Origin of the sequence: Pseudomonas sp. AF03-9 (assembly GCF_020515815.1) — a bacterium.
In the GTDB taxonomy this organism is placed as follows: Bacteria; Pseudomonadota; Gammaproteobacteria; order Pseudomonadales; family Pseudomonadaceae; genus Aquipseudomonas.
This window is the reverse complement of sequence record NZ_JAHPJF010000030.1, coordinates 1-56745: the sequence shown is the minus strand read 5'-3', so window position 1 is coordinate 56745 and position 56745 is coordinate 1. Positions and strand designations below refer to the sequence as shown.

The window sequence follows — 56745 nt, the reverse complement described above, 5'->3', positions numbered from 1 at the left end:
CAAGCTTCAACCTCATGTGACTCTGGGTGGACTTAGATTCGGATGAAGGTGCCGGTGCCTTTGAGGATGTTTTGCAGGGTTTCTTCGACTTCGGCCAGGTCCGCTGCGGCGGTGGCGTGGGTGATCTGTAATTGATCCTTGCCGCCCAGCGCGTCGGCATCGCCTGCTGCCAGTTCTACCAGCAGCGTGGTGTCGCCCAGGGTGACTTTAAGCCCGTCGAGCGTCGATGGCTCGTAGTCCCAGGTCAGCTCCACTTCGTCTTCATCCGGGTAGCGGGTGAGCATGAACATCTCGCCGTTCTTGCCGTGGCAGCAGAGCATGGCCATGTTGTCTTCTTCGTCGTCGCACGGGGTGACCATCAGGGCGTCGGTTTTAAGTTGCAGCATGGGGAATCCTGTCAGGGCTAGGGCGCAATGCCGGCGATTGTGCCATTGCGGCGAATTTTGTGCTGCATTCTATGTCTGGCCCAGTGCATGACCTTGCGGGCCGAATCGGTCATTTCTGGCACTCACAGGCGTGATAATAGTCGATTTTTTCGCCGCGAATTCCGGGTTGCCCAAGTTGCAACCCGCAGCCTGCTTACCGATGACCGAATATGTCGCAGCATCGCAAGCAGCTGTCTTCCTACACTCGTTAAGCTGCGCAACGGATGTGCACCTGCCAGGCGCCTGACCTGCCCGTCGTACCGTCACCCGGCAAGGTGTGTATCTTGTGAAAGTTGTATGTGACCCGGTGGTCTTGTCCAGCTTCACCCACCTGTCACGCCGAATTCGCTATGGTTAACCTGCGAACGGCGCTGACGGTCTCCCCGCAAGGGGACAACACGCGACGCTTTCATCAATAACAAGCCCAAGCGGAGTACCACAGATGGCGTTCTTCACCGCAGCCAGCAAGGCCGACTTCCAGCATCAACTGCAAGCGGCACTGGCGCAGCACATCAGTGAACAGGCACTGCCACAAGTGGCGCTGTTCGCTGAACAATTCTTCGGCATCATTTCCCTGGATGAACTGACCCAACGTCGCCTTTCCGACCTGGCCGGCTGCACCCTCTCTGCGTGGCGCCTGCTTGAGCGCTTTGACCACACCCAACCGCAAGTGCGTGTGTACAACCCCGATTACGAACGTCATGGCTGGCAATCGACCCACACTGCGGTCGAAGTGCTGCACCATGACCTGCCGTTTCTGGTGGACTCGGTCCGTACCGAGCTGAACCGCCGCGGCTACAGCATCCACACCCTGCAAACCACCGTGCTCAGCGTGCGCCGTGGCGCCAAGGGCGAGTTGCTGGAAATCCTGCCAAAAGGCACCCAGGGCGAAGGCATCCAGCAAGAATCGCTGATGTACCTGGAAATCGACCGTTGCGCCAATACCGCCGAACTGAGCGTGCTGAGCAAAGAGCTTGAGCAGGTGCTGGGCGAAGTGCGCGTGGCCGTGGCCGATTTCGAGCCGATGAAAGCCAAGGTCCAGGACCTGCTGGCCGGTATCGACGCGAGCCAGTTCGCCATCGACGGCGAAGAAAAGGCCGAGATCAAGAACTTCCTGGAATGGCTGGTGGGCAACCACTTCACCTTCCTCGGCTATGAAGAGTTCGTGGTACGTGACGAGGCGGACGGCGGTCATATCGAATATGACGCCGATTCCTTCCTCGGTCTGACCAAGTTGCTGCGTGCCGGCCTCACCGCCGACGACCTGCGCATCGAAGACTACGCGGTGAACTACCTGCGCGAACCGACGGTACTGTCGTTCGCCAAGGCGGCCCACCCAAGCCGTGTGCACCGTCCGGCCTACCCGGACTATGTGTCGATCCGTGAGATCAGCGCCGACGGCAAGGTCATCAAGGAACACCGCTTCATGGGCCTCTACACCTCTTCGGTGTACGGCGAAAGCGTGCGCGTCATCCCGTACATCCGCCGCAAGGTCGCCGAGATCGAGCGCCGCTCGGGCTTCCAGGCCAAGGCGCACTTGGGCAAGGAGCTGGCGCAAGTCGTAGAAGTGCTGCCCCGTGACGACCTGTTCCAGACTCCGGTCGACGAGCTGTTCAGTACCGTGATGTCCATCGTGCAGATCCAGGAACGCAACAAGATCCGCGTGTTCCTGCGCAAAGACCCGTACGGTCGTTTCTGCTACTGCCTGGCCTACGTGCCGCGCGACATCTATTCCACCGAAGTGCGCCAGAAGATCCAGCAAGTGCTGATGGATCGCCTGAAAGCATCGGATTGCGAGTTCTGGACCTTCTTCTCCGAATCCGTGCTGGCCCGTGTGCAACTGATTCTGCGTGTCGATCCGAAGAACCGCCTCGACATCGACCCGCTGCAACTGGAAAAAGAAGTGGTGCAGGCTTGCCGCAGCTGGCAGGACGACTACTCGAGCCTGGTGATCGAAAGCTTCGGCGAAGCCCAGGGCACCAACGTGCTGGCCGACTTCCCGAAAGGCTTCCCGGCTGGTTACCGCGAGCGTTTCGCTGCGCATTCGGCCGTGGTCGACATGCAGCATCTCAACAGCCTGACCGAAGCCAATCCGTTGGTGATGAGCTTCTATCAGCCGCTGGGCCAGGTCTCCGGCCAGCGCGAGCTGCATTGCAAGCTCTATCACGCCGACACCCCACTGGCGCTGTCCGACGTGCTGCCGATCCTGGAAAACCTCGGCCTGCGCGTGCTGGGCGAATTCCCGTACCGTCTGCGTCATGCCAATGGCCGTGAGTTCTGGATCCATGACTTCGCGTTCATCGCCGCCGAAGGCGTGAACCTGGACATCCAGCAACTCAACGACACCCTGCAGGACGCGTTCGTGCACATCGTGCATGGCGACGCGGAGAACGATGCGTTCAACCGCCTGGTACTCACCGCCGGCCTGCCATGGCGCGACGTCGCGCTGCTGCGTGCCTACGCCCGTTACCTCAAGCAGATCCGCCTGGGCTTCGACCTCGGTTACATCGCCAGCACCCTGAACAACCACACCGACATCGCCCGCGAGTTGACCCGGTTGTTCAAGACCCGCTTCTACCTGGCGCGCAAACTCACCGCCGACGACCTGGAAGACAAGCAGCAACGCCTGGAGCAAGCGATTCTCAGTGCGCTGGACGACGTTCAGGTGCTCAACGAAGACCGCATCCTGCGTCGCTACCTGGACCTGATCAAAGCCACGCTGCGTACCAACTTCTACCAGACCGACGCCAACGGCCAGAACAAGTCGTACTTCAGCTTCAAGTTCGACCCGCGCGCGATTCCCGAGCTGCCAAAGCCGGTGCCGAAGTTTGAAATCTTCGTCTACTCGCCGCGTGTCGAAGGCGTGCACCTGCGCTTCGGCAACGTTGCCCGCGGCGGCCTGCGCTGGTCCGACCGTGAAGAAGACTTCCGTACCGAAGTGCTTGGCCTGGTAAAAGCCCAGCAAGTGAAGAACTCGGTCATCGTGCCGGTGGGTGCGAAGGGCGGCTTCCTGCCGCGTCGCCTGCCACTGGGCGGCAGCCGCGACGAGATCGCGGCCGAGGGCATCGCCTGCTACCGCATCTTCATTTCCGGTCTGTTGGACATCACCGACAACCTCAAGGATGGCGCCCTGGTGCCACCGGCCAACGTCGTGCGTCATGACGACGATGACCCGTACCTGGTGGTTGCCGCGGACAAGGGCACTGCGACCTTCTCCGACATCGCCAACGGCATCGCCATCGACTACGGCTTCTGGCTGGGCGATGCGTTCGCCTCCGGTGGTTCCGCCGGTTACGACCACAAGAAAATGGGCATCACCGCCAAGGGCGCGTGGGTCGGTGTGCAGCGTCACTTCCGTGAGCGCGGCATCAACGTGCAGGAAGACAGCATCACCGTGGTGGGCATCGGCGACATGGCCGGTGACGTATTCGGTAACGGCCTGTTGATGTCCGACAAGCTGCAACTGGTCGCAGCGTTCAACCACCTGCACATTTTCATCGATCCAAACCCGAACCCGGCCACCAGCTTTGTCGAGCGCCAGCGCATGTTCGAGCTGCCGCGTTCGGCCTGGACCGACTACGACACCAGCATCATGTCCGAAGGCGGCGGTATCTTCTCGCGCAGCGCCAAGAGCATTGCCATCTCGCCACAGATGAAAGAACGCTTCGACATCTCGGCCGACAAGCTGACTCCGACCGAACTGCTGAATGCCTTGCTCAAGGCGCCGGTGGACCTGTTGTGGAACGGCGGTATCGGCACCTACGTCAAGGCCAGCAGCGAAAGCCATGCTGATGTGGGCGACAAGGCCAACGACGCCCTGCGCGTCAACGGCAACGAGCTGCGCTGCAAGGTGGTGGGCGAGGGCGGCAACCTCGGCATGACCCAGCTGGGTCGTGTGGAATTCGGCCTCAATGGCGGCGGTTCCAACACCGATTTCATCGACAACGCCGGTGGTGTGGACTGCTCCGACCACGAAGTGAACATCAAGATCCTGCTCAACGAAGTGGTGCAGGCCGGTGACATGACCGACAAGCAACGCAACCAGTTGCTGGCGAGCATGACCGACGAAGTCGGCAACCTGGTGTTGGGCAACAACTACAAGCAGACCCAGGCCCTGTCCCTGGCCGCGCGCCGTGCCTACGAGCGTGCTGCCGAGTACAAGCGCCTGATGAGCGACCTGGAAGGCCGTGGCAAGCTGGACCGCGCCATCGAGTACCTGCCGACCGAGGAGCAGCTCGTCGAGCGCGCGGCCAACGGCAAGGGCTTGACCCGCCCGGAGCTGTCGGTACTGATCTCGTACAGCAAGATCGACCTCAAGGAAGCGTTGCTCAAATCCCAGGTGCCGGATGACGAGTACCTGACCCGTGACATGGAGACTGCGTTCCCGCCGAGCCTGGTGGCCAAGTTCGGCGAGGCCATGCGTCGTCACCGCCTCAAGCGCGAGATCGTCAGCACCCAGATCGCCAACGACCTGGTCAACCACATGGGCATCACCTTCGTTCAACGACTCAAAGAGTCGACCGGCATGAGCCCGGCGAACGTGGCCGGCGCTTATGTGATCGTGCGCGACATCTTCCACCTCCCGCACTGGTTCCGCCAGATTGAAGCCCTGGATCATCAGGTTTCCGCTGACGTGCAACTGGAGCTGATGGACGAGCTGATGCGTCTGGGGCGCCGCGCCACGCGCTGGTTCCTGCGCAGCCGTCGCAACGAACAGGACGCTGGTCGTGACACCGCGCACTTCGGTCCGCACCTGGCGGCGCTGGGCCTCAAGCTCGACGAACTGCTGGAAGGCCCGACCCGCGAAGGCTGGCAGACCCGCTACCAGGCTTACACCGAAGCTGGCGTGCCTGAGTTGTTGGCGCGCATGGTTGCAGGCACTACCCACCTGTACACCTTGCTGCCGATCATCGAAGCCGCCGACGTGACCGGGCATGACGCCGCCGAAGTGGCCAAGGCCTACTTCGCCGTTGGCAGCGCCCTGGACTTGCCGTGGTACCTGCAGCAGATCAGCGACCTGCCGGTGGCCAACAACTGGCAGGCCCAGGCCCGCGAAGCGTTCCGCGACGATGTGGACTGGCAGCAACGGGCGATCACCATTTCGGTACTGCAAATGGCCGACGCGCCACAAGACATGGAAGCCCGCGTGGCCCTGTGGCTTGAGCAGCACAAGGACATGGCTGAGCGTTGGGTGGCGATGATGGTGGAGATTCGTGCTGCCGTTGGCACGGACTACGCCATGTATGCAGTGGCCAACCGCGAGTTGCTGGACCTGGCGTTGAGTGGTCAGTCGGTGTTGTAACCGGCTTGATCTGACGCTGAAAACAAAAGCCCCCGTATCGCAAGATACGGGGGCTTTTTTACTTGAATTGGAATGCGATCACTGTGGGAGCTGGCTTGCCTGCGATAGCGGTGTATCAGTTGCAGATGTGTTGGCTGACCCTCCGCTATCGCAGGCAAGCCAGCTCCCACATTTTGATCTGCATTTGTCAGGGGGATCAGTGGTGTTTGAGTAATTTGGATTCCAGGTGATCCAGGTGCTGGGTCATCAGGCTCACGGCGGCGGTGGCGTCCCGTTGCTCCAGCGCATCCACAATCGCCACATGTTCTTGCCATGCACAGTAGGTGCAGGCTTTCGCTTCATATTGGGCAATGACCAACGATGTCAGCGGCACCAGGCTGTTAAGAAACTGCGCCAGCGGGGCATTACGCGCCATCGCCGCCAGTTGCAGATGAAACTCCCCGGACAAACGAATGGCCGGGCCACGTTGATCGCGCTCGATGCATTCGCGTTCGCGGGCGATCAGTTCGCGTAACTGGCGCACTTGTGTGGGTGTCGCATGCACGCAGGCCAGTTGCACCACGGTGATTTCCGTCAGGCGCCGGGCTTCGAGGATCTGCCGGGTTTGCTGCGCATCCGGTGCGGCCACCTGGGCACGCTGGTTGGGGCGCAGGATGATCACTTGTTGATGGGACAGTTTCGCCAGGACCCGACGAATCACGCTGCGGCTCACGCCAAAGGTCTCGCCCAGGCTCTCTTCGGTGAAACGGCTGGCCGGCGCGATGCGCTGTTCGAGGATGGCGTCGAACAGGCGCGGGTAGATGTCGTCCACCGAGGGCTTTTTACCGGCGATCAAGCGCAGGGCTGGGAAGATAGGGTCGCGTTGCAACGCATAAGCGGTCATGGCCGGTCTCCAAAAAATCAGCTGCCCAGATGGTCATCCGGGATGTTCAAGCGAATGCCCATGCGCAGGCCTTCCTGAAGGATGTGCCGACGCATTTCGGCACTGGCCAGGGCGCTGTTCTTGTTGCGGATGGCGCGCACCACGGCTTCGTTTTCGCGCAGGCGTTCGGCCAGGTGTTCCGGCGAGTTGCGCAATACCTGCGCGCTTAGCTTGAGGGCGTTGCGGGTCTGCTGCACCACGTTCTGGAAGATCGGGTTGGAGGTCAGGGCGAACAGTTCTTCGTGAAAGCCGATATAGGCATTCATGCCGGCCTCGGCGTCTTCGGCGTCGAGGGCTTCGCGCATGTCCATCAGGGTCAGGCGCAGTTGGCCGACTTCCTTGCTGCTGATGGACTGGGCGACCAGGCCCACGACGAAGGGCTCCAGGGTGTAGCGCAGTTGCAGGATGTCTTCGAGGCTGGCGTCGGCCACCGCGTCGTTGGTCTGGGGTTCGCTGACATCGGTTTCGAGCACGACCACGCCCTTTCCGGGCATCGAGCGCACCAGGCCAAGGGTTTCCAGCACGATCACCGCTTCGCGCAGGCTCGGGCGGCTGATACCCATCTGTTCCGCCAGTTCGCGTTGGCCGGGCAGCATTTCGCCCCGGCGCCACTGACCCCGCGCCAGGGCGGCGCGGAGTTTTTCTACCACTGAATTGACGACGGTTGAGGTGCTTATCACGTCTACCTCTCCTTTATGTTGCAAATACGGTAATGAATCCAGTGAAGATCTAGTGTGGGAGCAGGCAAGCCAGCTCCCACATTGGTCTGTGTTGTCCTCAGGAATACCTCAGAACTCCTGATGCGCCGGCAGTACCGGCTTCTTGGCCTGGAAGGTATAACCGTGCTGGCCTTCGAGTACTTTATTGGCGCGCTGGATGTCGATGTCTTTTTCCCAGCGGGCGATGGCTACGGTAGCGACGCAGTTGCCGATCAGGTTGGTCAATGCACGACCGATGCCCATGAACCAATCCACCGCCAGCACCAGCACCAAGCCCACCACCGGAATCGCCGGGATCGCCGTGAGTGTCGCCGCCAGGATCACCAGGGCCGAGCCCGGGATGCCGTGGGCGCCCTTGGAGGTGATCAGCGACACCAGCAGGATGGTCAGCAAGTCGGTCATCGACAGTGGCGTGCCGGTGGCGTTGGCGATAAACACGATGGCCAGGGTCAGGTAGATCGAGAAACCGTCGAGGTTGAACGAATACCCCGTCGGAATCACCAGGCCTACGGTAGAGCTGCCGATGCCCAGGTGCTCGAGTTTGCGCATGATCTGTGGCAGCACCGCGTCGGACGAAGCGGTACCCATCACGATCAGCAGTTCTTCGCGCAGGTACTTGAGCAGCGGCAACATACGCAGGCCGGACAGACGCATTACCAGGCCGAGGATCAGCCCGACGAAGGCGAAGCAGGTCAGGTAGAACAGGCCGACCAGGCTGCCCAGGTGTTGCAGCGAATCGAGGCCGTAGGTGCTGGTGGTGAAGGCGATCGCGCCAAATACACCGATTGGCGCCAGGCGCACGATCATGCCCATGATGCGGAAGATCACATGGCTCAGTTCGTTGATCAGGCGCGAGATGCCGGAAGCCGCCTCACCCACCAGGTTCAGCGCGCTGCCGAACAGCACCGAGAACAGCAGCACTTGCAGAACGTTGTTGTCGGCGAAGGCGCCGATTACCGAGTTGGGGATCAGGTCCATCAGGAACTGGCTGGTGCCTTTGATGTGCTGGCCTTTGTCGGCCAGTTCATTGAGGCCAGCGGAGGACAACTGCTCAAGGTGGATATTGGCGCCGGTGCCGATCCCGGTGCTGAAGGCCATGACCAGGCCGATCACCAGGGCGACGGTGGTGAGGATTTCAAAGTAGATCACCGACTTGAGGCCGATGCGCCCGACTTTCTTCAAGTCGCCTGCACCGGAAATGCCGCTGACCACCACGCAGAACACGATCAGGCCAATCAGCATTTTGATCAGCTTGATAAAGCCATCACCCAGGGGTTTGAGTTGTGTGGAGAATTCGGGAAGGGCCAAGCCGCATATGACGCCGAGCATCAGGCCAATCACGACTTGCAGGAAAATCGAACGCGAGCACCATCTGAGCATGGGAGGGATCTCTATTCGGTGCCCTGGTGGTTCCAGGGCTTAATTGTTGTGGTCTTACCGGTAAGTCCAGTGCCGGGCCAGTCTACGCTGGGGTTTTTTGAAATCACAAGTAAAAATTCGCCGGTTGACCGGTCCCGGTCTGACCAGTTGGTCGGTGACGGTGATGCTTGAGCGGTTGGCGGGTGATAAAAATTTTCGCTTATCATCCGGTGCTTGGCACTTGAGGTAATGGATGGACAGACCAGGACTGACGACCGACGCCTGTGGGCAGACCTATTGCGCCTGGCGCACGTCCGCGCCGGAATACCCGCGTTACCACGATCACGAGTGGGGCGTGCCGGTGGCCGACGACACCCAGTTGTACGAGAAGATCTGCCTGGAAGGCTTTCAGGCGGGCATGGCGTGGATCACCATCCTGCGCAAGCGCGAGCAGTTCAGGGTGGCGTTCGAGGGCTTTGATTTTCGCAAGGTCGCCACGTATGGCGAGGCCGATATAGCGCGCTTGATGAACGATGCCGGGATTGTGCGTAATCGGGCGAAGATCGTGTCGACCATCAATAATGCGCGGCGTGCCTGTGAGCTGGTGGATGAAACGGGTTCACTGGCAGCCTGGCTGTGGGCGTTCGAGCCCACTGCACAAGAGCGCCCGGCGGTGGTCGATCTGGCTTATTGGGCCGCCAACCCCACGTCCCCGGCCTCGGTGCGGTTGTCGAAGGCCTTGAAGAAGCGTGGCTGGACCTACGTCGGCCCGACCACGATGTATGCGCTGATGCAGGCGATGGGCATGGTCAACGATCACTTGGAAGGCTGCCACTGCCGGGCACAGATCGAAGACCTGCGCCGGCAGTTCAAGCGGCCCTGACGCCTGGGTTCAGGAGAGGAAGCCGCCGTCTACGTTCAGCGATACGCCGGTGGTGTAGCTGGACGCATCGCTCGCCAGGTACAGCACCGCGCCGGCCATTTCGCTCGGGTCGGCCACGCGTTTGAGCGGGATCTGCGCCAGTGCGGTTTTCAGGATCGCATCGTTTTTCACCAGCGCCGAGGCGAACTTGGTGTCGGTCAGCCCTGGCAGCAGGGCGTTGCAACGAATGCCAAACGCTGCGCATTCCTTGGCGAACACCTTGGTCATGTTGATCACGGCGGCCTTGGTCACCGAGTAGATGCCCTGGAACACCCCAGGGGAGATGCCGTTGATCGAGGCCACGTTGATGATGCTGCCGCCACCGTTCTCACGCATCAGCTTGCCGGCTTCCACCGACATGAAGAAGTAGCCGCGGATATTCACGTCGACGGTCTTCTGGAAGGCGCCGAGGTCGGTGTCCAGCACGTTGCAGAATTGCGGGTTGGTTGCGGCGTTGTTGACCAGGATGTCCAGGCGGCCGAACTGTTCGCGAATACCGGCGAACACCTGGGTAATCTGCTCCATTTCGCCGATATGGCAGGCAATCGCCGTGGCTTTGCCGCCGGCGGCGATGATCGCGTCCGCCACATGCTGGCAGCCGTCCAGCTTGCGACTGGAGACGATCACATGGGCGCCTTGCTGGGCCAGTAACTTGGCGATGGCCTCACCGATGCCACGGCTGGCGCCGGAAACGAAGGCGATCTTGCCGTCGAGGTCGAACAGGTTGGTCTTGGACATGGAGGTTCCTTAAAGGGCTGATTTACCGATCACGTTCAGGCTCATCTGCTCCAGCAGCTTGTTCATCTGGATGAACTGCGCGAAGCGTTTGTCCTGGGTCTGGCCATGGAAGAAGCGGTAGTAGATCTGCTGCACGATGCCGGCCAGGCGGAACAGGCCGTAGGTGTAGTAGAAGTCGAAATTGTCGATCTGGATGCCGGCACGTTCGGCGTAGTAGTCCACGAACTGGCGGCGGGTGAGCATGCCGGGGGCGTTGCTCGGCTGGCGGCGCATCAGTTGCACCGGGGCCGGGTCGGCGGCTTCGATCCAGTAGGCGAGGGTGTTGCCAAGGTCCATCAACGGGTCGCCGAGGGTGGTCAGCTCCCAGTCGAGCACACCGATGATCTGCATCGGGTTGTGTGCGTCGAGGATCACGTTGTCGAAGCGGTAGTCGTTGTGCACGATGCTGGACGTCGGGTGGTCGGCCGGCATCTTGTCGTCGAGCCACGCGCGCACTGCTTCCCAGCGCGGGGCGTCGGGGGTCAGGGCTTTTTCGTAGCGATCGCTCCAGCCGCGGATCTGCCGTGCCACGTAGCCTTCGGGCTTGCCCAGATCGGCCAGGCCGCATGCGGTGTAGTCGACTTGATGCAGTTCGACGAACTTGTCGATAAAGCTTTTGCACAAGGCTTCGGTCTTTGCCGCGTCCAGGCCCAGTTCGGCCGGCAGGTCGGAGCGCAGGATGATGCCGTTGACCCGCTCCATCACATAGAACTCGGCGCCGATCACCGACTCATCGGTGCAGTGCACGTAGGCTTTGGGGCAGTACGGAAAGCCGTCCTTGAGGCTGTTGAGAATGCGGTATTCCCGGCCCATGTCGTGGGCGGACTTGGCCTTGTGGCCAAAGGGCGGGCGGCGCAGGACAAATTCCTGGCCGGGGTACTCCAGCAGGTAAGTCAGGTTGGACGCGCCGCCAGGAAACTGGCTGATGGTGGGCGTGCCGCTCAGGCCGGGGATATGGGCCTTGAGGTAGGGATCGATCAGGCTGGCGTCAAGTTCTTCGCCTGCCCGGATCTGGGTCGATTGGTCGTTCAGCGCCATGCTTATCCCTTCTGCTTATTCTAAAGGCCTCGGACTATTTCCTAATCTAATGCGCACAACCGCCCAGCGACAAGGTCGGGGCGGTTTAATAGGTTAGCGTGTTGGAGGGTGATCAGCGTGCCTGATGGGTCACTTTGCAGGCGGGGGCAGCGCGACCGGCGTGAGCACCGGGCGACCGGCGAAAAACTCCACCAGGTTATCCGCCACGCGCTGCACCGTATCATGGGCGGCCTCCGGTGACAGGCCAGCGACATGGGAGGTGAGCACGGTGTTGCTCAAGCGCTTGAGGGCGTCGGGCACTTGGGGCTCGTCGTCGAACACGTCCAGGGCGGCACCGCCAATGCGCCGCTGCTCCAGGGCAGCCACCAGGTCGGCGGTGACCACCACGCTGCCGCGTCCGATGTTGACCAGGTAACCATTGGGGCCGAGGGCGTCGAGGGCGTGGCGATCGATCAAGTGGCGGGTGCCGTCGCCGCCGGGCGTGGCCAGGATCAGGAAGTCCGAGGTGCGCGCCAGTTCCACCGCGCTCGAACAGTAGGTGTAGTCCACATCATCGCGCGGCTGGCGGTTGTGGTAGCTGATTTCCATACCGAAGCCGAGGGCCGCGCGCTTGGCGATCTCCAGGCCTACCGCACCAAGCCCGAGTATGCCCAGCTGCTTGCCGCCCAGGGACGGCCGCATCACTTTGGGCCATTCATTGCGCCGCACGGCGGCGTCGGTCTGCGGAATGCCGCGCACCAGCGACAACAACAAGGCCATGGCGTGGTCGGCCACTGATGGCGCGTTGACCCCGGCGCCGTTGGTGACCACGATCCCGCGATTGCTGGCCGCTTGCAGGTCGACATGTTCATAGCCTGCGCCGATCACGCAAATGATTTCCAGCAGGGGCAGGGCGTCGATTTCCGCGGCGTACAAGCCCAGCGGACCACGGGTCAGCACGGCCTTGATCTGCGCGCCGTGGGTCTTGATGGCCTGGGCGCGTTCGGCGGGTGTGGGAGCCAGGATCACATGAAAGTCATTGCTTTCGATGATGGGCAGGTAGGCGTTGATGGTTTCAACCAGGACCAGAACTGTTGCGGTCATCGGAAGGCTCTTCCTGAAGGGTTTGAGAGGATGAGTATGCGGGATTTGTAGGGCGGGGCGTTTTACTGAGAAAGAAAATTTTCTTCTTGCGTAATGCTGTTCTAACAGCTGGATATTGCGCAGAACACCCTCAACGGTGAACTGCGCAATAGGCCCCTGAGGGCCTCCGCGGTTTAGTGGGTCGCGTGGTCGCTTGAGCGCCAGAGGTCCCTTGCGCTGATACGCTTCACAAACGCCCCGGCCAATGTCCCATTGTGATGCTCGATGATCGCTTCGGCCTTCAGCGCCGGAGTGTCCATGCAGGTGTGGCCATCCTCGGGCAATACCACCGAAAACCCCAGTTCAACCGCTACACGGCAAGTCGTGTCGATGCAAAACTGGGTTTTCATGCCCACAATCACCAGTTCGTCGACCTGGGCTGCGCGCAGTTGTCGGGCCAGGTCCGTACCCAGAAAACAGCTTGGGCGGGTTTTGTTGAATAGATGGTCACGGTGCTCGTCCACCTCCAGGCCGTGCCATACCTGCCAAAGCGGGCTGCCCGCCGCAATCGGCGAACCTTCGGGGCCGGTGTGGCGCGCCACGAAGATCGGCTTGTTGGCGGCGCGGGCGCGCTTGATCAACTGGTTGATGGTGTCGAGCAGGCGTTCACGCTCGAAAGGTCTTTGCGGGCCATCGTATAGGCCGGCTTGCATATCGATGATCAACAGGGCGTCAGCCATGGTGTTGCTCCTTGTGATTGCCTGGTGGGCGGAGCAACAAAAAGGCCCCGTCCATTGCTGGCGGGGCCTTGGGTTGAATCTGTGGGGTATTTAGCTCGACCACCCACAGCCACCGCGCGACCCGCCGAAAGCGGTCGTGGTGGTGGTGCGGGTGAGGTGCAACGGCATAACGTTCATTGCCGGATCATGCTGGCGTGGGCGCTGGATTGTCAACAAATGTGTCTGGGTTGGGTGCGGCGTGTCGATATACCACGCCACCGTTCCTCAGCTAAGTCTTTGCTTATTCACAAGAATCCCGGACAATCGCGCCCCTTCTATGGTCGGGGCGCTGCCTGTCAGGTTTTTCTGACTCGTCCCGGCTGTGTAAATGCGGAGATCCGACCGGATGAATGATCAGGCCAATAGCGTTGACGAACGCTATCCATCGACACCTGCAACCCTCACAAGCTGGAGCCGCCAGGACACCACCTGGATGCTTGGCCTGTTCGGCACGGCCATTGGCGCCGGCACTTTGTTTCTGCCTATCAACGCTGGCCTGGGCGGCTTCTGGCCGTTGCTGATCCTGGCGCTGCTGGCGTTTCCGATGACGTTCTTTGCCCACCGTGGCCTGACCCGCTTCGTACTCTCCGGTCGTGATGGCTCCGACATCACCGACGTGGTGGAAGAACACTTCGGCATCAAGGCCGGTGCAGTGATCACGTTGCTGTACTTCTTTGCGATCTTCCCGATCCTGCTGATCTACAGCGTGGCGTTGACCAACACGGTCAGCAGCTTCATGGAGCACCAGTTGCACATCATGCCGCCGCCTCGGGCAATCCTGGCGTTTGTGCTGATCCTCGGCCTGCTGGCCGTGGTGCGTTGCGGCGAGCAGGTGATCGTCAAGGCCATGAGCCTGATGGTGTATCCGTTCATCGTCGCCTTGCTGTTCCTGGCGGTATACCTGGTCCCGCACTGGAACGGCGGCATCCTCAGCACCGCCAGCGTGGTGCCGGAACCATCGGCCTTGCTCAGTACCCTATGGCTGGCGATTCCGGTGATGGTTTTCTCGTTCAACCACTCGCCGATCATCTCGGCCTTTGCGGTTGATCAGAAGCGTCAGTACGGCGCCCATGCCGATGAGCGCAGCTCGCAGATCCTGTCCCGCGCGCACCTGCTGATGGTAGCGATGGTGCTGTTCTTTGTGTTCAGCTGCGTGCTGACCCTGTCGCCGGCGCAGTTGGCCGAGGCGAAAGCGCAGAACCTGTCGATCCTGTCGTACCTGGCCAACCACTTCGACAACCCGACCATCGCGTTCGCCGCGCCATTGATTGCATTCGTGGCGATTGCCAAATCGTTCCTGGGCCACTACATCGGCGCCAGTGAAGGCCTCAAGGGCCTGGTGGTCAAGACGGGTCGCCGCCCGGCACCGAAGACCCTGGACCGCATGACCGCCGCCTTCATGCTGGTGGTGTGCTGGATCGTGGCCACGCTCAACCCGAGCATTCTCGGCATGATCGAGACATTGGGTGGGCCGGTGATTGCTTCGATCCTGTTCCTGATGCCGATGTACGCGATCCGCAAAGTACCGGCCATGGCCAAGTACCGCGGGCAGGCGTCCAACGTGTTTGTCACGGCTGTTGGCCTGGTAGCGATTACGGCGCTGATCTACTCGCTGTTGTCCTGATAACCGGCGGCACCTGAAGAGGCCGATTCGCGCACACCGTGAATCGGCCTTTTTTGTGGCTGCGCAAAACCAGCACCCGGATCAACCCGGCGCCGGTTAATGAAGGCTAAGCTTGTCGGCTTATTGGTTTCTGATTTGGAGACCCCCAAGGTTGGCTCGATTGAATACTCAAACCCCTCCCGCTGTTGCGGCGTCTTCCAGGCGCATCCAGGACATCCTCGCCGGGCTCTCCATCGCCGGTTTGTTGCTGCCGGAGGCAGTGGCCTATTCGAGCATTGCCGCGCTCCCGCCCCAGGCGGGTGTGATTGCCTTGTTTGCCGGGCTGTTGTGCTACGGCTTGTTGGGCACCAGCCGCTTTGCGATTGTGTCGGCTACGTCATCTTCGGCGGCGGTACTGGCCGCAGCGACCGCCAGCCTTGCCGGTGATGACCCGGCGTTGCGGCTTTCCCTGGCGTTTGGGCTGGTGTTGGTCACGGGTGGATTTTTCTTGCTGGCCGGGCTGCTCAAGCTGGGTGGCGTCACTTCGTTTATTGCCAAGCCGGTGTTGCGCGGTTTCGCGTTCGGCCTGGCGCTGACCATTATCCTCAAGCAACTGGCAGCTGTGGTGGGCGTACACCTGAGCGACAACAACCTGATCCGCTTCCTGCCGCAATTACTCGAGCAGTGGCCAAGCTGGAACTGGCCGGCGGCGCTGGTCGCGGCCGTGGCCTTGTGCGTGTTGTGGCTGTGCGCGCGGATTCCGCGCCTGCCGGGCGGGTTGCTGGTGGTCGTGCTGGGAATTGCCGGCGGGCAACTCCTGGACCTACAGGCCCACGGTGTGGGGTTGATTGGCATGATCGACCTGCGCCTGGAACTGGGGCGCTTGCCGGTGCTGCCGTTCGCCGATTGGTTGCGCCTGGGGGAGTTGGCGTTTGCGTTAGTCATGATCCTTTATGCGGAGTCCTACGGCTCTATCAGCTCGTTCGCCCTTAAACATGGCGACCGCGTGTCATCCAATCGTGATTTGTTGGCGCTGGGAGCGGCCAACCTGGTGTCCGGGTTGTTTCATGGGATGCCCGTCGGCGCCGGGTATTCGGCAACCTCGGCGAATGAAGCCGCCGGTGCGGGTTCACGGCTGGCCGGCATCGTCGCGGCGCTGGTGGTGTTGGTGATTGTGTTGACGGTGCTGCCCTACGTCGCCCTGACACCGGAGCCGGTGCTCGCAGCCATTGTCATCTATGCGCTGGGGCATGGCTTGAGCGTGCAACCGCTGGGGCGCTATTTCATCTGGCGGCGTGACCGCCTGCTGGTGATCTGCGCGGTCGCGGCGGTGCTGGTGCTCGGCGTGCTGGATGGCTTGTTGCTGGCGGTGGCGATCAGCGTCGTGTTGATGCTGCGCCAGATGTCCTCCGCTGACATCCAGGTGCTTGGTCGCCTGGGCGATAGCCACGACTTTGTTGACCGTCAGCATCATGCCGACGCACGGGAGGTGCCGGGTGTGCTGATCGTGCGTCCCAGCGAGGCGCTGTTTTTCGCGAATACCGAACGCATCCTGGGCGCGGCCTTGCGCCTGATGCGCCAATCGCCAGTGCAAGCCGTGGTGCTGAGCCTGGAAGAATCGCCGAACCTGGATGGCACCAGCATTGAAGCGCTGGCCGCGTTTTTTGCGCAGGTGCGCGGGGAGGGTAAGCGCCTGGTGCTCGCGCGTGTACGGCACGACGCCCTTGAGGTGTTGCAGGCATTGCCTGAGGCAATGGCGCCGCAGGTGCTGCTCAGCGATTTGAGTGTGGATGGCGCGGTGCAACTGGCCAAATCCCGGGCATAAAAAAACGCCGCGTATCTTGCGATACGCGGCGTCTTCTACGTCAACACACCTTAGGCTTGAATCACCGGGATGTTGGCGCTTGCTGCGATTTTGCGGAACTCGGCGATCTGGTCGAAGTTCAGGTAGCGGTAAACGTCACTGGCCATGGTGTCCAGTTTCGCTGCGTAACCCATGTACTCTTCGACGGTCGGCAGGCGACCCAGGGTGGAGGCAACTGCCGCCAGCTCAGCCGACGCCAGGTAGACGTTCGCGCCATCACCCAGACGGTTCGGGAAGTTACGGGTCGAAGTCGACACAACAGTCGAGTTCGGCTCTACACGTGCCTGGTTACCCATGCACAGCGAGCAGCCCGGCATTTCCATGCGCGCGCCAGCTTTGCCGTAGATGCCGTAGTAGCCTTCTTCGGTCAGTTGGTGTGCGTCCATCTTGGTCGGCGGCGACAGCCACAGACGGGTTGGCAGCTGGCCCTTGACCTGTTCCAGCAGTTTACCGGCAGCGCGGAAGTGACCGATGTTGGTCATGCACGAACCGATGAACACTTCGTCGATCTTCTCACCGGCAACGCTCGACAGCAGACGGGCATCGTCCGGGTCGTTCGGTGCGCAGAGGATCGGCTCGTTGATTTCCGACAGGTCGATCTCGATGATTTCGGCGTATTCCGCGTCGGCATCGGCTTCCATCAGCTCAGGGTTCTTGACCCAGGCTTCCATCGCTTGGGCGCGACGTTCCAGGGTACGCGCATCGCCGTAGCCTTCGCCGATCATCCAGCGCAGCAGGGTGATGTTGGAGTTCAGGTACTCGGTGACGGACTCTTTCGACAGCTTGATGGTGCAACCGGCAGCCGAACGTTCAGCCGAGGCGTCGGACAGCTCGAAAGCCTGTTCCAGCGTCAGGTCGTTCAGACCTTCGATCTCCAGGATGCGGCCGGAGAAGGCGTTTTTCTTGCCTTTCTTCTCTACAGTCAGCAGACCCGATTGGATCGCGTAGTAAGGAATGGCATGAACCAGGTCACGCAGGGTGATGCCAGGTTTCATTTTGCCTTTGAAGCGCACCAGGATCGATTCCGGCATATCCAGTGGCATTACGCCAGTGGCTGCGGCAAACGCGACCAGGCCAGAACCGGCCGGGAACGAGATGCCCATCGGGAAACGGGTGTGGGAGTCACCACCAGTGCCGACGGTGTCCGGCAGCAGCATGCGGTTCAGCCAGCTGTGGATGATGCCGTCGCCTGGACGCAGCGATACGCCGCCACGGGTCATGATGAAGTCAGGCAGGGTGTGGTGGGTGGTCACGTCGATCGGCTTTGGATAGGCCGCGGTGTGGCAGAAGGACTGCATTACCAGATCGGTCGAGAAGCCCAGGCACGCCAGGTCTTTCAGTTCGTCACGGGTCATCGGACCGGTGGTGTCCTGGGAACCCACGGTGGTCATCTTCGGCTCGCAGTAGGTGCCAGGGCGAACGCCTTTGCCTGCTGGCAGGCCGCACGCCTTGCCGACCATTTTCTGGGCCAGGGTGAAACCCTTGCCGGTGTCGACAGGTGCTTCAGGCAGCTTGAACAGGTCGGTTGGGCCCAGGCCCAGCTCGGCGCGTGCCTTGTCGGTCAGGCCACGGCCGATGATCAGCGGGATACGGCCGCCGGCGCGGACTTCGTCCAACAGCACCGGGGTCTTCATTTCGAAGGTGGTGATGACTTCGTCGGTGCCGTGTTTGCAGACTTTGCCAGCATGTGGGTACAGGTCGATCACGTCGCCCATGTTCATGTTGGAAACGTCGAACTCGATTGGCAGCGCGCCAGCATCTTCCATGGTGTTGTAGAAGATTGGAGCGATCTTGCTGCCGAAGCAGAAGCCGCCAGCGCGCTTGTTCGGCACGTAAGGTACGTCGTCGCCGAAGAACCACAGTACGGAGTTGGTCGCCGACTTGCGGGACGAGCCGGTGCCGACCACATCACCGACGTAGGCGATCGGGAAGCCTTGGCCGCGCATTTCTTCGATCTGCTTCATCGGGCCGGTCTTGCCTTGCTCGTCCGGCACGATGCCTTCACGGGCCATTTTCAGCATGGCCAGGGCGTGCAGCGGGATGTCCGGGCGGGACCAGGCATCTGGAGCAGGGGACAGGTCGTCGGTGTTGGTTTCGCCGGTAACCTTGAATACGCGCAGGCTGATCTTGTCGGCCAGGGTAGGGCGGTTGCGGAACCATTCGCCGTCAGCCCAGGACTGGATCACGGCTTTGGCGTGTTCGTTGCCGTTACGGGCTTTTTCGGCCACGTCGTGGAACGCATCGAACATCAGCAGGGTGTGCTTGAGTTGGGCGGCTGCGACAGCTGCCAGCTCGGCATCGTCCAGCAGCTCGACCAGGGTCACGATGTTGTAGCCGCCTTGCATGGTGCCAAGCAGTTCAACAGCGCGCTTCTTGTCGATCAGGGGGGAAGTGACTTCGCCCTTGGCCAGGGCAGACAGGAAACCGGCCTTGACGTAGGCAGCTTCGTCAACACCTGGTGGGATGCGGTTGGTGATCAGGTCAACGAGGAATTCTTCTTCGCCAGCCGGAGGATTTTTCAGCAGCTCAACCAGGCCTGCGGTTTGTTCGGCGTTAAGCGGCTGGGGAACAATACCCAGGGCTGCACGCTCTTCGATATGTTTGCGGTAGGCTTCAAGCACAGTTATTACCCTCATCAGTGGTCCCACGGGACGCTCATCCAGAAATGAACGGCACGCATGCGCTCGGGGGCTTTTTGGGCCGCAAAGCCAGCGCTGCCGGCATTCCTCACAGAAGCTGCTTTCAAAGTTTTACGCCTGCAGAACGGAGCTGATGAGGGTTGGCGCTGGTGACTGACCTACCGGGTCAAACACCATCGCCAACACCGTTCTGAAGGAACGACTGTGCTCGTGACGCTTTGAAAACAGCTTCCAGCGGATTGTTGGCGCCTTACAAGGCCGGATGATTCTACGGCAAAAAAAAACTAAAGGTAAGTTGCCTCGCCAAGTTTGCAGGGTGATACAGGTTAGACAAAGGGCTAACATGGCGCATTGTTTCGCTGATTTGTGTGTCGTTGCCTATGTCCAACCAAGCCATCAAAACCCCCTGCGTAGGCCTGTGCTCCACGGTCTACGGCGATCTCGTGTGCCGTGGCTGCAAGCGTTTCCACCACGAAGTGATCCAGTGGAATGGCTATAACGAAGAAGAAAAGCGTGCGGTTTGGCTGCGCCTGGAGCAACTGCTGGTGCAGGTGATGGGCGGCAAGGTCGAGGTTTTCGACCCCAAGACCCTGCGCGTTCAACTGGAACAGCGCAAGATTCGCTTCGTACCGCACCAGTCGGAGTATTGCTGGGCGTACCAGTTGATTGCCCGGGGCGCACGGGTGATCTCCAATCTGGAGGCCTATGGCATGGTGCTGTTGCCGGAATTTCGCGACTGGGCCTTGCCGGATTTGCGCGATGCGATCGACCGGGAGTTTTTTATCCTGTCCGAAGCGCATTACCACCGGTATATCGCACCGGGGTTTCTGCGGGATGTGTTTGCTGACTGACAACACCCGACCCAATGTGAAATGGGCTTGTGTGGGAGCGGGCTCCCACAGTTTGATCCTCGTCGCCCTCAGGACTTAGCCGCCAGCTCTTCCAGGTGATCCATAAGGCTCGCAGGCTTGAGCACCAGCACATCACTTTCCAGCTTGTCGAGCACGACCTCCGCCGTATTGCCGATTAACGCGCCGGAAATGCCGGTACGCGCCACCGTGCCGATGATGGTGACGACCGCATGGTACTTGTGCGCCGCAAAGGGAATCAGCACGTCGGCAGGGCCTTCCTCGATGTGCAGCCTTGAGTTGTCGATATCAAACTCGGCTTGGAATGCCCGGCACTGTTCGCGGTAGCGCGCCTCAATCGTTTCTTTGAGCTGGAACGTCGGGTCCGCCGCCGATAGCATCGGCGAAGGGTGGGCGCTGATCACATGCAGTTGGGCCTTGGCCAGGCTGGCGATGTCGAAGCCATGACCGACTATCTCGGCGTGCAGTTCACGGTGTTCGGCGTCGGTATTACCCACATCGATTGCCGCCAGGATCACACCTTCAGCCCACGGCGTAGACGTCTTGACCAACAACACCGCCGTCGGGCAATAACGCAACAGTTTCCAATCCGCCGGGGTCAGCAGAGCCTTTTTCAAGGGGCTGTCGGGAAAGTGCTGCTTGATCACCAGTCCACAGCCTTCGGCCTGCTGCACATCAATAATGGTTGCATGCAGGCTCTCGTTCCACGCCTGCTCGGTGGTCACGCTGTAGCCATCCTCCTGCAAGCCCGCCTTGAGCAGGCTCAGCAGCGCCGAATGCTCATGTTTCCTGTCGCACACCAGCAAATGCAAGTGCGCACCGGTGACCCCGGCGATCAACTTGGCGCGTTTGAGGGCCAGGCTTTCCGAATGTTCGGGCTCGATGAGCACCAGGATGCTGCGGATGGCTTGCATGGTCGGTAACTCCGGGAAGTGGTGGGCATGAGACAACTATAGTTGCTGCCCGGCGCACGTCATGTTGATGCACATCAAGGCCGGTGGCTGGTGGTCTGCGGCGTGGTCGGTATAATCGGCGCCCTTTTGTGATCCTTTGCCCGTGAGCCCGATGAACCTGCCCGAAATCCACGAATTCCTCGGTTGCCGCACTCCCGACGCCTGGGTCCAGGCCGCGCTGGCCGATCAGGAAACCCTGCTGATCGACCACAAGAACTGCGAATTCAAAGCTGCCAGCACCGCCCTGAGCCTGATGGCCAAGTACCACAGCCATGTCGACCTGATCAATATGATGTCGCGCCTGGCCCGCGAAGAGTTGGTGCACCACGAACAGGTCATGCGCCTGATGAAAAAGCGCAAGATCGAGCTGCGCCAGCTGCATGCCGGTCGCTACGCCTCGGCGTTGCGCAAAGTGGTGCGCAGTCATGAGCCGGTCAAACTGGTGGATACGCTGGTGGTCGGCGCCTTTATCGAAGCCCGCAGTTGCGAGCGTTTCGAAGCGCTGGTGCCGCATTTGGATGAAGACCTCGGCAAGTTCTACTTCGGCCTGCTGAAAAGCGAGGCGCGGCACTTCCAGGGCTATCTGAAATTGGCCTACCAATACGGCGACGCCAAGGACATCGCCCAAGTCATCGAGCGGGTGAGGGCGGCCGAGCAGGAACTGATCGAGTCACCCGACGTCGAGTTCCGCTTTCACAGCGGCGTGCCGGCCTGAGGCCACGACCACACCGATCAACACGGTGATCGCGGTCAGCAGCAGGATCACCGTTTGCGTACCCAGCGGCGCCGCCAGCAGTGCAACCGCCAACCCGGCCAGGGGTTGCGGCAGGTTGTTGAGCAAGGTAATCACCCCCACGGTTTTGCCAAAGTCCTGCACCGGAATCACCTTTTGCCGCACGCTGCGCATGTACACGCTGTACATCTTGTCGAAGCCGATCACCAGCAGGAACCCCAGCGAGTAAGCCCACAGATTGGGGCTGATCGCGGTGATCAGCGCGCCGGCGGCAATCAGTGCGTATGACAGGCCACCGAGGATTTTCAGCGACAGGGTGGCGCGCGCCAGGTAGAACAGAATCGCGATGGTCACCCCTGCGCCTGCGGCTTGCAGTACCGCATAGGCGTCCTTGTCGGCGGCGTAAAGCCCGGTGACCATTGCGGCTGACGTGGCCAGCGTGACCCCGATGATCAGGTTGACCCCCACCGTCAGCGCAATCAGGCGTTTGAGCCCGGCAAGCTGGCGGATATGCCCGAATGCAATCCGCAGTGGTTGCAGCCAAATATCACGATGCTGTTCAAATACCGCCAGGTCGACCGAGCTGGAGCGCTGCCACACCCCCATGGCCACGTCCGCCAGCACAAACAACCCGGCAATCCCCAGCACCACCCAATGCCACGCCCACACTTCGAGCATCAGCGCTGCCACCAGCGGCCCGAGCACCAGTCCGCTCTGGTCGGCAATCTGCGAGTAGGAGAGGGTCTTGGCATAACTGTACTGCGCAAAGATATGCGGCATCAGCACTTCGCGGGCCATGATGCCCTGGGTGGTCAGCACCCCGCACACGGCCGAAAGCAACACCAGCCAATAGATGCCGTCGAACATCCCGTACAGCGCCACCGCAACGAAGCACGTCAGCGCGCGATAGACCTGGCTGATATGCAGGATGCGCACCGGCGGGTACTTGTCGCACAACGCCCCGCACAGCGGAAACGCGAGGAAACGCGGCAACGACTCGACAAAAAACGCCAGCCCGGCCCAGGACACGCTCCCTGTGCTCTGAAACACTATCAAGGGCACGATAAACAGCAGAATCTGGTCGGCCAGGCGCGACAGGAACAGCGAAACGAAGAACGCCAGGTAATCCTTGCGCATACAACTCCCTGTAGATGGCGTTAAAAATTGCAGGCTATTTGTTAAAAAGTCTTAAAAGCATGAAGCTTCGTCGGCCGCTGCTGGCCAGTTGCTCAAGTTGCCCAGCTTGCCACCTATAATGCCCGCTCTTCAATCTGCGTCGCACACTGAGAACTTATGGAAAACCTGGGGCTGGGCAAGGTCTTGCTCGTTGAAGACGATGAGAAGCTGGCAGGGCTGATCGCGCATTTTTTGTCGCAGCATGGTTTCGAGGTGCGCGTGGTGCACCGGGGCGACGCGGCCTTGGCGGCCTTTCTCGATTTTCGCCCCAAGATCGTTGTCCTCGACCTGATGCTGCCCGGCCAGAGCGGCCTGCACGTGTGCCGCGAAATCCGCAATGTGTCCGACACGCCTATCGTGATCCTCACGGCCAAGGAGGACGACCTGGACCACATCCTCGGCCTGGAATCCGGCGCTGACGACTACGTGATCAAACCGATCAAACCGCCGGTACTGCTCGCCCGCTTGCGCGCGTTGCAACGTCGCCAGGCGCCGGAGCCCACCGTGCGTGGGGCCCTGAGTTTTGGCCGCTTGGCGATTGACCGTAGCTGCCGGGTGGTGCGCCTGGGAGACGAAACGATCGAACTGACGACCATGGAGTTCGAACTGCTGTGGCTGTTGGCCAGCCACTCCGGCACCATCCTGTCCCGCGATGACATCCTCAACCGCATGCGCGGCATCGCGTTCGACGGCCTCAATCGCAGCGTCGACGTGTACATCAGCAAGCTGCGCGGCAAACTCAACGATAACCCTCGTGAACCGGTGTGCATCAAGACCATCTGGGGCAAGGGCTACCTGTTCAATCCGTTTGCCTGGGAGGTATGAATGCTGCGGCTTTATCTACGCCTTTACCTGATCCTTGCTCTGGGCCTGGCGGGGGCGATCTGGCTGGTCAACTACACCTTCGACGAGTGGCTGCCGGAAGCCAACGAAACCTACAACCGCGAGGCGTTGCGTGGACCGGCCTACGCCCTGGTCGAGCAGTTGCGGCCGTTGACGAGCGAAGCGCGGGCTGCCCGCCTCGCCGAGCTGCAACCCCATTACGGGTTGCATCTGAAACTGCTGTCGCGTGATTCCCTGAGGCTGAACGAGCGTGAGCAGCAACTGCTGGCGGACGGGCTGCTGGTCGTGCGTGGGCACTTTATGGAGTTCCTCGCCCGTATCGATGACGGCCCGCAATTGCTGGAAATCAAGCTGCCGGAAGAGCCCAAGTGGCTTTACCTGTGGGCTTATGTGCTCCTCGGCCTGTGCCTGGCCGTCGTGCTGTATTTCTGGGTGCGTCCCCATTGGCGTGATCTGGAGCATATCCGCCTGGCCGCACAGCGTTTTGGCGACAATCACCTGGCCTCGCGCATCCTGCTGCCACGCCGCTCCACCGTGCGCGAACTGGCCGGGCACTTCAACCAGATGGCTGAACGTATCGAGAGCCTGATCGCCAACCAGCGTGAACTGACCAACGCGGTTTCCCATGAATTGCGTACGCCGATTGCGCGCTTGTCGTTTGAACTCGATCAACTCAAGCAGCAGGTCGACCCGCGTCTGCGTAGCGAACTGATCGCCGACATGTACGCCGACCTCGGTGAGCTGGAGGAAATGGTCTCCGAGTTGCTGACCTACGCCAGCCTGGAGCGCGGCGCGACCCAGGTCACCCGGGAAAATATCGAGGCTCACAGCTGGCTCGACAGCGTGATCGGCAGCGTGGCCCTGGAGGCCGAGGCGGCAGGGGTCCGACTGACGTTGCGCAGTTGTGAGGTGGACACCATCCAGATCGAACCGCGCTTTATGGCGCGGGCGGTGATCAACCTGCTGCGCAATGCCATTCGTTATGCCGAGCGGCGTGTGGAGGTTTCGTTGGTTAAGTTTGGCAGCGGCTACGAAGTGCGGGTGTGTGACGACGGCCCCGGCGTGCCCGAGGATGGCCGGGCGAAAATCTTCCAGCCGTTTATGCGCCTGGATGCCAGCCGTGACCGCCGCACCGGCGGCTTCGGCCTGGGCCTGGCGCTGGTGCAGCGGGTGTCGCAGTGGCATGGCGGGCAGGTAGAAGTGCTGGATTCTCAGTGGGGCGGGGCGTCGTTTCGGATGACGTGGGCCTATGCCGAATGATCAGGCGCCGCGCTGAGCCCGGCGCTTCACACAGGTGTTGATGGGGGGCTGGATCAGAAGGTGTATTCCAGCGCACCTATGAGCGAGCTTTGCAGGCGCCGCTCGACGATAGGGCTTTTGCCCGCGTCCCCCGACAGGTACTGCATGTCCAGCAGTGTGCTGAATGTGGTGTGCTCGCTGACCGGCAAACTCCACGTCAGGTTCAGGCCACGGCTGAACAACCCGCCTTTGGCGTCATATGCCTGAAAACGGCTGCGGGCGGCTTGGCCGGGCGTCACGCCATACCATGTGCGCAGGTAATTGGCGTCGCCAAAGCGGCTGTTGAGGCTGGCATCGAGGCTGCCGTAGTCGCCGTCGTACAGGTTGGTGCCGATGCTCAACTCCAGCGAGGTGAAGGCTTTGGCGCTGTCTTTGTGGTCGTCGTCCTTGAGCGCATGTTCCAGGGTTGCCCCCACAATCGCTGCGCCGAGGTTATAGCTGGCGCTTACGCCCAATTGCGGGCGTGATTTGATTTCGCCCATGCCTTTGAGGCGGTCCGAGCCCAGGCGGCCGGTTTTGTTTTCATCTTTGCGTGAGGCACTGGCGCCGATATAGGCGCTGAAACTCAAGGCGTTGCCTTCGTAGCCCCAGCCCAGCCCTTTGTCGGTATCAAGGAAAATCCCCCATGGGCTGACGATCGCGCCGCCCAGCAGCGGCGTGGTGGTGCGCTCGTCGCTGCCGCTGTAGCGCGGCAGGTTGGCCACGCCGGCTTTCAATCGATAGTCCCAGTCGTCGGCCAAAACCTGATGGGCACCGGCCAACAGACACAGGGTGGAGATGGACAAACAGAGGTTTTTTGATCGCATCGTGCGAAGCATGTAGAGCACCCGATTGGAGGTTTGGAAGCTCGAATGCTAGGTCTGGAGGAGGGCGGGGGTCTTTGACAGCTTTGTCGGAAAACTGTCAAAGACTGTTAAGCGCGCAACACATCGCGGGCCGTGATGCTTGCTACTGATCCATCGCGCTCAAGATGCCATGGGCCGCCGTCACTCTGTCGGCAATCGGGTAGTTCTTGTTGGCCAGGATCACCACGCCTATATCCTTGCCAGGCACATACGCCACGTACGCTCCAAAGCCGCCGGTAGAGCCGGTTTTGTTGAACATGACGTTGCCCGGTTGTGTCTGCGCCGGTTGCAGCCAATGGGCTTTATTGGGTTGCAGCGCGATGAGCGTGGAGTTGCCGTCAAGCAATGCCTGCAACTTCACCGGGTAGGGGTAGTATTCCCAGCCCAGGCCTTGGGTCATGCCGTTGACGGTGTAGTAGCCGGTGTGTGTCGTGGCAATTGCCTGTTGCAGCGGCGCGCTCAGGGTTTGTGGGTGCATGTTCGCGAGGACAAAACGCGCCATGTCCTGGGTGCTGGACTTGACGCCGTAGGCCTCGCCGTCCAGTGCGCCGGGGCCGACCCGTACCGGGTTTTGCTGCTTGTCATAACCTTGGGCGTATTGGTCGGCCTTGTCGGCGGGCACGGTGATATAGGTGTGCTTGAGCCCCAATTGCGGCAGCAGGGTTTTCTCCATCGCCACATTGAAGGGCTGCCCCAGGCTTTGCGCGCTCAGGTAGCCGAACAGGCCGATGCTAGGGTTTGAGTAGAGGCGTTGCACACCGGGGGCGTAGGTAGGTTTCCAGTGCTGGAAATAGCCGAGCATGGTCTTGGCGCTGTCGGCGGCTTCCGGAAACTGCAGAGGCAAACCACCCGCCGAGTAGGTCGCCAGTTGCAACAGGCTGATGCGGTCGAAGGCGCTGCCTTGCAGGGCTGGCAGGTGCTGGCTGGCCTTGTCCGTCAGCTTGAGTGCGCCGGTGGCCTGGGCATAACCGCCCAGCGTGGCGGTGAAGGTTTTGCTGACGGAGCCAAGTTCGAACAGGGTGTCTTCGGTGACGGGGCGCTGGGTGGTCTTGGACATTACGCCGTAGTTAAAGTATTGCACCTGGCCATTTTTGATCGTGGCTACCGCCAGGCCGGCGATTCCGTGTTGCTGCATCAACGGCGCAACGTTGCTGTCCACAACCTGGCGCAGGTCGGTGGCGGCCATGCAGGTTCCAGATCCAATAATTGCGGCTGAAATAAGGCAATTTCTTACGTGATGGTTCATGCTGACTTGCTTCCATATCAAGGGTGCACTGCCAACCGAGGCCTGCGCAGGCGGATAAATCTAGGTAGATTTGCGCGCGTCGACAAACGATCATATCTCGCACCAGCCATTAGAATAACTAGGGTCAAGCATGTTGCGCTCCCATCTACCCCTCAATGCCCTGCGTGCATTCGAAGCCTCTGCACGGCATTTGAGCTTTACCCGCGCGGCCATCGAGCTGTGCGTTACCCAGGCGGCGGTAAGCCATCAGGTTAAAAGCCTGGAGGCACAGCTCAATGTCACCTTGTTCAAGCGCCTGCCACGGGGGCTGATGCTCACGAGCGAGGGCGAAACCTTGCTGCCGGTGGTGCGTGAATCGTTTGACCGGATTGCCCAGACCCTCAGTCGGTTCGAAGGCGGACATTACCGCGAAGTGCTGACGGTGGGCGCAGTCGGCACGTTTGCCGTGGGATGGCTACTGCCGCGCTTGCCGGAGTTTCACGCACGTTATCCATTTATCGACTTGCGGCTGTCGACCCACAACAACCGCGTCGACGTCGCCGCCGAAGGCTTGGATTACGCGATCCGCTTTGGCGCGGGTGCCTGGCATGGCACCGACGCAAGCCCCTTGTTTGAAGCGCCGCTGAGCGTGCTTTGCGTGCCGCACATCGCCGAGCAACTGCAAACCCCGGCCGACCTGCTCAAGTTCACCTTGCTGCGCTCTTATCGGGCGGATGAATGGACCCAGTGGTTTCAGGCCGCAGGTTTACCTGCCGACACTCTGGTGCCGCGCAGCATTGTGTTTGACTCATCCCTGGGGATGATGGAGGCGGCATTGCAGGGCGCGGGCGTGGCCCTGGCGCCGGCGATGATGTTTTCGCGGCAATTGGAAAATGATGTGATTCGCCAGCCATTCGACGTGGGCATCACCACCGGCAGTTACTGGCTGACCCGCCTGCAGTCGCGTGCCGAAACCTCGGCGATGCTGGCGTTCAAGGGCTGGTTGATGGCGGTAGCGGGGCGCGGCTGAAGGTTTACTCGCGAAACAAAATGAAACATTTGCGCCGGCCTAGCCTCTACCGTAGCCCCAGCCGAGTGCCTATATGAACAGTCCGCGTCCCTCCGCCCGCATGCCCCGCCTGATCCAACTGCGCAACCTGAAGATGGCACGTTCCGCCCACGCCTATGTGCGCGGCAGCACCGTGCAGTTCTACGATTGGCTGCACAGCCTGCCTGGCCGCCGGTTGCCCCACGGTCCGGCGATCTGGATCTGCGGCGATTGCCATGCGGGCAACCTGGGGCCGACCGGCGACAGCAAGGGGCGCATCGATATGCACATCCGCGACCTCGACCAGGCCGTGATCGGCAACCCGGCCCACGACCTGGTGCGCCTGGCCCTGTCCCTGGCCACCGCGGCTCGTGGCTCTGACCTACCTGGCGTGACCACCGCACGCATGCTCGAAGAAATGATGGTGGGCTACGAACAGGCCTTCAAGGACAAGCCGGATGAAGCGCCGCCGCGCCCGTCCCAGGTCAAGGCCGGCATGCGCAGTGCCGTGGAGCGCACCTGGAAGCACCTGGCACGTGAACGCATCGAGAATGCGCGGCCGAGCATTCCCCTCGGCAAACACTTTTGGTCGTTGTCGCGGGCGGAAAAAAGCGCCTTGGCCGACGTTTGCGCATCGGACGACCTCCACCAGTTGGTCACGTCCCTCAAGGGGCGGCCCAAGGACGCCAAGGTCGAGTTGCTGGATTCGGCCTATTGGGTCAAGGGCTGCAGCTCCCTCGGCTTGCTGCGTTACGCGGCGTTGCTGGGGGTGGGAGACAAGGACGATCGCGAATACTGCCTGATCGACATCAAGCAGGCGGTGGGCGCTGCGGCACCCCGTGCCGCACGGGCGAAGATGCCACGGGACAATGGCCGCCGGGTCGTCGAGGGCGCTCGCCAGCTGTCCCCAGGCCTGGGTGAGCGCATGCTGGCGACGCGCTTTCTGGAGCACGGTTTTTTCATCCGTGAATTGCTGCCGCAGGACATGAAGCTGGAGTTGGACGAACTCAGCGAGACCGACGCGATGCATGCCGCCGGGTATCTCGCCCGGGTTGTCGGTATCGCCCATGCCCGCCAGATGGGCCGGGACACGCGCAAGGCCTGGATGGCCACGCTGCAAGAAAACCGCTCCAGGCAGCTGGATGCGCCGTCCTGGTTATGGACCAGCGTGGTGCAACTGGTAGGCAGCCATGAGCAGGGCTACCTCAGCCATTGCCGTCGGTATGCGCTGGAGCACTGACCTGCAAATACCGAAAATCAAATGTGGGAGATCTATGGTCGAGGGCAACACTTCTACCAACAGTGCCGCCGCCTTCGCAGCCTCGCTAAGGCTCGACAGCTCCCACAGGGGATTGGCAGTGTCCGGGCGATCTCCAGCCGAGCGCTGACAGCCCAGCAGCACCGATCAACTGTGGGAGCGGGCTTGCTCCCGGATCTGGGTGGCCACTAGGCCAGGTATTTGCGGAACCAGCCCAGCGTCCGCTCCCACGCCAGATTCGCCGCCGCCTCGTCATAGCGTGGCGTCGAGTCGTTATGGAAACCATGGTTGGCGCCCTTGTAGATAAACGCCTCATACGTCGTGCCTGCTGCCTTCAACGCCTGTTCATACGCCGGCCAGCCCTCGTTGATCCGCGTATCCAGCTCACCGTAATGCAGCATGATCGGCGCCTTGATGCGCGGCACGTCCTTGGCCTGCGGCTGGCGCCCGTAAAACGACACCGCCGCGCCCAACTCCGGGTAAGCCACCGCCGCCGCGTTGGTCACGCCGCCGCCGTAGCAGAAGCCGGTGATACCGACCTTGCCGGTGCTGCTGTCGTGGTGCATCAGCCATTCGATGGCGGCGAAAAAGTCGTTCATCAGCTTGGTCGGGTCGACGGTCTGTTGCAGGGCCACGCCTTTTTCATCGTTGCCGGGATAGCCGCCCACCGAGGTCAGGCCGTCGGGCGCCAGGGCGATAAAGCCAGCCTTGGCCAGGCGGCGGGCGACGTCTTCGATGTACGGGTTGAGGCCGCGGTTTTCGTGGACCACCACTACCGCTGGCAACTTTCCTGACGCCGTGGCCGGGCGCACGAGGTAGCCGCGCACGCTGCCGTTGCCGTTGGGCGATGGGTAGGTGATGTAGTCGGCGACGATGTCCGGGTCGGTGAATTTCACCTGTTCGGCCAGCGCGTAGTTGGGGCTCAGCGCGGCCAGCAGCGCCGAGGCGGTGAGCCCGCCGAAGGTGAACAGCGCGGCGCGGTCGAGAAACTCGCGGCGGTTGATCTTGCCGTGGGCGTAGCCGTCGTAGAGTTCCAGCAGTTCGGGGGCAAAGTCCTGCGCGGTGAGACGAGTCATCGGGGCCATCCTCGATTAGCGGTAGCAGTCAATGTAGACCACGTTTAATCGTCGCGGCCATGGGCGGCAGAGGCCAACTGCCCGGTGTCGACGCGCACGAACAATGAATCGCCAATGGCGGTCAGCACGTCACCGGCGTACACCTCGCAGACCACGCGGCTTTTGCGTCCGACGTCGCCCTCGACCCGGGCGCGCAAGGTCAGGGTGACACCCATGGGCGTTGGCTTGATGAACTTGATGCCGAGGTTGCCAGTGACGCACTCGATGCGCGGCAGGCTGCCGGGCTCGCGCTGTTCGGCGCGGTAGTGGTAGGCCATGGCGGTCCAGTTGGAGTGACAGTCCACCAGCATGGCGATCAGGCCACCGTAGACCAGGTCCGGCCAGCCACTGTATTTGGCTTCGGGCACATGCTCGGCGACCAGGTGGATGCCGTCGGCGTCCCAGCGGCTTTTGATGTGCAGGCCGTGGGGGTTGCTGGCGCCGCAGCCATAGCAGATACCTTCGGGGGCGGTGATGTCCTGGAGGGAAGCGGGGTGCATGCCAAGTCCTTTTTGTTATGGGGGCTACTCTGTTTAGCAGGACACGGGCAGGATGGGAACCCGATGGCCTTACTTCCCGCGGAGCGTGCATGAACCGTCGAATATCCCCAGTCGTGTTGCTGGCACTGGTGCTTGGTGTGTTTTCCAATGCCCGGGCCGTGGAATACCGTGATGTCAATCGCGCCGCCAGCCAGATCAGCTTTACCTTCCAGCAGTTCGGGCAGCGGGTGTATGGCACGTTCAACGAGTTTGAAGGGACGCTGGCGTTCGATACCCAAGCGCCTGGGGCGGCGCACGCGTTGCTCAAGATCCAGCTCGCCAGCATCGACGCCGGCAGCGCGGATGCCAACGACGAACTGCAGCGCCCGTCATGGTTCGACACGGCGACGTACCCGGTGGCGGTCTACCAATCCAGCGGCGCCACGGCGCTGGGCAACAATCGCTTCAAGATCAGCGGCAACCTGACGCTCAAAGGGATTACACGGCCAGTGACGGTCGATGTGGTGCTCAAGGAGTTGGGCGGGATTGGCGTGTTCGACGGTGAATTCATCCTCAACCGTGCCGATTTCAAGATCGGCGAGGGTGAGTGGGCTGGCAACAGCGTGGTGTCCAACGACATCCACATCAAATTCAAGATGGTTTCACCGCAACGCTAGCGGGCAAACCTCTTTGCCCCGGCCACGCATCCGATCACCGCGACGGTGACCAGCACCATGCCCAGGCTGACCTGCTCATGCAGCAGGCCCGCCGCCAGTGCCAGGCCGAAGAACGGCTGCAGCAGTTGCAATTGGCCAACGACGGCGATGCCACCCTGGGCCAGGCCGCGATACCAGAACACAAAGCCGATCAACATGCTGAACAACGCCACATAACCCAGGCTCAGCCACGCCGGCAGGCTGATGCCGCGCACACTCGGCGGCGCCAGGATCACACTCAACGGCACCACCACCGGCAACGACACCACCAGCGCCCAGCAGATCACCTGCCAGCCTCCGAGGCTGCGCGACAACTTGGCGCCCTCGGCATACCCCAGGCCGCACACCAGCACCGCCAGCAACATCAGCAGGTCACCGGCCGGCGCAGCGCTGAGGCCCTGGGCGAATGCATAGCCCATCACCAGCGCGCTGCCGGCGATCGAGAACAACCAGAACACCGCACGCGGCCGTTCGCCACCGCGCAATACGCCAAACACGGCGGTAGCCAACGGCAGCAGGCCGATAAATACGATGGAGTGGGCGGAGGTCACGTATTGCAGTGCCAGTGCTGTCAGCAGCGGAAAACCGATCACCACGCCCAGCGCGACAATCAGCAACGGCCCCCACTGGTTGCGTGCGGGACGCTGTTCCTTGAACCACCCCAGCAACAGCAGCCCCAGCACGGCAGCGATGGTTGCGCGGAGCATGGTGAGGAACACCGGGTCGAACTCCATCACCGCCAAACGGGTGGCGGGCAACGAACCGCTGAAAATCACCACGCCGATAAAGCCGTTGATCCAGCCCTGGGTGCTGCTGTCCGGGGTGCTGAGGGAGAAAGTACGTTGCATGGGCAGGGGCCTGAAAAGAATGATTGCGTGCCGGTCATCCTAAAGTTGAAGATTAGGACAATCAAAAAATTGTCATGGATACATCCCGATGCCCCGCGCCCGCTACAAATCGCTGGTCGACACCTTTGCCCAAGCCATCCGCAGCGGCGACATGCCGCCCGGCACACGCTTGCCAACTCACCGCCAGTTGGCCGCCGAGCATGGCCTGGCGCTGGTCACCGCGAGCCGGGTGTATACCGAGCTGGAGGCCATGGGCCTGGTCAGCGGCGAAACCGGGCGCGGCACCTTTGTGCGCGAGATTTCGCTGCCGCCAGGGCAGGGCAGTGGGCAGATGAGTGTTGCCGCGGGGATGTTGGACCTGAACTTCAACTACCCGTCCTTGCCGGGCCAGGCGGACTTGTTGCGCACGGCGCTGCGCCAACTGGCGCTGTCCGGCGATCTGGAAGCGCTGCTGCGCTATCAACCCCATGCCGGCCGTGTGCATGAACGCGCGGCGGCGGCGCGTCATCTGCTGAGCCGTGGGTTGGCGGTTGCCTCCGAGCAGGTGTTGCTGGTCAGTGGCGCCCAGCATGGCCTGGCGGTGACGATGATGGCGCTGCTCAAGCCGGGGGATGTGATCGCCGTCGATGCACTGACCTATTCGGGTTTCAAGGTGCTGGCCGAGACCTTGCACCTGGAGATCGTCGCAATCCCGGTCACGCCCACCGGCCCGGATCTGGAGTACCTGCACAGCCTTTGCCGCAAGCGCCCGGTGCGTGCGGTGTACAGCATGCCGACCCTGCACAACCCGCTCGGCTGGGTCATGGGCTTGGCGCTGCGAGAAAAGTTGGTAGCGATTGCTCGCCAGCACAACCTGATGATCATCGAGGACGCGGCCTACGCCTTTCTGGCCGAAGATGCACCACCACCGCTGGCGACATTGGCGCCGGAGCGCACGGTCTACGTGGCCGGGCTGTCGAAAAGTGTCGCGACGGGGCTGCGGGTGGGGTTTGTCGCTGCACCTGTGCCCTGGGTGAAGGCGGTGGAGCGCACGATCATGGCCACCACCTGGAACGTTCCGGGGGTGATGAGCGCCATTGCCGTGGGTTGGATCGAGGACGGCACCGTTGCCCAACTGGAAGCGCAAAAACGCGAGGATGCCCGGGCACGTCAGGCCTTGGCGGCGCAAGTGCTGACGGGGCTGGATTACCTCAGTCACCCGTCCTCGTATTTCTTGTGGTTGCCGCTACCGGAGGAGGCCCGCGCCGATCAGGTCGCCATGGCCTTGCAGCGCGAGAACGTCTCTGTATCCACTGCGGAGCCGTTTGCGGTCGGTGCTCATGTGCCCCATGCGTTGCGCCTGGCGCTGGGCTCGGTAGCCATGCCGATGCTGCGCGAAGCATTGGTCAAGGTGCGAGCGGTGGTGGCGTGGTGAGCCGGGGTTAAGCGGCTCGCCGGGGCGTTTCAGTACTTGTAGGCCTGACGTCCGATCAACAGCCATTTGCCATGCTGCTTCTGCCAGACTTGGAAGTTGTCGATGTCGGTGGGCACTTCGACGCCGCTGTTCACGGCCAACGCGTGAAAGTGGTTGCGCACCAGCGCCGTGTCCCCATCGAGGGTGATGGTCTGGTTTTGCATTTCCAGGGTCTTGAAGGCACTGGTATGGGTTTCCAGATCGGCGATGAATTGCGCCTTGTTCTGCACTTTGCCGCTGGAGTGGCCGTAGGTGAGGGTGTCGGCGGTCAGCGCGTGGAGTTGCTTGAGGTCCAGGTGCAGCATGGCTTGGGTCAGTTGGTCGACCGCCTGGGCCACTTCCTTTTCTGCCGGGGCAGGGGCGGCAGCGACGTAGCCGCTGAACAGGCAGAGAAAACCGATCAGTACTTTGACGTTGGGCATGGGTGTTTCCTTATTGTTTTTGGGTGAATACGACACTTTAGTCGTCGTACAACATTGCAATAATCAGGGCGCCCAAGGAAAGGGAAATTTTGAAATATTCATAAAATATTAGCCATTTAGTGATCGTTGATCTTATGTGACGTCCTAACTCATTGGGAGGACCATGGGGTTTCTTTCTAGTGAAGTGGCACATCGCTATGCTGTTACCTCAACAACAAGACACCTGAGGGACAAAATGGATTTTGACTGGCACAGCGACCCCATCACTCGCGCCACCCCCGTGACTTCCCACTACAAAAACACCCAGAACGTCCGCCGCTTCATGCTGGAGCACTGCGGCCCGGGGTTTAAGTTTGATCGGGCATTCATGGCCTGGATTTGCGGCGGTGCGGCCAAAACCCTGGGCGACGTAGTGGATGAGTGGCAACGCCGCCATCCAGACCAGGAGCCCGGGCAGTGATCGCCGAAGGCCTGGCGGTGCTGATCCACTACACCACTTATCTGAGTCCCGGCGTGCTGCTGTTCGGTCTGTGGTTTGCGCTCACGCCCAAGGCAATGCCGGCGATGCGCATCCTGATTCTGCTGGCGGCGTTCGTGTTGATGCGCGACGTGATGACACCCTTGGGCCTGTGGACGCTGGGCAGTGGGGTGCAGATCGGGTTCACGGCGAATGCCTTTGTACTGGCGGTGCTGGGCGGGTTGTCGGTGCTGTTGATCCTGCTGCTCGCCTACATCGCCCCGGATCTGTGGCGGCTGGTGCGCTGGACGATCGGCAGCCCGCACGTTGGCTTGGCCGTCGGGCTGCTGGTCGGATGTTTGATCGGTGCACCGCTGCGGCTTTACCAAGGCATTGAGGCGTCTGCGTTTTACGGTTACTGGGTCTGGCTGCCGGCCATGGTGGTGCTGGCCTATGGCGCCAATGCCCTGGAAGAGGTGTTGTTTCGCGGGTTTTTGCAGGGTTATCTGGAACAACAGCTGACGCCATTGCGTGCGGCGTTGACCAGTGGCGTGGCGTTTGCGGCGTGCCATGCCTTCCTGGCGTTGAGCGTGACCCAGTTGGGTTGGCCGGTGTTGGTGTTTACCTTGATCGAAGGTGTGGCGTGTGGGTTGGTGCGCATGCGCTATGGCGTGCTGGCGGCGACGGTCACCCATGGGACGGCGATCTTGCTGGTGGCGGTGCCCTACATAGCCTGATGCGGCATACAGGCTCAAGACAATATGGAAAGGGGCCTGCTCCCACACAGGCCTGCGTTCATAAGGCTTGGCGCGTTCAGTCAGATTGCAGTGCAGGTGTACGCGGTGGAACCTGGCGTTTGTTGCCCATCGACTCGAACGCCGCGGCAAACCGCAGCAACGCGGAGTCATCATACGCACGCCCGGCAAACGTCAGCCCGACCGGCATGCCGATGTCTGCCATCACGCCCATTGGCACGGTGACCGTCGGTACGCCCAGGTGGCGGATCGCCAGATTGCCGTTGGCCACCCAGACGCCGTTGCTCCAGGCAATATCTGCCGATGCTTCGTTCACGTCTGCGTCTGCCGGGCCTACATCGGCCACGGTGGGAAACAGCACGGCGTTGAGACCGAGGTTGTCCATCCAGTCTTCCAGGTCCAGCCGGCGGGTTTGTTCCAGGCCGCGCAGGCCGTCAGGGACAGTGCTGATCTCGTTCCATGGGGTGATGCCGCGTTCGGCCATGCGCACGTACTCGTCCATGCCGGCGGCGAGGTCGTCTTCGCGGTTCGGCAAGGTGCCAGGGTCATGGGGGAAGATCTTCGCCCCATCCACATCCGCCAGGCGGTTGAGGCTCGGGTCGGCGTTGGCGCGCAGGAAATCGTCGAACGCCCATGCGGACAATTCCCACAACTCATCGTGGAGAAATTCCTTGGAGACCAGGCCACGGGTAAACACCGTTGGCGCGCCGGGGCGGTCGCCTTCGCAGTTGGACACCAGCGGGAAATCCACTTCGACCACTTCGGCGCCCGCCGCTTCCAGGGCTTGGCGTGCGGCTTGCCACAGCTCGATCACCGTCGCGCGGGTGTTGATCTTTTGCCCGGTCGGGCCGCCGATCCCAGGTTTTTCGCTGGTGCCGGCTTCCGGGTCGGCGTTGATGTACATGCGCGGCACGCCGAAGCGTTTACCGGCCAGGGACGCGCAATCCACCGCCAGTTCAGCGTAGGACGCCGGACGCACCGAGGCGACGCTGGGAATCGCCACCCAGGGTTGCAGGCGCCACAGGTCGCCACGGGTGTCGGGGTCTTCGGCGACGATCACGTCGAGCACTTCCAGCAGGTCGGCCATGGTGCGTGCGTAGGGCACGACCACATCCATGGTCGGTGTCAGTGGCCAGTTTCCACGTACCGAAATCAGTCCACGAGACGGGGTGTAGGCGCACAGGCCATTGTTGGACGCCGGGCCGCGCCCGCTGGACCAGGTTTCTTCCGCCATGCCGAACGCGGCAAAACTCGCCGCCGTTGCGGTGCCGGCGCCGTTGGAGGAGCCGGAGGCAAAGGGGGCGGTCAGGTAGTTGGCGTTGTAGGGGCTTTCCGCGCGGCCATACACACCGCGCTGCATGCCGCCGTTGGCCATTGGCGGCATATTGGTCTTGCCCAGGCAGATCGCCCCGCCGGCGCGCAGGCGCTCGATGGTGAACGCATCGCGCTGGGCGACGAGCTTGGCAAAGGCCGGGCTGCCGGATGCCGCGGTCAGGCCTTTGACCAGATAGCTGTCTTTGGCGGTGTAAGGAATGCCATCCAGTGGCCCCAGGGTGGCGCCCTTGGCCCGACGTGCATCGGACGCCTCGGCTTCTGCAAGGGCTTGCGGGTTGCGCACGACCACGGCGTTCAGCGCGGTAGCGGTGTGCGGCCCATCATAGGCCTCGATCCGCGCCAGGTAAGCCTGGACCAATTCAACGGCAGTGGTCTGGCCGGTTTCAAGCGCAGCGCGCAATTGGGCAATGGAGACTTCGGTTACTTGCATCACGTTTTTTCGCCGCCTTCACGTGGGGGTATCGCGGCAGTCTACGTACAGATATTTCACAAAACCAGCGGCGAATACTCTGCAAAGGCGGCGCGCATTATCTGCCAGGTGTGGGCGTCGGCCGGAATCAGATGTTCGATACGCAGGGAGGTGAGTGTGATGTCCTGGGGCATGCCGAAGGTGGTGAAGGTTGACAGAAAGTTCAGCTCGCCCTGGGTTGAGCGGATACGGGTGAGTACCAGTGGCGGCAGTTCCTGGGGCGGCTCGGTGGGGCTTGGCGTCGGCAAACCGGTGAGCAACTGCGCCAGCGGCGGATTACCCAACGCCTCTCGGCTCGCGCGCTGCCAGGCCAGGGTGCGGATCTCGTCGGCATTGAGCAGGTGATCACCGAGGCCGCCGGGTTGCAACAGGGTGGTCAGCAGGTTCAAGCCATCGGCGGCGTCCGGCGCGATGCCGACCAGGCCAAACAACACCGCAGTACTGGCATTCGCCGCCAGCACTTGCCACTGGCTGTCGAGCAGAATCGCCGGGGCAGGATTGTTGGCGTGCAGCACATGGCTGACGGCTTCGCGAATTGCCGTCATGCCGGGTGCAGCGAGCGGGGTGGCGTTGTAGCGCGGGGCGAAACCGGCGGCGAGGAACACGCGGTTGCACTGCTCCAGAGGGGTCTCCAATGCCGTCAACAGGTTATGCAAAGTCGCGGGGCTGGGTTTGGCGCGGCCGGTTTCGAGGCAACTGAGGTGGCGCTGGGAAACACCAGTGATCAAGGCCAGGTCGAGCTGGCTCAGCTTGGCCTGGCGGCGCAGTTGGCGCAGGTGTTCGCCGGCGGTAGAGGGGGTGTCCATGGCAGGTTCATGACCTCCGAGGTCATTGCGAGGGGCAGAACCTTATCACTAACGTGAGCCTTCATCACGTTGAGGAACAGACCATGCCAAGACCCTATTTCGCCCTGGCCGGCTTGCTCGGATTTACCTTGTATACGGGGTTCACGATGCTGACGGCCGAGCAGTCGCTGCTGGCGTTTGCAGCGCAGTTGCTGTCGCGACCGGACACGGCGCAGGTGGTCATCGACCTGTACCTGATGGCCGTGCTGGCGTGTGTGTGGATGTACCGGGATGCGCGCAGGCGAGGGCGGCCGCTGCGTTCGGTGCTGCCGTATTTTTTGCTGACGGCGGTGTTTGTGTCGTTGGGTCCGTTGCTTTACATCGTGGTGAAGGGGTTTAGGGATGAATGATCTTTTACCTGTCTATGCGGGATGCGTGTTGGTGCTGTGCCTGAAGATGTTCGCCATTTCCTGTTATCAGGGATATTTCCGCATACGCGCACGGGCGTTTACCAATCGTGAAGACGCGGCCTTTTTTAATCGCAGAGCGCAGCCTATGGAGTTGCCGCAAGTGGCCCGCGCGGCCAGGGCGTGGGCCAATGACCTGGAAAATATCCCGCTGTTTTTTGCGTTGGGCGGGTTGTGTGTCGCGCAGCAGAGTGACAGCGCCGCGACCCTATGGTTGCTTGTGGCCTTTACCCTGGCGCGGGTGCTGCACACGGTGATGTATCTGATGGGCTGGCAACCCTGGCGCACGCTGGCCTATGGCGTGGGTGTGGTGTGCCTGTTCGGCCTCGGCGCCGGGATTATTGGTAGCGCCATCGATCAACGGTGGGTAGAGCTTTAGCGAGGCTGCGAAGGTGGCGGCAAGGCCAATAGACAGGTTGCCGGTGCTGGCGTCTTCGCAGGCAAGCCAGCTCCCACCGTTGACCGTGTTCACCAATCAAGATGTGGGAGCGTTCGGGGTTATGGGTTGAGGAAGGCTTGGTAGTTGTCCTTGGTGATCTGCTGATAGGGGATGGTCAGTTCAGCGGTGTAGGGTTGCTTCTTGACCATCTTCACCGCCAGGTCAATCGAGCCCACTGCCTGACCCTTGTTGTCCTGGTACACCGTCACCAGCAGTTGCCCTTTTTTCACTGCGTCCAACCCGGCAGGGCCGCCGTCGCTGCCGGCCACCAGGATGTCCTTGCCCGGCTGCATGCCGGCCTGGCTGATGGCCATGGCCGCGCCTATCGCCATCTCGTCCGCGTTTGCCGCCACCGCGTCGATCTTGCGGCCGGATACGATCCAATTGTTCATCAGGTCAATCGCTTTGTTGCGCTGCCACTCTGCGCTCTGTTCCTCGACGATCTTGATATTCGGGTACTCCTTGAGCACGCTCTTGACCCCCAGCGTACGGTTGTGGGTAGCGTTGTTGGACAGTAGCCCGAGCATGATCGCCAGGTTGCCCTTGCCGCCCATTTTCTCGGCCAGGTAGCGCATCTGGATCTCACCGGCCTTGACCTCATCGGAACCCACGTAACCCACGCCCGGCGGCAGTTGCGGCGCGTCCGGGCGGCGGTTGACGTAGACCAGCGGGGTCTTGGCCTGCTGGGCATTGGTGCTCATCTTGGCGGTGGCGGCGGTGTCCACCGGGTTGACGATGATGGCGTCCATGCCCTGGGCAGTGAAGTTCTGTACCTGATTGAGCTGGCGCACTACATCGCCCTGGGCGTCTTCGAATTGCAGGGTCACACCGGGCAATTCCTTGGCGTGGGCGGCCATGTAGTCGCGCATTTGGGCGAGGAACACATCGTCGACCTGGGCGATGCTGACGCCGATACGGATATCGGCCAGCGCCCAGGGCGTGACAGCCAGGGTAAACAGTGCCGCAAGGACTTGCTTCTTCATGGTTTTGCTCCGTTGTTATTGTTGTTGTTAAAACACGGGGGATTTACGCCTGGCGCTTGGCCCGCATCTGCGCCACGGCCGCTGCGAAGTCCGCTGGCGGCCAGCGTTCGCGCAACGCCTGCTGCATCAGTTGCTGCCCGGTTTGCGGGGCCAGGCCCTTCAGCGGCGGGTCGGTATCGAGGTTGGTGGGAAACGAATAGCCGTCGGCCGTGCAGGCGATCACCGCCTCGGCATCCAGGGCCGGGTTGGCCAGCAGGGCCGGATACACCGCCAGCATCATGCGGTCGCGGTCGAGGGCCTCCATGGGTTTGCCGAACGCCGAGGAGATTTGCAGCAGATTGGCCATGCGCTGGCGATCCGGCGTGCGGTTGGTGCCGGCCGCGTGGAACAGCGCCGGGTTGAAGAACAGCAGGTCGCCCTTGTCCAGCGGCAGTTGCACGGCGTGTTGCTGGAAGTAGTCGATAAAGTCCTCACGGCGCCACGCCAGGTAGCCCAGGGCGTATTGCTGGGAGAACGGCAGCAGTTGGGTCGGGCCGGTTTCCAGCGGCATGTCCGAATGGGCCACTGCACCTTGCAAGGTCAGGTACTGGGACAACACGTGCAAGGGCAGGGGGAAGCGCTCGACCACATCGTCGGTCTGGAACCCCAGGTGATAGTCACGGTGCGGTTGCTGCGCCTGGCCGCCGGGGTGCACCACATTGACCTGCGCCGTCACCTGGAAATTGGGCCCCAGCCACGCTTCGGCAATCAGCCCCAACAGCGGGTTGGCGTAGTACTCGACAAACGACTCGGGCGACTGCAGTGCGGCTTTCTGCAGTGAGTTCCAGATCCGCCCGTTGCTGCCGGCCTTGGCAAAGTGGTCGGCGGCCACGCCTTGGGCGGCTTCGTTGGCGAAGATTTTTTCGAATACCTGGCTGTGACGGTCGACCACTTCCAGGTCTTCGTAGGCGCCGCGCACGACCATCACGCCCGGGCCATCACGGAACAGCCGGTGCAGTTCATTCATGGCCGTAAGTCTGTCGCTATTGCGCAGTGCACGTGCCTGATAGATCGGCACGTTGTCCAGCACGTGCTGGCACAGCGGGTACTCTTCAGCCGTGGCCCGTTGCGCGCAGATCCGGCTGAAGTCCGCCAGGCGCACGGCATTCGCGCTCACGAACGCCGACATCACACACCTCCCGGCAGGCTCAGGGCCTGGTGCGGTTGCGGGCTGCCGCCGTCGGTGCAGCCCACCACGCCTTGCTCCAGGTCGATCACCGCGCCGGTCATCATTCCCGATTCACTGGACAACAGAAACGCCACGCTGCGCGCCACTTCCTCGGGCTTGAGCAGACGCCCGAACGGCTGCGCGCTTTCGGCCTGCTGCAACCAGCCGTCCCTGGCGCCGTGGTACTGGCGCTGGATCTGATCTTCGTGGGGCGTGTCCATCCAGCCGATGTTCAAGCCGTTGACCCGGATACGGTTGCGCAACGCACTGAACGCGACGTTCTTGGTCAGGATCGCCAGCGCGCCCTTGGACGCCGCATAGGCGCTGAGGAACGACTGCCCACCATGCCCGGTGATGCTCTGGATATTCACCACGGCGCCTGCCACACCTTTGCTGATCATCAGCTTCAGCGCTTCCTGCATCAGGAAAAACGGCGCCCGCACATTCACCGCAAACAGCTTGTCGAACAGCTCCGGCGAGGTGTCGAGGATGGTGCCGCGATCTGACATGCCGGCGCAGTTGACCAAGCCGTGCAAGGTGCCGAAGTGGGTGTGTGCGGCAGCGATGATCGCCCGACAATCCTCGACGTTTTCCAGATCCGCCTCGACAAAAAACGCCTGGCAATCGAGTTGCGCCAGTTGCCGTACCTGTTCTTCGCCTTGGGTGCGACGGCGCCCGCAGATGATCAGCCCGGCGGCGCCACGTTGGGCCAAGGTATGCGCCACTGCCGCACCGAGGCCCTGGGTGCTGCCGGTGACGACAAAGTATTGGCCGCTGAACGGCATGGCGAGATCGGCGTTAGGCATGGGGTTCTCCTGAATTTTTGTTGTTGTGAGTCGCCCGGCTCGACGCCAGACGAAACTGAGACTAGCATTGCGAAACCTCAGAAATACCCAAATAAGACCTCAAAAATACCTCAGGCGAACCGCATGCTCGAACGCGCAAAACACTTTTCCATCAAGCAGCTCGCAACCCAGGCGGGGGTGAGCAACGCCACGGTCGACCGTGTGTTGCACCAGCGCGGCAGCGTGCATGCGCAAACCCGGCGGCGCATCGAACAGGCGCTGGAGGAATTGGAGTCCCAGGAGAAAAATGGTTTGGCGATGGGGCGTACGTTCCACGTCGACGTGATCATGCACACGCCCCAGCGCTTCAGCGCGGCGGTGCAGGCGGCGATCGTCGCGCAACTGGCTAGCCTCGCGCCGTTTCGGATTGCCCCGCGGTTTCACCTGTTCGAAGAGATCGCCCCCAAGGCCATGCACGATCAACTGCTGCGCTGCCTCGACACCGGCAGCCAGGGCGTGGTGCTCAAGGCGGCCGACGAGCCGGCGGTGAACCTGGCGGTCAAGCAACTGATCGCGGCGGGCATCCCGGTGGTGACCCTGGTGACCGACCTGCCGCAGAGCGAGCGCATCGGCTACGTCGGCATGGACAACCGCACCGCCGGGCAGACCGCCGCGTACCTGATGTCGCGCTGGCTGCCGGCGGTGCCCCAGGACGTCGCGGTGGTGATCGGCAGTGAGCTGTTCCGTGGCGAAGAAGAACGCGAAATGGGCTTTCGCGCCTGGCTGCGGGGGCGCTCGCCGCACTTGCGGGTGTTGGACGTCAGCGGTGGCTACGGGGTGTACGACCGCACGTTCGAGCGCGTGACCCGCGCGCTCAAACAGCACCCCGAACTCAAGGCGGTGTACAGCGTCGGCGGCGGCAATCGGGCGATTGTCGATGCGTTCGCCGCCCTTGGCCGTCCACTGGAGGTGTTTATCGGTCACGACCTCGACGAAGAAAACCGCCAGCTGCTGCGTGAAGAAAAAGTCGCCGCGATCATTGATCACAACTTGCAGATCGATGCGCGCAGCGTGTTCCTGCACATCCTGCAATTCCATCGGCTATGGAAGGCCGGGCCGATAGCGCCGTCACAGGTGCAGATCGTCACACCGTTCAATCTGCCGGACTGAATCTCCCCCAACAACAAAACCAGGAGTTTTCACCATGCTACGAATTGCCGTCCTCGGTGCCGGGCGTATCGCCAAGATCCACGCCGCCAACGTCGCCGCCCACCCCAATGCCACGCTGGTGCTGGTGGCCGACCCCTGGCGCGAAGGCGTCGACGCGCTGAGCACGCAACTGGGTTGCGAAGCCGCCTACGATTGCGCGGCTGTACTGCGTCGTGAAGACATCGACGCGGTGGTGATCGGCACGCCCACCGACACCCACATCGACCTGCTATTGGCGGCAGTCGCCGCAGGCAAGGCGGTGTTGTGCGAAAAACCCATCGATCTGGACATCGGCAAGGCACGCACGGCGGCCCAAGCGGTGGAACGCCAGGGCGGCAAGGTGATGCTTGGTTTCAACCGGCGCTTCGACCCCGACATGCTGCGCCTGCGTCAGGCCCTCGATGCCGGCCAGATCGGTGCGGTGCGCCAGGTCATCATCACCAGTCGCGACCCCGGCCTGGCCCCGCGTGATTACCTGGTCCATTCCGGCGGCATCCTGCGCGACATGACCATCCACGACTTCGACACCGCCCGCCATCTGCTCGGCGAAGAACCGGTGCAAGTCAGCGCCATCGCCAGCCGCCTGGTGGACCTCAGCCTTGCCGAGATCGACGACTACGACAGCGTGATGGTGTTGCTGCGTACCGCCTCGGGCAAGCAATGCCATATCAACTGCTGCCGCCAGGCGGTATACGGCTATGACCAGCGGGTCGAAGTGTCCGGCGCCAGCGGCGTGCTGCTCACCGACAACCATCGCCCCAGCACCCTGCGCCACTGGAGCGCCGCGCACACCGAAGCGCTGGAGCCGTTGCAGCATTTCTTCCTGGAACGGTATGCCGACGCCTATCGCAATGAGCTGACCCAGTTCATCGATGCACTGAACGACGACCTGCCGCTGCCCACCAACATGCGCGACGGCTTGTATGCGTTGCACCTGGCGGATTGTGCGCTGGAGTCGGTGCGGACTGGGCGCAGCGTTGCGGTCAGCTACGACCTCTAGCTGCGGGCGCCGGTGCGATCCACCAACCGAATGCTGTCACGTCCACCGCGCTTGGTTTCATAGAGCGCGGTGTCACCCTGTTCGATCAACTCCGTGAGGCTCGCGGGCGGTTGGTCGAACAGGTTGGCGCCGATGCTCAGGGTCACTGGAGTTGGGGTCGCAAAGGTTTGCGAAGTGAACTGAAAAAAATCCCCGCGCAGGCGGCTGCCGAGGTTGACGATCTGTTCGGTCGAGGCCGGGTGCAGCAGGATCACAAACTCATCACCGCCCAGGCGCGCGGCCAGTGCGCCACGGGGGATCACCGTGCGGATCATCTCGCTGAGGGCGATCAGCAGGCGGTCGCCGGCGATATGGCCATACAGGTCATTGACCGGCTTGAAGTTGTCGATGTCGATCAGCAGCAGTGCGCCAGGACGGGCCGAGGAGATCTGCGCCAACAGGCGCGGCGCGCGCAAATCCAGGGCGCGGCGGTTGTACAGGGCGGTGAGCGGGTCGCGGGCGGCGAGGCGGGCGATCTGTTGTTCGCGGCGGTAGCGTTCGGAGCCGGTCATCGACAGGGCGATCAGCATGATTGCCATCGCGCCCTCCACCAGGGAAATCTGGATGATCTCGCCCTTGAACGAGGCCAGGTCGATCAAGGTGCCCGGGATCAGCACCGACAACGCCTTGGCCACGTAGAACGAGCCGTGGAACAGCAGCACATAACGCAGTTGCACCGCGCCGATGCTCAAGGATTTGCCATGGGGCCGCAGCATGAAGCTCGCCCGCAGGGTCGGCGCTGCCACCAGCAAGGATTGCACCGCCAGCATGGCTTTGGACCACGGCAGGTCGCTCGGCAACATCAGCATCCCCAGCCAGATGAGCGGCATCAGTAGCCAGCGTCGCGACAGCCGCACCTGGGTGAAGCGCGCGACGCCAAGCAGGAACAGAAAATGCGCGATGACCAGCAAGCCATTGGCGAACCAGATGCCGATCATCAGCAAGCCGTTGGTGCGCAGCAGGGCCAGGGTGGAGCCGACGGTGATGGTGGCGAAACCGGCGCTCCAGAACAGCAGCGAAGGTTCGCGCACGCTGCGCCATTCAATCGCCAGGTACAGGGCGGCAGCGGCGGCGAGGGCCACGGTGAGGGCCAGAATTGTAGGAGGGTCGAGCGTCATGTCTTGCCGAGTCTGCCTGGTGTGCGTTTAAACCGGGATTGTAAGCGCACACGCAGGTTTTCAGAAAACACTTCGTACTGGCATACGGCCAGGCGACGCGCGGCCGATCAGACGCCTTTGGTCGAGGGCAGCAAGATCGTCAGGATGCCCACCAGCGGCAGGAACGAACACAGCTTGTAGACATACTCGATGCCGTGGTTATCCGCGAGCAGACCGAGCAGCGCTGCGCCAATCCCACTGAAACCGAACATCAGGCCGAAGAAGATCCCGGCGATCATGCCTACGTTGCCCGGCACCAGTTCCTGGGCGAACACCACGATGGCCGAGAAGGCCGACGCGAGGATAAAGCCGATCACCACGCTGAGCACCGCGGTCCAGAACAGGTCGACGTAGGGCAGGGCGAGCGTGAACGGCGCGGCGCCGAGGATCGAGAACCAGATGACTTTCTTGCGGCCGATCTTGTCGCCAATCGGCCCGCCGGCAAACGTACCGACAGCAACGGCCCCCAGAAACAGGAACAGGTACATCTGCGAACTGGCGACCGACAGCTGGAACTTCTCGATCAGGTAGAAGGTGAAGTAGCTGGTAAGGCTGGACATGTAGAAGTACTTGGAAAACACCAGCACAGCCAGCACCACCAGGGCAAAGCTCACACGGCCCTTGGACAAGCCATGGGTGGCTTTACCGCCCTGCTTGAGCTTGAACAGATTGAGGTGGTGGCGATACCAGCGGCTCAGGCCGTACAGCACCAGGATCGCGAACACTGCAAACAGACCGAACCAGGCGATGTGGCCCTGGCCGTAGGGAATGATGATCGCCGCCGCGAGCAATGGGCCAAGGGCGCTGCCGGTGTTGCCGCCGACCTGGAAGGTCGATTGCGCCAGGCCGTAGCGCCCGCCGGAAGCCAGGCGGGCGACGCGCGAGGTCTCTGGATGGAAGGTCGAGGAGCCCACGCCGACCAGGCCGGCGGCGAGCAGGATCGCCGGGAACGTGCCGACAAACGCCAGCATCAGGATGCCGACCAAGGTGCACACCATGCCCGCCGGCAGCAGCCACGGCTTGGGGTGGCGGTCGGTGTGATAGCCGATCCACGGTTGCAGCAGCGAAGCGGTCAGTTGGAAGGTCAGGGTGATCAGGCCGACCTGGGCAAAGCTCAGGCCGTAGTTGGCCTTGAGCATCGGGTAGATCGACGGCAGCACGGCCTGGATCAGGTCATTGATCAAATGCGCCAGGGCGCAGGCGCCAAGGATGCGCATGACCAAGGGGCTGGTTTGGGACGTAGTGGGGGCAGCAGTGGGTGACGCGGTCAGGGTCGACATGCAGGCATTCCATACAGGGGTGGCGAGTACTTGAGCCCGCCACTTATTTCAAAATGATTCGGCGTTCATGCTAGATTTGCAAAAAATGCCTGTCTCGCGAAATTCGGGCAGTAATCATCGCAAAAAGGGCGAAATGATCAAATCACTGGATAAATTTCTGCAGGAGATCGACGAAGGCGACTGGGCGGTGATCAGTTCGGCCACCGATTATCCCGAAAACTGGGTGATCCCTGACCACAGCCACGAGAAGCACCAACTGCTCTATGCCATCGAAGGCGTGATGGTGGTGCACTCGGCGCAAAATCAGTGGACGGTGCCGTCCAATCGCGGCTTCTGGATGCCCTGCGGGCATGTGCATTCACTGCGTTGCGTGGGCCCGTTGAAAATGCGCAGCGTGTTTGTGCGCCCCAACGCGTTCCCGAACCTGCCCACCGAGACCAAGGCGGTGAGTGTGTCGCCGTTGTTGAGCGAACTGATCAAGGCCTCGGTGAGCTTGAAGCCGCCGTATGCCGAGGATTCGCGCGACGCGCGGATCATGCACCTGATCCTTGACGAGCTTGCGCTGCTGCCGGCCTTGCCGCTCTCGCTGCCGCAACCGGCCGACCCGCGTATCCAGCAGATCTGCCAGGCATGGCAGGACGATCCGGGCGACGCCTCCACCGTGGCGGACTGGAGCGAGCGCCTGGACCTGGACCAGAAAACCATCCAGCGCCTGTTCCGCAAGGAAACCGCGATGACGTTCGGCCAATGGCGCCAGCAAGCGCGCTTGCTGCTGGCGCTGGAGCGCATTGCGGTGGGGGAGAAGATTATCGACGTGGCCCTGGAACTGGGCTATGAAAGCCCCAGCGCCTTTACCAGCATGTTCAAGAAACAGTTTGGCAAGACGCCGAGTCAGTTTTTCAGGTAAGGCTGGTCAGCGGACCAGCAACTGATTGAAGGTGTCCCGGTCCAGGGGCCGACTGAGGAAGTAACCCTGGCCTTCGTCGCATGCCACGGCCTTGAGCAAGTCCAGGTGTTCAGCGGTTTCTATGCCTTCGGCGGTCACGGTCAGGGACAGGGCACGGCCCAGGCCGACAATGGCCTGGATGATGGCTTTGTCATCGTCGCTGTCTTCGAGCCGGCTCAAGAAGCTGCGGTCGATCTTGAGCCCATCGAATGGAAATGCGCGCAAGTAACTCAGGGAGGAATAGCCTGTGCCAAAGTCATCCATAGCGATGCGTATTCCCAGTGCTTTGAGGGTGTGCATGATCGCCAGGGCGCCTTCGGCGTCTTCAAGCATGACGCCCTCAGTAATTTCCAGTTCCAGCCGTGACGGGTCGATACCGGAAGTGCCCAGCGCTTGACTGACACGCGCCACCATGTTCCCGCGCTTGAACTCAGAGGGAGAAAGGTTGACCGACACGAACAGGGGGGCCGGCCACTGGGCGGCACAGGCGCACGCCGTCTCCATTACCCAGTCGCTGAGCGACAGGATCAGCCCCGACTCTTCGGCAATCGGGATGAAGGTGTCCGGTGCAATCAGGCCGCGCACCGGGTGTTGCCAGCGCACCAGCGCTTCGGCCCCCACCATCTCGCCGTCAGCGATACGGTAGCGGGGCTGGAAGTGCAGGCGTAATTCTCCATGCTTGATCGCGAACCGTAAGTCGCTTTCCAGGCGGCGCCGCTCAATGATCCGTGCATTCATGTCCGCGGAATAGAAGCGCCAGGTATTGCGGCCGGCGGATTTGGCTTCGTACAGCGCGATGTCGGCATAGCGCAGCAGTTCGGCCGCGTCGCTGGCATCGTTGGGTGCCAGGGCGATGCCGATGCTGGCGCTGATGAACACCTCCTGCTCATCGATCCCGATGGCGCCCTCGATGGACGCAATCAGGCGTTGGCAGAGTTTTTCGACGTCATCCTGAGTGCCTGTATCAGTGAGGATCAGCACAAATTCGTCGCCGCCCACTCGAGCTACCAGGTCGCCATGGCGCACGCAGTCGACGAGACGGTTGGACACGACATTGAGCACGCGGTCGCCAGCGGCATGGCCGAGCAGGTCGTTGACTGGCTTGAAGCGATCAAGGTCCAGGGTGAGCATGACCAACGGCTGCGCCAGAGGCGACGCGGCCTGGAGCTTGCTGTTGAGGAAAGCTTGCAGACGTGTACGGTTGGGCAGCCCGGTGAGAGCGTCGTGCTGGGACAGGTACTCGATTCTGCGTCGCGCCTCGACTTCATCGGTGACATCGGTGGCCGTGCCGCGAAACCCGCCACAAGGCATTTCCCGGGCCGAGAGCCGGGTGCTACGCGCCTGACCTTGGGCATCGACGTAGCGGCACTGCACGCTCAGGTCTGGGCGTCTGCCGGGTGTGGCGAGCCATTGCGACAAGTGCCCGACGTCCGTGTCGAGCAGGTCGTTCATCGCTGCGCCCATCCAGGCCTGTCTGGCGAGACCGGTGACGCTTTCGAAACGTTCCGATAAGTAGGTGAAGTGCCAGGTGGCGTCAATTTCCCAAACCCAGTCGGAACTGGCCTCTACCACGTCGCGAAACCGTGCTTCGCTGGTGGCCAGGGCCGCCTGGCTGCTTTGCAATGAAGCGTGGCTGGCGTCAAGGGCCAGGGCGCTGGCAGTGGATCGACGCAGGATCATCCAGGTCATCGCGCACACCAGCAGTGCCGCCAGGCCCAGCAGGGGCAGGCCTACGCCCACCAACTTCAGACCGGGGCGCTCCGGCTCCCAGTACAGGCTGCCGGCGGCGCCGTTGTCGCCGAGGGGTAGCAGGGACTTGCCGATTTCTTCGGAGCTGGCGATGTGGAGGTTGGCGACGCCAAAGTCATTGCCGATAGCATCCAGTTTGGCGCTGTCCAGAATGTCGACGAAGATCAACACGGAGGGCCGCCTGCCGTCCGGCAATACCGTGGGGTCGGTGCCGGGGGTGATCGCGGCAGCCGCCACCAGGGCAGGGCTGCCGCGCACGTTGATAAAGCTCGTCACCGGGGTTTCGGAGGCGGCCCCGGCACGCGCCTGTTCAATAATGGGGTCAATGGATTGGCCAAGCCAACTGCTCAACTCCAGCGGCTGTAGTTTGCCCTCGACCACTGCATATACCGTGCGATTCACGTCGTTGACGACAAAAAGCCCTTGAAAGCCGAAATCCTGGAACAGTGTCGGGCCGACATTTTCGCGCACGTAGGCCCAGTCGGTGTCCACTTGAACGTGCAGGTGTTTGTACGCGTCGCTCCAGAACGCATAGTCTTTGACGGTCAAACGCAAGGATTTGTCCAGGGACTGCATGGCCTTGCGAGCGTGAAAAGCGCTTTCAGCCTGTTCGGTGCGATCCATGTCGTAGGCGAGGTAGACCAACGAATAGACGACCGCTGCAAAGACACCCGCCAACAGGGCCATCAGCTTGAATAGTGATGTGCGAGTCAGTGATAGGCTGGTGCGATTGGACAGCGTGCGGACAATTGGTGCATGGGAGTTCGGCATTATTTCCCGCAGGACACTTCTGCAAGTCAGTTCGATGACAGGCTATCGGCGCCCTTGGCGAAATAATGAGGGGGGAAGGGTAAACACGCTTCAGTCATCAGATGGATAAAAGCAGGCCTCTGCTCGGCCCAGCCTTGCCACGTCGGATAACGTGGCAAGGCTATTGGCGGCGCAGACTTGCTTCAATTTATGCGCGGATGCTGCTGCACCAAGTTTTTGCGTTTGGCTTCCAACTCGGCAATCTCGGCGTCGATGTCTTCGATCTTCTGCTCGATATTGTCGTGATGTTCCTGCAACAACTCCTTGGCCTCTTCCATGTCCGACGCCGCCGGTGCCGCGCCGCGCAGGGGTTTATTGGCGGTTTCCTTCATGGTCAGGCCGGTGATCAGGCCGACCACCGCGAACACCATCAGGTAGTAGGCGGGCATGTACAGGTCGTTGGTGCTTTCCACCAGCCAGGCCACGGCCGTCGGGGTAAGACCGGCTATCAACACCGAGACATTGAAGGCGCTGGCCAGCGCGCTGTAGCGCAGGTGGGTGGGAAACATCGCGGGCAGCGTCGATGCCATCACACCGATGAAGAAGTTAAGCACCACCGCGAGGATCAGCAAGCCGGCGAAGATCAGGCCGATCTTGCCGCTGGTGATCAGCATGAACGCCGGGATCGACAGCACCAACAAGCCGATGCTGCCGGCAATGATGAAGGGCTTGCGGCCGATTTTGTCGCTGACAAAACCAATGAATGGCTGCACGAACAGCATGCCGACCATGATCGCGATGATGATCAGCACACCGCTGTTTTCTTTGTAGTGCAGGTTGTGGGACAGGTAGCTCGGCATGTACGTGAGCAGCATGTAGTAAGTCACGTTGGTTGCCGCGACGATACCGATGCAGGTCAGCAAGCTGCGCCAGTGCTTGGTCGCGACTTCCTTGAAGGAGACCTTGGGGCCGTGGCTCAAGCCTTCGCGGTCGCCTTGTTCGAGCTTGTCCATGTGCTGCTGGAACGCCGGGGTTTCTTCCAGGGCGTGGCGCAGGTACAGGCCGATGATGCCCAGGGGCAGGGCAAGGAAGAACGGCAGGCGCCAGCCCCATGATTCGAAATCGGCCTCGCCCAATACGCTGGAAATCAACACCACGACGCCCGCACCCAGCACGAAACCGGCGATGGAGCCGAAGTCCAGCCAACTGCCGAGGAAGCCGCGCTTGCGGTCCGGCGCGTACTCGGCGACGAAGATCGAGGCGCCGGTGTACTCACCGCCCACGGAAAAGCCCTGGGCCATTTTGCACAGCAGCAACAGGATCGGTGCCCAGATGCCAATCGAGGCGTATCCGGGGATCAGGCCGATGGCAAAGGTACTCAGGGACATGATCACGATGGTCGCGGCGAGGACTTTTTGCCGCCCGTATTTATCGCCCAGTGCACCAAAGAACAGGCCACCCAGGGGGCGGATCAGGAACGGCACGGAGAAGGTGCCCAGTGCGGCAATCATCTGCACGCTGGGGGACGCGTCGGGGAAGAACACTTTGCCGAGTACATAGGCGACAAACCCGTAGACGCCAAAGTCGAACCACTCCATGGCATTGCCCAGTGCGGCGGCGGTGATCGCCTTGCGCATCTTGGTGTCGTCGACAATGGTGATGTCTTTCAACCCGATGGGGTTGACGCTTTTCTTGCGAGATTTCATGGGCACCACTCTAAATCTGAACAGGGGAGGTGCCATCGTGGCGATGGCACCGCTCTGAAAGGTCAGATACAGGCGGATACGAAATAATTCACCACTAATTGCGTTTTTTTGCTGAGGCCTGCGTTTTTGTCGTGGTCGAGGGGGTGTTGTCCTACGACTTGTTTTGGTTTGGCGTAGTGTTTCAGATTGACAGCCCCTAGATCGCCCGCTATAAAAGTCACAGTTGTACGACGACATATGACGTTACGTATGTCCTACCTAACAAAAATAAAAAAGTGATGCCATGAATTTGAACGAGCCCATCAACGCCCAGCGCGTTGGCCAAGCGGTAGGCAGCTATCGCTGGACCATCTGCGCGATGCTGTTCTTCGCCACCACCGTCAACTACCTCGACCGCCAGGTGCTCAGCCTCCTGGCGCCACAGCTGTCTACGCAATTTGGCTGGAGCAACACCGACTACGCGAACATTGCGGCGGTGTTCCAGTTTGTCTATGCCATCTCAATGCTGTTCGCCGGGCGTTTTGTCGACAAGATCGGCACCAAGGCCGCTTATATCGTCGCGATTGGCATCTGGTCTACCGGCGCGATCATGCATGCGTTTGCCGTGCCGATGGGCGAGGGCATCGCTGCGGTCAGTGGCGCGATTGGCCTGGCGGTGATCCCGGTGTCGATTGCCGGTTTCATGTTGTCCCGCGCGGTGCTGGCGGTTGGCGAGGCGGGTAACTTCCCGATTGCGATCAAGGCCACGGCCGAGTACTTCCCGAAGAAAGAGCGCTCATTTGCCACTGGCATTTTCAACTCCGGGGCCAACGTCGGCGCGATCCTGGCGCCAATCTGCGTGCCGCTGATCGCGGGGCTGTGGGGCTGGGAGGCGGCCTTTATCGTGATCGGTGCGTTGGGTTTTGTGTGGGTAGCGGTGTGGATCGCCTTCTACCAGCCACCCGAGCAGCAAAAGCGCCTGTCGGCCGCAGAACTGGCGTATATCCGCAGCGACCAGACCGTGCAGCCCTTCACCCCGGCGCCAGCGGGTGCGGTAGAGAAAAAAGTCTCGTGGTTCAAACTGCTCACCTACCGTCAGACCTGGGCGTTTGCCTTTGGCAAGTTCATGACTGACGGCGTGTGGTGGTTCTTCCTGTTCTGGCTGCCGACTTATCTGTCGGCGCAATACGGCATGAAAGGCGCCGACATCGTGATGCCGCTGGCCGTGCTCTACAGCATGACCATGGTCGGCAGCATCGGCGGCGGCTGGTTCCCAAGCTACTTTATGGCACGCGGCGACGCGCCGTATGACGGGCGCATGAAAGCCATGCTGGTGATCGCGCTGTTCCCGTTGGTGGTGTTGCTGGCACAGCCGTTGGGCTATATCAGCTTCTGGGTGCCGGTATTGCTGATCGGCGTGGGGGCGTCAGCGCACCAGGCGTGGTCCTGCAACATCTTCACCACCGTGTCCGACATGTTCCCGCAGAAAACCGTGGCGTCGGTGGTCGGTATCGGCGGCATGGCCGGTGGCCTGGGCGGCGTGGTGATGACCAAGGTCGGCGGCTGGGTGTTCGACTACTACAAGTCGATCAACGATATTCACACCGGCTACATGATCATGTTCGCGATCTGTGCGCTGGCGTACCTGGTGGCTTGGAGCGTGATGAAGACGCTGGTACCACGCCACAAGGAAATCACCGACCTTTAAGTGACGACTTCCCGCGCTGGCGGCAGCGCGGGAAGGCTTTACAGCTCACGGGTCCAGGTTTCGCTGATCAACGATTTGCCGAAACTCTCGGTGGGTTCTTCCTCGACCAACTCGAAGCCGGCTTTCTGATAGAGCTTGCGGGCATCGGTGAGGATGTTCACGGTCCACAGCAGCATGCTTTTGTAGCCGGCCTGCCGGGCAAAACGCAGGCACTCATCCACCAGGCGCTGGCCAATCCCCATGCCGCGCGCACTGGCGTCCACATAGAGCATGCGCAGTTTGGCGGTGTTGTCGTCATGGCGCACCACGAACACCGAACCCACCACTTCGCCGTCTTTTTCCGCGATCCAGCAGCGCTCGCAGCTGCGGTCAAAGTTCCTCAAGTACTTGGCGACAATCTCCGCCACCAGCGCCTCGAACTCCCAATTCCAGCCGTACTCGTGGGCGTACAGTGCCGATTGTTGTTGCACCACCAGCCCCATGTCGCCGGGTTGCGGGTCGCGCAGCAGGTAGCTCGGCGCGGTGCCTTGCAGCAGGGCCTGGATGCGTTTCATCGCGCCTGTCAGTTGCTGCTGTTGCCGTTCAGGCAGGGCCTGGAGCAGGGCGATCACTTCGTCCTGGGTCTGTTGTTCCAACGGCGTCAACACGCTGCGACCTAGGTCGCTGAGGTGCAGTTGCACCGCGCGGGCATCGGTGACAGAGCGGACTTTCTGGATCAGGCCTTTCTTTTCCAGCCCACTGATCAGCCGGCTCAGGTAACCCGCATCCAGGCTGAGCATCTGGCACAGGTCGGCGCTGGTCAGGTCGCCTCGGGACGACAACTCATACATCACGCGGATTTCGGTGAGTGAAAACTCGCTTTGCAGCAGATGCTCCTGCAGCACACCAATCTGGTGCGTGTAGAAACGGTTGAAGCCACGGATGATGCCGGCGCGTTCGACCAGAGGGGAGATAGACATGATGGTGTCCAGATGGTTGCCTTTAGCAATTATATTGTTGCCTTGAGCAAATATGTCAAAGCCTTTGCTCGTGCAAAATCCACTGAACCTCCTGCGTAGACCAGCGCCTAACCCCGTATCATCCCGCCCTCAATTTCCGCCAGGCATTCCCATGACCCATCCCCGCATTGGCTTCGCATGCCAATACAAGCACCCTGAACGGTTGCTCTCGGCCAGTGCCATGAAGCTGATCGAAGGCCCGTTCAACCCGCGCACCACCACCTTGCGCTGGATGGACGGTGTGACACCGCAGGAGGCCCGCGCCAAGCTGGTCGAAGTGGTCACCCACAACCTTGCCGCGCAATTGCGCCTGCTCACTTACGTCGCCGGGCTGCCGCCGACCTTGCGCATGCTGCGTCTGAGCAGCGACCTGTTGCCGTTCTACAGTCACCCCAAGGTGGCGGCCGTGTACAAGGACCCGGCCATCGAACAGCAACTGGTCGAGGGGTTTGCCGCCATCGGCGAGCTGGCACGGGCGTCGGACATCCGCCTGTCTTTCCATCCCGGCCAATACTGCGTGCTGGGCTCGGAGAATCCCGGCGTGGTGGAAAACAGCCTGGCCGAATTTGAATACCACGCCGATATGATCCGCATGATGGGCTATGGTCGACAATTCCAGGACCTCAAGTGCAACGTGCACATCGCCGGCCGCCTTGGGGTGGAAGGCACCCGCGCCGTCTGGACGCGCTTGTCGCAAGTGGCGCGCAACTGCATCACCTTCGAGAACGACGAGAAAACCTACGGGCTGGATCACTGCCTGCAAGTCGCCGACCTGGCGCCGGTGGTGCTGGACATTCATCACTGCTGGATCAACGAGAATGAGTACATCGATCCCCACTCGGAACGGGTGGCTCGCGTCATCGACAGCTGGCGCGGTGTGCGCCCGACCATGCACTACTCCCAGCCCCAGGAGAGCCTGCAGGAGCTGGGCTTCGACGCCGAACACAAGCTGGAGATGGATGCGCTGATGCAGGTGGTGTCCAAGCGCGACCTGTACGGCCACAGCGCGCAGATGTGGAACCGCTGGACCAACGACTACGCGCTGCAGTTTCTCGACCGTTTCGACATCATGCTCGAAGCCAAGGACAAGAACGTTGCGTCCCTGGCGTTCTACGAACATTGGCAGCGGCATACCGCCTGAGTTGCGGGGTATCACTGATGCCGGGCATGCTGGGTAAACCGACACAAGGAAACGTCCCCATGCCAACCCTGCATCTGCTATGCGGTAAGATCGCCTCCGGCAAGTCCACCCTTGCCAACACCCTGGCCACTGCGCATGCCGCACTAGTGCTCAGCGAAGATCACTGGCTGGCGCAGCTGTACCCGGGTGAAATCCTGTCCATCGCGGATTACCTGCGCAGCGCCCAACGTATTCGTGGTGTGCTGGGGCCGCTGGTGGTCAACCTGCTGCAATCGGGCGTCAACGTGGTGCTGGATTTTCCGGCCAACACCCTGGCCAACCGCGAATGGCTGCTCGGCCTGGCGCAGACGGCCCAGGTGCCGCACTGCCTGCATTATCTCGAGCTGGATGACGCCACTTGCCGCGCCCGGCTGCATGCCCGAAATGCGCGGGGCGAGCATGACTTCGCGGCAACCGATGCCGAGTTCGACCTGATCACCCGTCACTTCAGTGTGCCGAGTGAGGAGGAGGGGTTGGTGATTGAGGTGCATCGCGCAAGAGGAGATCAGGAAGCACCCTTCTCTTAAAGTCGAATCTTCCGACATTAATCTGGGATAACAAAACTTTACTCTCTGGACTCTCACGCGTTCAGGAGTAAAGGGATGACTTCCAGCGTACTACCGAGCCCATTTTTCGATCACAGCCGGCACGCGCTGTGGGTTCGCAATG

General features: G+C 61.6%; 49 protein-coding genes. 22 read left to right on the top strand and 27 right to left on the bottom strand.

The annotated features are described in order from the left end of the window. Positions 1 to 32 precede the first annotated feature (32 nt). Positions 33 to 386, bottom strand: coding sequence for a hypothetical protein (locus LIY36_RS26075; protein WP_226457676.1), 354 nt, complete (start codon positions 384 to 386; stop codon positions 33 to 35). Between the two features lie 481 nt (positions 387 to 867). On the opposite strand from LIY36_RS26075, the gene LIY36_RS26070 reads away from it, so the two are divergent. Then, the gene (locus tag LIY36_RS26070) at positions 868 to 5727 is read left to right on the top strand and encodes an NAD-glutamate dehydrogenase (RefSeq protein WP_226457675.1); all 4860 of its coding nucleotides are present in this window, start codon (positions 868 to 870) and stop codon (positions 5725 to 5727) included. Between the two features lie 196 nt (positions 5728 to 5923). On the opposite strand, the gene LIY36_RS26065 is transcribed toward LIY36_RS26070, so the two are convergent. From LIY36_RS26065 to LIY36_RS26055, 3 genes are all read right to left on the bottom strand, one after another. Next, on the bottom strand, positions 5924 to 6610 hold the full coding sequence (locus LIY36_RS26065) for a GntR family transcriptional regulator (protein ID WP_192300524.1): 687 nt from the start codon (positions 6608 to 6610) through the stop codon (positions 5924 to 5926). 17 nt (positions 6611 to 6627) lie between these two features. Next, a complete protein-coding gene (locus LIY36_RS26060) occupies positions 6628 to 7329 on the bottom strand; it encodes a FadR/GntR family transcriptional regulator (RefSeq protein ID WP_192300523.1) in 702 nt (233 codons plus the stop codon). A 108-nt stretch (positions 7330 to 7437) separates the two neighbouring features. Then, positions 7438 to 8763, bottom strand: coding sequence for a C4-dicarboxylate transporter DctA (locus LIY36_RS26055; protein WP_226457678.1), 1326 nt, complete (start codon positions 8761 to 8763; stop codon positions 7438 to 7440). A gap of 217 nt (positions 8764 to 8980) precedes the next feature. Here LIY36_RS26055 and LIY36_RS26050 point away from each other — a divergent pair, with 217 nt between their 5' ends. Then, positions 8981 to 9610 carry a DNA-3-methyladenine glycosylase I gene (locus tag LIY36_RS26050; protein WP_226457674.1) on the top strand — a complete coding sequence of 210 codons (630 nt, stop codon included), beginning with the start codon at positions 8981 to 8983 and terminating at the stop codon, positions 9608 to 9610. Positions 9611 to 9619: 9 nt separating this feature from the next. Here LIY36_RS26050 and LIY36_RS26045 read toward each other — a convergent pair whose 3' ends face one another. The 4 genes from LIY36_RS26045 to LIY36_RS26030 form a co-directional block, all read right to left on the bottom strand. Beyond that, the gene (locus tag LIY36_RS26045; RefSeq protein WP_192300521.1) at positions 9620 to 10387 is read right to left on the bottom strand and encodes an SDR family oxidoreductase; all 768 of its coding nucleotides are present in this window, start codon (positions 10385 to 10387) and stop codon (positions 9620 to 9622) included. A 9-nt stretch (positions 10388 to 10396) separates the two neighbouring features. Then, complete coding sequence (locus LIY36_RS26040) at positions 10397 to 11464, bottom strand: phosphotransferase family protein (protein WP_192300520.1); 1068 nt, start codon at positions 11462 to 11464, stop codon at positions 10397 to 10399. Positions 11465 to 11593: 129 nt separating this feature from the next. After that, complete coding sequence (locus tag LIY36_RS26035) at positions 11594 to 12547, bottom strand: 2-hydroxyacid dehydrogenase (RefSeq protein ID WP_226457673.1); 954 nt, start codon at positions 12545 to 12547, stop codon at positions 11594 to 11596. Positions 12548 to 12720: 173 nt separating this feature from the next. Continuing rightward, positions 12721 to 13266, bottom strand: coding sequence for a cysteine hydrolase family protein (locus tag LIY36_RS26030; RefSeq protein WP_226457672.1), 546 nt, complete (start codon positions 13264 to 13266; stop codon positions 12721 to 12723). 385 nt (positions 13267 to 13651) lie between these two features. Between LIY36_RS26030 and LIY36_RS26025 the strand changes: the two genes are divergently transcribed. Both LIY36_RS26025 and LIY36_RS26020 read left to right on the top strand, forming a co-directional pair. Continuing rightward, positions 13652 to 14929, top strand: a complete 1278-nt coding sequence (locus LIY36_RS26025) for a serine/threonine transporter (RefSeq protein ID WP_226457671.1) — start codon at positions 13652 to 13654, stop codon at positions 14927 to 14929. 160 nt (positions 14930 to 15089) lie between these two features. Then, positions 15090 to 16733, top strand: coding sequence for a SulP family inorganic anion transporter (locus LIY36_RS26020; protein WP_226457670.1), 1644 nt, complete (start codon positions 15090 to 15092; stop codon positions 16731 to 16733). Positions 16734 to 16783: 50 nt separating this feature from the next. Here the strand turns inward: LIY36_RS26020 and acnB are convergent, their stop codons facing one another. Next, complete coding sequence (gene acnB, locus LIY36_RS26015; protein ID WP_226457677.1) at positions 16784 to 19393, bottom strand: bifunctional aconitate hydratase 2/2-methylisocitrate dehydratase; 2610 nt, start codon at positions 19391 to 19393, stop codon at positions 16784 to 16786. 398 nt (positions 19394 to 19791) lie between these two features. On the opposite strand from acnB, the gene LIY36_RS26010 reads away from it, so the two are divergent. After that, complete coding sequence (locus tag LIY36_RS26010; protein WP_192300515.1) at positions 19792 to 20262, top strand: DUF1289 domain-containing protein; 471 nt, start codon at positions 19792 to 19794, stop codon at positions 20260 to 20262. A 68-nt stretch (positions 20263 to 20330) separates the two neighbouring features. Here the strand turns inward: LIY36_RS26010 and LIY36_RS26005 are convergent, their stop codons facing one another. Next, on the bottom strand, positions 20331 to 21194 hold the full coding sequence (locus tag LIY36_RS26005) for a universal stress protein (protein ID WP_226457669.1): 864 nt from the start codon (positions 21192 to 21194) through the stop codon (positions 20331 to 20333). A gap of 151 nt (positions 21195 to 21345) precedes the next feature. Here LIY36_RS26005 and LIY36_RS26000 point away from each other — a divergent pair, with 151 nt between their 5' ends. Continuing rightward, positions 21346 to 21948, top strand: coding sequence for a tRNA-(ms[2]io[6]A)-hydroxylase (locus tag LIY36_RS26000; protein ID WP_226457668.1), 603 nt, complete (start codon positions 21346 to 21348; stop codon positions 21946 to 21948). Here the strand turns inward: LIY36_RS26000 and LIY36_RS25995 are convergent. Continuing rightward, a complete protein-coding gene (locus tag LIY36_RS25995; protein WP_226457667.1) occupies positions 21904 to 23103 on the bottom strand; it encodes an MFS transporter in 1200 nt (399 codons plus the stop codon). The genes LIY36_RS26000 and LIY36_RS25995 overlap by 45 nt on opposite strands. Before the next feature lie 156 nt (positions 23104 to 23259). On the opposite strand from LIY36_RS25995, the gene LIY36_RS25990 reads away from it, so the two are divergent. Beyond that, a complete protein-coding gene (locus tag LIY36_RS25990) occupies positions 23260 to 23967 on the top strand; it encodes a winged helix-turn-helix domain-containing protein (RefSeq protein WP_226457666.1) in 708 nt (235 codons plus the stop codon). Further along, on the top strand, positions 23968 to 25245 hold the full coding sequence (locus LIY36_RS25985; RefSeq protein ID WP_226457665.1) for an ATP-binding protein: 1278 nt from the start codon (positions 23968 to 23970) through the stop codon (positions 25243 to 25245). A 53-nt stretch (positions 25246 to 25298) separates the two neighbouring features. Here the strand turns inward: LIY36_RS25985 and LIY36_RS25980 are convergent, their stop codons facing one another. Both LIY36_RS25980 and ampC read right to left on the bottom strand, forming a co-directional pair. Then, entirely contained in the window at positions 25299 to 26102 is an 804-nt protein-coding gene (locus tag LIY36_RS25980) for a MipA/OmpV family protein (protein WP_226457664.1), read from the bottom strand. Positions 26103 to 26232: 130 nt separating this feature from the next. After that, the gene (ampC, locus tag LIY36_RS25975) at positions 26233 to 27375 is read right to left on the bottom strand and encodes a class C beta-lactamase (RefSeq protein WP_226457663.1); all 1143 of its coding nucleotides are present in this window, start codon (positions 27373 to 27375) and stop codon (positions 26233 to 26235) included. 130 nt (positions 27376 to 27505) lie between these two features. On the opposite strand from ampC, the gene LIY36_RS25970 reads away from it, so the two are divergent. After that, the gene (locus LIY36_RS25970; protein WP_192300508.1) at positions 27506 to 28384 is read left to right on the top strand and encodes a LysR family transcriptional regulator; all 879 of its coding nucleotides are present in this window, start codon (positions 27506 to 27508) and stop codon (positions 28382 to 28384) included. Between the two features lie 73 nt (positions 28385 to 28457). Next, positions 28458 to 29642, top strand: a complete 1185-nt coding sequence (locus tag LIY36_RS25965; protein ID WP_226457662.1) for a DUF2252 family protein — start codon at positions 28458 to 28460, stop codon at positions 29640 to 29642. Positions 29643 to 29848: 206 nt separating this feature from the next. On the opposite strand, the gene yghX is transcribed toward LIY36_RS25965, so the two are convergent. Next, complete coding sequence (yghX, locus tag LIY36_RS25960; protein WP_226457661.1) at positions 29849 to 30736, bottom strand: YghX family hydrolase; 888 nt, start codon at positions 30734 to 30736, stop codon at positions 29849 to 29851. Between the two features lie 44 nt (positions 30737 to 30780). Next, positions 30781 to 31275: a PaaI family thioesterase gene (locus tag LIY36_RS25955; protein ID WP_226457660.1), complete on the bottom strand. Its 495-nt coding sequence runs from the start codon at positions 31273 to 31275 to the stop codon at positions 30781 to 30783. An 89-nt stretch (positions 31276 to 31364) separates the two neighbouring features. Here LIY36_RS25955 and LIY36_RS25950 point away from each other — a divergent pair, with 89 nt between their 5' ends. Further along, positions 31365 to 31931 carry a YceI family protein gene (locus LIY36_RS25950; protein WP_226457659.1) on the top strand — a complete coding sequence of 189 codons (567 nt, stop codon included), beginning with the start codon at positions 31365 to 31367 and terminating at the stop codon, positions 31929 to 31931. On the opposite strand, the gene LIY36_RS25945 is transcribed toward LIY36_RS25950, so the two are convergent. Continuing rightward, positions 31928 to 32818: a DMT family transporter gene (locus tag LIY36_RS25945; protein ID WP_226457658.1), complete on the bottom strand. Its 891-nt coding sequence runs from the start codon at positions 32816 to 32818 to the stop codon at positions 31928 to 31930. The genes LIY36_RS25950 and LIY36_RS25945 overlap by 4 nt on opposite strands. An 88-nt stretch (positions 32819 to 32906) precedes the next feature. On the opposite strand from LIY36_RS25945, the gene LIY36_RS25940 reads away from it, so the two are divergent. Beyond that, positions 32907 to 34232, top strand: a complete 1326-nt coding sequence (locus LIY36_RS25940; protein ID WP_226457657.1) for an aminotransferase-like domain-containing protein — start codon at positions 32907 to 32909, stop codon at positions 34230 to 34232. A gap of 29 nt (positions 34233 to 34261) precedes the next feature. Here LIY36_RS25940 and LIY36_RS25935 read toward each other — a convergent pair whose 3' ends face one another. Beyond that, positions 34262 to 34693, bottom strand: coding sequence for a nuclear transport factor 2 family protein (locus tag LIY36_RS25935; protein ID WP_226457656.1), 432 nt, complete (start codon positions 34691 to 34693; stop codon positions 34262 to 34264). A 235-nt stretch (positions 34694 to 34928) separates the two neighbouring features. Here LIY36_RS25935 and LIY36_RS25930 point away from each other — a divergent pair, with 235 nt between their 5' ends. Together LIY36_RS25930 and LIY36_RS25925 are read left to right on the top strand one after the other, a co-directional pair. Continuing rightward, positions 34929 to 35153, top strand: a complete 225-nt coding sequence (locus LIY36_RS25930; protein WP_226457655.1) for a DUF6434 domain-containing protein — start codon at positions 34929 to 34931, stop codon at positions 35151 to 35153. After that, positions 35150 to 35887 carry a CPBP family intramembrane glutamic endopeptidase gene (locus LIY36_RS25925; protein WP_226457654.1) on the top strand — a complete coding sequence of 246 codons (738 nt, stop codon included), beginning with the start codon at positions 35150 to 35152 and terminating at the stop codon, positions 35885 to 35887. The genes LIY36_RS25930 and LIY36_RS25925 overlap by 4 nt, the downstream gene beginning before the upstream one ends. A 76-nt stretch (positions 35888 to 35963) precedes the next feature. Here the strand turns inward: LIY36_RS25925 and LIY36_RS25920 are convergent, their stop codons facing one another. Then, positions 35964 to 37673: an amidase gene (locus tag LIY36_RS25920; RefSeq protein WP_226457653.1), complete on the bottom strand. Its 1710-nt coding sequence runs from the start codon at positions 37671 to 37673 to the stop codon at positions 35964 to 35966. 53 nt (positions 37674 to 37726) lie between these two features. Then, positions 37727 to 38515: a helix-turn-helix domain-containing protein gene (locus tag LIY36_RS25915; RefSeq protein ID WP_226457652.1), complete on the bottom strand. Its 789-nt coding sequence runs from the start codon at positions 38513 to 38515 to the stop codon at positions 37727 to 37729. A gap of 83 nt (positions 38516 to 38598) precedes the next feature. Here LIY36_RS25915 and LIY36_RS25910 point away from each other — a divergent pair, with 83 nt between their 5' ends. Both LIY36_RS25910 and LIY36_RS25905 read left to right on the top strand, forming a co-directional pair. Beyond that, entirely contained in the window at positions 38599 to 38904 is a 306-nt protein-coding gene (locus LIY36_RS25910; protein ID WP_226457651.1) for a DUF2834 domain-containing protein, read from the top strand. Beyond that, complete coding sequence (locus LIY36_RS25905; protein ID WP_226457650.1) at positions 38897 to 39340, top strand: MAPEG family protein; 444 nt, start codon at positions 38897 to 38899, stop codon at positions 39338 to 39340. Before LIY36_RS25910 ends, LIY36_RS25905 begins: the two co-directional genes overlap by 8 nt. Positions 39341 to 39459: 119 nt before the next feature. Here the strand turns inward: LIY36_RS25905 and LIY36_RS25900 are convergent, their stop codons facing one another. The 3 genes from LIY36_RS25900 to LIY36_RS25890 are packed head-to-tail and all read right to left on the bottom strand — an operon-like array spanning position 39460 to position 42396. Beyond that, the gene (locus LIY36_RS25900; RefSeq protein ID WP_226457649.1) at positions 39460 to 40383 is read right to left on the bottom strand and encodes a sugar ABC transporter substrate-binding protein; all 924 of its coding nucleotides are present in this window, start codon (positions 40381 to 40383) and stop codon (positions 39460 to 39462) included. Positions 40384 to 40426: 43 nt separating this feature from the next. Further along, entirely contained in the window at positions 40427 to 41551 is a 1125-nt protein-coding gene (locus tag LIY36_RS25895) for a phytanoyl-CoA dioxygenase family protein (protein ID WP_226457648.1), read from the bottom strand. After that, positions 41551 to 42396 carry an SDR family oxidoreductase gene (locus LIY36_RS25890; RefSeq protein ID WP_226457647.1) on the bottom strand — a complete coding sequence of 282 codons (846 nt, stop codon included), beginning with the start codon at positions 42394 to 42396 and terminating at the stop codon, positions 41551 to 41553. The genes LIY36_RS25895 and LIY36_RS25890 overlap by 1 nt, the downstream gene beginning before the upstream one ends. A gap of 123 nt (positions 42397 to 42519) precedes the next feature. On the opposite strand from LIY36_RS25890, the gene LIY36_RS25885 reads away from it, so the two are divergent. Together LIY36_RS25885 and iolG are read left to right on the top strand one after the other, a co-directional pair. Further along, positions 42520 to 43545 carry a LacI family DNA-binding transcriptional regulator gene (locus tag LIY36_RS25885; RefSeq protein WP_226457646.1) on the top strand — a complete coding sequence of 342 codons (1026 nt, stop codon included), beginning with the start codon at positions 42520 to 42522 and terminating at the stop codon, positions 43543 to 43545. 34 nt (positions 43546 to 43579) lie between these two features. Continuing rightward, positions 43580 to 44584 carry an inositol 2-dehydrogenase gene (iolG, locus tag LIY36_RS25880; RefSeq protein WP_226457645.1) on the top strand — a complete coding sequence of 335 codons (1005 nt, stop codon included), beginning with the start codon at positions 43580 to 43582 and terminating at the stop codon, positions 44582 to 44584. On the opposite strand, the gene LIY36_RS25875 is transcribed toward iolG, so the two are convergent. After that, positions 44581 to 45741 carry a GGDEF domain-containing protein gene (locus LIY36_RS25875; RefSeq protein WP_226457644.1) on the bottom strand — a complete coding sequence of 387 codons (1161 nt, stop codon included), beginning with the start codon at positions 45739 to 45741 and terminating at the stop codon, positions 44581 to 44583. The two genes, iolG and LIY36_RS25875, sit on opposite strands and share 4 nt — an antisense overlap. 107 nt (positions 45742 to 45848) lie before the next feature. Beyond that, on the bottom strand, positions 45849 to 47060 hold the full coding sequence (locus LIY36_RS25870) for an MFS transporter (protein WP_226457643.1): 1212 nt from the start codon (positions 47058 to 47060) through the stop codon (positions 45849 to 45851). Positions 47061 to 47145: 85 nt separating this feature from the next. On the opposite strand from LIY36_RS25870, the gene LIY36_RS25865 reads away from it, so the two are divergent. Continuing rightward, a complete protein-coding gene (locus LIY36_RS25865) occupies positions 47146 to 47967 on the top strand; it encodes an AraC family transcriptional regulator (protein ID WP_226457642.1) in 822 nt (273 codons plus the stop codon). Between the two features lie 6 nt (positions 47968 to 47973). On the opposite strand, the gene LIY36_RS25860 is transcribed toward LIY36_RS25865, so the two are convergent. Together LIY36_RS25860 and proP are read right to left on the bottom strand one after the other, a co-directional pair. Continuing rightward, positions 47974 to 50526 (bottom strand): bifunctional diguanylate cyclase/phosphodiesterase, encoded by a 2553-nt coding sequence (locus tag LIY36_RS25860; protein ID WP_226457641.1) that lies wholly within the window; start codon positions 50524 to 50526, stop codon positions 47974 to 47976. A gap of 182 nt (positions 50527 to 50708) precedes the next feature. Then, positions 50709 to 52211 (bottom strand): glycine betaine/L-proline transporter ProP, encoded by a 1503-nt coding sequence (gene proP, locus LIY36_RS25855; RefSeq protein ID WP_226457640.1) that lies wholly within the window; start codon positions 52209 to 52211, stop codon positions 50709 to 50711. Positions 52212 to 52494: 283 nt separating this feature from the next. Here proP and LIY36_RS25850 point away from each other — a divergent pair, with 283 nt between their 5' ends. Then, a complete protein-coding gene (locus LIY36_RS25850) occupies positions 52495 to 53898 on the top strand; it encodes an MFS transporter (protein ID WP_226457639.1) in 1404 nt (467 codons plus the stop codon). A gap of 38 nt (positions 53899 to 53936) precedes the next feature. On the opposite strand, the gene LIY36_RS25845 is transcribed toward LIY36_RS25850, so the two are convergent. Next, entirely contained in the window at positions 53937 to 54857 is a 921-nt protein-coding gene (locus LIY36_RS25845; RefSeq protein WP_226457638.1) for a bifunctional helix-turn-helix transcriptional regulator/GNAT family N-acetyltransferase, read from the bottom strand. Positions 54858 to 55008: 151 nt separating this feature from the next. Between LIY36_RS25845 and LIY36_RS25840 the strand changes: the two genes are divergently transcribed. Beyond that, a complete protein-coding gene (locus LIY36_RS25840; protein ID WP_226457637.1) occupies positions 55009 to 56037 on the top strand; it encodes a UV damage endonuclease UvsE in 1029 nt (342 codons plus the stop codon). Between the two features lie 59 nt (positions 56038 to 56096). Next, a complete protein-coding gene (locus LIY36_RS25835) occupies positions 56097 to 56603 on the top strand; it encodes an AAA family ATPase (RefSeq protein ID WP_226457636.1) in 507 nt (168 codons plus the stop codon). The last annotated feature ends 142 nt before the right edge of the window (positions 56604 to 56745 follow it).

What these genes read in the sequence shown, in the direction of transcription:
- LIY36_RS26075 (WP_226457676.1), bottom strand. Translation starts at nt 386, where the DNA reads ATGCTGCAACTTAAAACCGACGCCCTGATGGTCACCCCGTGCGACGAC.
- LIY36_RS26070 (WP_226457675.1), top strand. Translation starts at nt 868, where the DNA reads ATGGCGTTCTTCACCGCAGCCAGCAAGGCCGACTTCCAGCATCAACTG.
- LIY36_RS26065 (WP_192300524.1), bottom strand. Translation starts at nt 6,610, where the DNA reads ATGACCGCTTATGCGTTGCAACGCGACCCTATCTTCCCAGCCCTGCGC.
- LIY36_RS26050 (WP_226457674.1), top strand. Translation starts at nt 8,981, where the DNA reads ATGGACAGACCAGGACTGACGACCGACGCCTGTGGGCAGACCTATTGC.
- LIY36_RS26045 (WP_192300521.1), bottom strand. Translation starts at nt 10,387, where the DNA reads ATGTCCAAGACCAACCTGTTCGACCTCGACGGCAAGATCGCCTTCGTT.
- LIY36_RS26040 (WP_192300520.1), bottom strand. Translation starts at nt 11,464, where the DNA reads ATGGCGCTGAACGACCAATCGACCCAGATCCGGGCAGGCGAAGAACTT.
- LIY36_RS26035 (WP_226457673.1), bottom strand. Translation starts at nt 12,547, where the DNA reads ATGACCGCAACAGTTCTGGTCCTGGTTGAAACCATCAACGCCTACCTG.
- LIY36_RS26030 (WP_226457672.1), bottom strand. Translation starts at nt 13,266, where the DNA reads ATGGCTGACGCCCTGTTGATCATCGATATGCAAGCCGGCCTATACGAT.
- LIY36_RS26025 (WP_226457671.1), top strand. Translation starts at nt 13,652, where the DNA reads ATGAATGATCAGGCCAATAGCGTTGACGAACGCTATCCATCGACACCT.
- LIY36_RS26010 (WP_192300515.1), top strand. Translation starts at nt 19,792, where the DNA reads ATGTCCAACCAAGCCATCAAAACCCCCTGCGTAGGCCTGTGCTCCACG.
- LIY36_RS26005 (WP_226457669.1), bottom strand. Translation starts at nt 21,194, where the DNA reads ATGCAAGCCATCCGCAGCATCCTGGTGCTCATCGAGCCCGAACATTCG.
- LIY36_RS26000 (WP_226457668.1), top strand. Translation starts at nt 21,346, where the DNA reads ATGAACCTGCCCGAAATCCACGAATTCCTCGGTTGCCGCACTCCCGAC.
- LIY36_RS25995 (WP_226457667.1), bottom strand. Translation starts at nt 23,103, where the DNA reads ATGCGCAAGGATTACCTGGCGTTCTTCGTTTCGCTGTTCCTGTCGCGC.
- LIY36_RS25990 (WP_226457666.1), top strand. Translation starts at nt 23,260, where the DNA reads ATGGAAAACCTGGGGCTGGGCAAGGTCTTGCTCGTTGAAGACGATGAG.
- LIY36_RS25985 (WP_226457665.1), top strand. Translation starts at nt 23,968, where the DNA reads ATGCTGCGGCTTTATCTACGCCTTTACCTGATCCTTGCTCTGGGCCTG.
- LIY36_RS25980 (WP_226457664.1), bottom strand. Translation starts at nt 26,102, where the DNA reads ATGCTTCGCACGATGCGATCAAAAAACCTCTGTTTGTCCATCTCCACC.
- ampC (WP_226457663.1), bottom strand. Translation starts at nt 27,375, where the DNA reads ATGAACCATCACGTAAGAAATTGCCTTATTTCAGCCGCAATTATTGGA.
- LIY36_RS25970 (WP_192300508.1), top strand. Translation starts at nt 27,506, where the DNA reads ATGTTGCGCTCCCATCTACCCCTCAATGCCCTGCGTGCATTCGAAGCC.
- LIY36_RS25965 (WP_226457662.1), top strand. Translation starts at nt 28,458, where the DNA reads ATGAACAGTCCGCGTCCCTCCGCCCGCATGCCCCGCCTGATCCAACTG.
- yghX (WP_226457661.1), bottom strand. Translation starts at nt 30,736, where the DNA reads ATGACTCGTCTCACCGCGCAGGACTTTGCCCCCGAACTGCTGGAACTC.
- LIY36_RS25955 (WP_226457660.1), bottom strand. Translation starts at nt 31,275, where the DNA reads ATGCACCCCGCTTCCCTCCAGGACATCACCGCCCCCGAAGGTATCTGC.
- LIY36_RS25950 (WP_226457659.1), top strand. Translation starts at nt 31,365, where the DNA reads ATGAACCGTCGAATATCCCCAGTCGTGTTGCTGGCACTGGTGCTTGGT.
- LIY36_RS25945 (WP_226457658.1), bottom strand. Translation starts at nt 32,818, where the DNA reads ATGCAACGTACTTTCTCCCTCAGCACCCCGGACAGCAGCACCCAGGGC.
- LIY36_RS25940 (WP_226457657.1), top strand. Translation starts at nt 32,907, where the DNA reads ATGCCCCGCGCCCGCTACAAATCGCTGGTCGACACCTTTGCCCAAGCC.
- LIY36_RS25935 (WP_226457656.1), bottom strand. Translation starts at nt 34,693, where the DNA reads ATGCCCAACGTCAAAGTACTGATCGGTTTTCTCTGCCTGTTCAGCGGC.
- LIY36_RS25930 (WP_226457655.1), top strand. Translation starts at nt 34,929, where the DNA reads ATGGATTTTGACTGGCACAGCGACCCCATCACTCGCGCCACCCCCGTG.
- LIY36_RS25915 (WP_226457652.1), bottom strand. Translation starts at nt 38,515, where the DNA reads ATGGACACCCCCTCTACCGCCGGCGAACACCTGCGCCAACTGCGCCGC.
- LIY36_RS25910 (WP_226457651.1), top strand. Translation starts at nt 38,599, where the DNA reads ATGCCAAGACCCTATTTCGCCCTGGCCGGCTTGCTCGGATTTACCTTG.
- LIY36_RS25905 (WP_226457650.1), top strand. Translation starts at nt 38,897, where the DNA reads ATGAATGATCTTTTACCTGTCTATGCGGGATGCGTGTTGGTGCTGTGC.
- LIY36_RS25900 (WP_226457649.1), bottom strand. Translation starts at nt 40,383, where the DNA reads ATGAAGAAGCAAGTCCTTGCGGCACTGTTTACCCTGGCTGTCACGCCC.
- LIY36_RS25895 (WP_226457648.1), bottom strand. Translation starts at nt 41,551, where the DNA reads ATGTCGGCGTTCGTGAGCGCGAATGCCGTGCGCCTGGCGGACTTCAGC.
- LIY36_RS25890 (WP_226457647.1), bottom strand. Translation starts at nt 42,396, where the DNA reads ATGCCTAACGCCGATCTCGCCATGCCGTTCAGCGGCCAATACTTTGTC.
- LIY36_RS25885 (WP_226457646.1), top strand. Translation starts at nt 42,520, where the DNA reads ATGCTCGAACGCGCAAAACACTTTTCCATCAAGCAGCTCGCAACCCAG.
- iolG (WP_226457645.1), top strand. Translation starts at nt 43,580, where the DNA reads ATGCTACGAATTGCCGTCCTCGGTGCCGGGCGTATCGCCAAGATCCAC.
- LIY36_RS25875 (WP_226457644.1), bottom strand. Translation starts at nt 45,741, where the DNA reads ATGACGCTCGACCCTCCTACAATTCTGGCCCTCACCGTGGCCCTCGCC.
- LIY36_RS25870 (WP_226457643.1), bottom strand. Translation starts at nt 47,060, where the DNA reads ATGTCGACCCTGACCGCGTCACCCACTGCTGCCCCCACTACGTCCCAA.
- LIY36_RS25865 (WP_226457642.1), top strand. Translation starts at nt 47,146, where the DNA reads ATGCCTGTCTCGCGAAATTCGGGCAGTAATCATCGCAAAAAGGGCGAA.
- LIY36_RS25860 (WP_226457641.1), bottom strand. Translation starts at nt 50,526, where the DNA reads ATGCCGAACTCCCATGCACCAATTGTCCGCACGCTGTCCAATCGCACC.
- proP (WP_226457640.1), bottom strand. Translation starts at nt 52,211, where the DNA reads ATGAAATCTCGCAAGAAAAGCGTCAACCCCATCGGGTTGAAAGACATC.
- LIY36_RS25850 (WP_226457639.1), top strand. Translation starts at nt 52,495, where the DNA reads ATGAATTTGAACGAGCCCATCAACGCCCAGCGCGTTGGCCAAGCGGTA.
- LIY36_RS25845 (WP_226457638.1), bottom strand. Translation starts at nt 54,857, where the DNA reads ATGTCTATCTCCCCTCTGGTCGAACGCGCCGGCATCATCCGTGGCTTC.
- LIY36_RS25840 (WP_226457637.1), top strand. Translation starts at nt 55,009, where the DNA reads ATGACCCATCCCCGCATTGGCTTCGCATGCCAATACAAGCACCCTGAA.
- LIY36_RS25835 (WP_226457636.1), top strand. Translation starts at nt 56,097, where the DNA reads ATGCCAACCCTGCATCTGCTATGCGGTAAGATCGCCTCCGGCAAGTCC.